At 66.7% G+C, this 55,828-nt stretch carries 54 protein-coding genes (2 of these 54 running past the window's edge); 26 read left to right on the top strand and 28 right to left on the bottom strand.

Going from position 1 to position 55,828, the window contains the following annotated elements; genetic code table 11:
- Window positions 1-2,171: the 5' portion of an aconitate hydratase gene (locus J7643_01635; GenBank protein MBO9539276.1), read on the bottom strand. Its footprint begins 109 nt before the window's first position; only the first 2,171 of its 2,280 coding nucleotides appear in the window; the start codon lies at window positions 2,169-2,171; its stop codon lies beyond the left edge, outside the window.
- A 325-nt stretch (window positions 2,172-2,496) separates the two neighbouring features.
- Here J7643_01635 and J7643_01630 point away from each other — a divergent pair, with 325 nt between their 5' ends.
- Entirely contained in the window at window positions 2,497-3,951 is a 1,455-nt protein-coding gene (locus J7643_01630) for a PLP-dependent aminotransferase family protein (GenBank protein MBO9539275.1), read from the top strand.
- A gap of 7 nt (window positions 3,952-3,958) precedes the next feature.
- Here the strand turns inward: J7643_01630 and J7643_01625 are convergent, their stop codons facing one another.
- From J7643_01625 to J7643_01595, 7 genes are all read right to left on the bottom strand, one after another.
- Complete coding sequence (locus tag J7643_01625) at window positions 3,959-5,539, bottom strand: ion transporter (protein ID MBO9539274.1); 1,581 nt, start codon at window positions 5,537-5,539, stop codon at window positions 3,959-3,961.
- Between the two features lie 60 nt (window positions 5,540-5,599).
- Complete coding sequence (locus J7643_01620; GenBank protein ID MBO9539273.1) at window positions 5,600-6,238, bottom strand: SRPBCC family protein; 639 nt, start codon at window positions 6,236-6,238, stop codon at window positions 5,600-5,602.
- 49 nt (window positions 6,239-6,287) lie between these two features.
- Window positions 6,288-6,734 carry a hypothetical protein gene (locus J7643_01615; GenBank protein ID MBO9539272.1) on the bottom strand — a complete coding sequence of 149 codons (447 nt, stop codon included), beginning with the start codon at window positions 6,732-6,734 and terminating at the stop codon, window positions 6,288-6,290.
- 154 nt (window positions 6,735-6,888) lie between these two features.
- Complete coding sequence (locus J7643_01610) at window positions 6,889-8,511, bottom strand: AMIN domain-containing protein (protein ID MBO9539271.1); 1,623 nt, start codon at window positions 8,509-8,511, stop codon at window positions 6,889-6,891.
- Window positions 8,512-8,520: 9 nt separating this feature from the next.
- Window positions 8,521-9,603, bottom strand: coding sequence for a hypothetical protein (locus tag J7643_01605; GenBank protein ID MBO9539270.1), 1,083 nt, complete (start codon window positions 9,601-9,603; stop codon window positions 8,521-8,523).
- Window positions 9,600-11,108 carry a hypothetical protein gene (locus tag J7643_01600; GenBank protein ID MBO9539269.1) on the bottom strand — a complete coding sequence of 503 codons (1,509 nt, stop codon included), beginning with the start codon at window positions 11,106-11,108 and terminating at the stop codon, window positions 9,600-9,602. The genes J7643_01605 and J7643_01600 overlap by 4 nt, the downstream gene beginning before the upstream one ends.
- Window positions 11,109-11,117: 9 nt before the next feature.
- The gene (locus J7643_01595) at window positions 11,118-11,972 is read right to left on the bottom strand and encodes a hypothetical protein (GenBank protein ID MBO9539268.1); all 855 of its coding nucleotides are present in this window, start codon (window positions 11,970-11,972) and stop codon (window positions 11,118-11,120) included.
- A gap of 205 nt (window positions 11,973-12,177) precedes the next feature.
- On the opposite strand from J7643_01595, the gene J7643_01590 reads away from it, so the two are divergent.
- Both J7643_01590 and J7643_01585 read left to right on the top strand, forming a co-directional pair.
- Window positions 12,178-13,314 (top strand): hypothetical protein, encoded by a 1,137-nt coding sequence (locus J7643_01590; protein MBO9539267.1) that lies wholly within the window; start codon window positions 12,178-12,180, stop codon window positions 13,312-13,314.
- A complete protein-coding gene (locus J7643_01585) occupies window positions 13,311-14,456 on the top strand; it encodes a hypothetical protein (GenBank protein ID MBO9539266.1) in 1,146 nt (381 codons plus the stop codon). Before J7643_01590 ends, J7643_01585 begins: the two co-directional genes overlap by 4 nt.
- Here the strand turns inward: J7643_01585 and J7643_01580 are convergent.
- Together J7643_01580 and J7643_01575 are read right to left on the bottom strand one after the other, a co-directional pair.
- Window positions 14,432-15,094: a response regulator transcription factor gene (locus tag J7643_01580; protein MBO9539265.1), complete on the bottom strand. Its 663-nt coding sequence runs from the start codon at window positions 15,092-15,094 to the stop codon at window positions 14,432-14,434. The two genes, J7643_01585 and J7643_01580, sit on opposite strands and share 25 nt — an antisense overlap.
- Before the next feature lie 139 nt (window positions 15,095-15,233).
- On the bottom strand, window positions 15,234-16,082 hold the full coding sequence (locus tag J7643_01575) for a hypothetical protein (GenBank protein MBO9539264.1): 849 nt from the start codon (window positions 16,080-16,082) through the stop codon (window positions 15,234-15,236).
- 164 nt (window positions 16,083-16,246) lie between these two features.
- Between J7643_01575 and J7643_01570 the strand changes: the two genes are divergently transcribed.
- The 4 genes from J7643_01570 to J7643_01555 all read left to right on the top strand — a co-directional run bounded on the left by J7643_01570 (window position 16,247) and on the right by J7643_01555 (window position 19,965).
- On the top strand, window positions 16,247-17,086 hold the full coding sequence (locus tag J7643_01570; GenBank protein MBO9539263.1) for a 3-keto-5-aminohexanoate cleavage protein: 840 nt from the start codon (window positions 16,247-16,249) through the stop codon (window positions 17,084-17,086).
- Window positions 17,087-18,127, top strand: a complete 1,041-nt coding sequence (locus tag J7643_01565) for an L-erythro-3,5-diaminohexanoate dehydrogenase (GenBank protein MBO9539262.1) — start codon at window positions 17,087-17,089, stop codon at window positions 18,125-18,127.
- A gap of 123 nt (window positions 18,128-18,250) precedes the next feature.
- Complete coding sequence (locus J7643_01560) at window positions 18,251-19,786, top strand: acyl-CoA carboxylase subunit beta (protein ID MBO9539261.1); 1,536 nt, start codon at window positions 18,251-18,253, stop codon at window positions 19,784-19,786.
- A gap of 20 nt (window positions 19,787-19,806) precedes the next feature.
- Window positions 19,807-19,965: a hypothetical protein gene (locus tag J7643_01555; protein ID MBO9539260.1), complete on the top strand. Its 159-nt coding sequence runs from the start codon at window positions 19,807-19,809 to the stop codon at window positions 19,963-19,965.
- Window positions 19,966-20,032: 67 nt separating this feature from the next.
- Here the strand turns inward: J7643_01555 and J7643_01550 are convergent, their stop codons facing one another.
- The 7 genes from J7643_01550 to J7643_01520 all read right to left on the bottom strand — a co-directional run bounded on the left by J7643_01550 (window position 20,033) and on the right by J7643_01520 (window position 27,977).
- Entirely contained in the window at window positions 20,033-21,220 is a 1,188-nt protein-coding gene (locus J7643_01550) for a hypothetical protein (GenBank protein MBO9539259.1), read from the bottom strand.
- A 92-nt stretch (window positions 21,221-21,312) separates the two neighbouring features.
- Window positions 21,313-21,801 (bottom strand): chemotaxis protein CheX, encoded by a 489-nt coding sequence (locus J7643_01545; GenBank protein MBO9539258.1) that lies wholly within the window; start codon window positions 21,799-21,801, stop codon window positions 21,313-21,315.
- Between the two features lie 77 nt (window positions 21,802-21,878).
- Window positions 21,879-22,970 (bottom strand): universal stress protein, encoded by a 1,092-nt coding sequence (locus J7643_01540; GenBank protein MBO9539257.1) that lies wholly within the window; start codon window positions 22,968-22,970, stop codon window positions 21,879-21,881.
- Between the two features lie 447 nt (window positions 22,971-23,417).
- The gene (kdpC, locus tag J7643_01535; protein MBO9539256.1) at window positions 23,418-23,987 is read right to left on the bottom strand and encodes a potassium-transporting ATPase subunit KdpC; all 570 of its coding nucleotides are present in this window, start codon (window positions 23,985-23,987) and stop codon (window positions 23,418-23,420) included.
- Window positions 23,988-23,996: 9 nt separating this feature from the next.
- Window positions 23,997-26,084 (bottom strand): potassium-transporting ATPase subunit KdpB, encoded by a 2,088-nt coding sequence (kdpB, locus tag J7643_01530; protein MBO9539255.1) that lies wholly within the window; start codon window positions 26,082-26,084, stop codon window positions 23,997-23,999.
- A 17-nt stretch (window positions 26,085-26,101) separates the two neighbouring features.
- A complete protein-coding gene (gene kdpA, locus J7643_01525) occupies window positions 26,102-27,805 on the bottom strand; it encodes a potassium-transporting ATPase subunit KdpA (GenBank protein MBO9539254.1) in 1,704 nt (567 codons plus the stop codon).
- 37 nt (window positions 27,806-27,842) lie between these two features.
- Window positions 27,843-27,977, bottom strand: coding sequence for a potassium-transporting ATPase subunit F (locus J7643_01520; GenBank protein MBO9539253.1), 135 nt, complete (start codon window positions 27,975-27,977; stop codon window positions 27,843-27,845).
- Between the two features lie 360 nt (window positions 27,978-28,337).
- Between J7643_01520 and J7643_01515 the strand changes: the two genes are divergently transcribed.
- The 6 genes from J7643_01515 to J7643_01490 all read left to right on the top strand — a co-directional run bounded on the left by J7643_01515 (window position 28,338) and on the right by J7643_01490 (window position 34,917).
- A complete protein-coding gene (locus J7643_01515; protein MBO9539252.1) occupies window positions 28,338-29,309 on the top strand; it encodes an ABC transporter ATP-binding protein in 972 nt (323 codons plus the stop codon).
- Window positions 29,302-30,012 (top strand): ABC transporter permease subunit, encoded by a 711-nt coding sequence (locus J7643_01510; GenBank protein MBO9539251.1) that lies wholly within the window; start codon window positions 29,302-29,304, stop codon window positions 30,010-30,012. Before J7643_01515 ends, J7643_01510 begins: the two co-directional genes overlap by 8 nt.
- A 1-nt stretch (window position 30,013) precedes the next feature.
- Entirely contained in the window at window positions 30,014-31,600 is a 1,587-nt protein-coding gene (locus J7643_01505) for a GldG family protein (protein ID MBO9539250.1), read from the top strand.
- The gene (locus J7643_01500; protein ID MBO9539249.1) at window positions 31,600-32,202 is read left to right on the top strand and encodes a DUF4340 domain-containing protein; all 603 of its coding nucleotides are present in this window, start codon (window positions 31,600-31,602) and stop codon (window positions 32,200-32,202) included. The genes J7643_01505 and J7643_01500 overlap by 1 nt, the downstream gene beginning before the upstream one ends.
- A 120-nt stretch (window positions 32,203-32,322) precedes the next feature.
- On the top strand, window positions 32,323-33,966 hold the full coding sequence (locus J7643_01495) for a LysM peptidoglycan-binding domain-containing protein (protein MBO9539248.1): 1,644 nt from the start codon (window positions 32,323-32,325) through the stop codon (window positions 33,964-33,966).
- A 9-nt stretch (window positions 33,967-33,975) separates the two neighbouring features.
- The gene (locus tag J7643_01490; protein ID MBO9539247.1) at window positions 33,976-34,917 is read left to right on the top strand and encodes a tetratricopeptide repeat protein; all 942 of its coding nucleotides are present in this window, start codon (window positions 33,976-33,978) and stop codon (window positions 34,915-34,917) included.
- Here J7643_01490 and J7643_01485 read toward each other — a convergent pair.
- From J7643_01485 to J7643_01465, 5 genes are all read right to left on the bottom strand, one after another.
- The gene (locus tag J7643_01485) at window positions 34,901-35,227 is read right to left on the bottom strand and encodes a hypothetical protein (protein MBO9539246.1); all 327 of its coding nucleotides are present in this window, start codon (window positions 35,225-35,227) and stop codon (window positions 34,901-34,903) included. The two genes, J7643_01490 and J7643_01485, sit on opposite strands and share 17 nt — an antisense overlap.
- A gap of 147 nt (window positions 35,228-35,374) precedes the next feature.
- Entirely contained in the window at window positions 35,375-35,638 is a 264-nt protein-coding gene (locus tag J7643_01480; GenBank protein MBO9539245.1) for a hypothetical protein, read from the bottom strand.
- 46 nt (window positions 35,639-35,684) lie between these two features.
- Complete coding sequence (locus J7643_01475; protein ID MBO9539244.1) at window positions 35,685-36,917, bottom strand: galactokinase; 1,233 nt, start codon at window positions 36,915-36,917, stop codon at window positions 35,685-35,687.
- Window positions 36,918-36,931: 14 nt separating this feature from the next.
- Window positions 36,932-38,086 (bottom strand): N-acetylglucosamine-6-phosphate deacetylase, encoded by a 1,155-nt coding sequence (nagA, locus tag J7643_01470; protein ID MBO9539243.1) that lies wholly within the window; start codon window positions 38,084-38,086, stop codon window positions 36,932-36,934.
- Entirely contained in the window at window positions 38,083-39,042 is a 960-nt protein-coding gene (locus tag J7643_01465; GenBank protein ID MBO9539242.1) for a hypothetical protein, read from the bottom strand. The genes nagA and J7643_01465 overlap by 4 nt, the downstream gene beginning before the upstream one ends.
- Before the next feature lie 129 nt (window positions 39,043-39,171).
- On the opposite strand from J7643_01465, the gene J7643_01460 reads away from it, so the two are divergent.
- The gene (locus J7643_01460; protein MBO9539241.1) at window positions 39,172-39,477 is read left to right on the top strand and encodes a hypothetical protein; all 306 of its coding nucleotides are present in this window, start codon (window positions 39,172-39,174) and stop codon (window positions 39,475-39,477) included.
- 50 nt (window positions 39,478-39,527) lie between these two features.
- Here the strand turns inward: J7643_01460 and J7643_01455 are convergent, their stop codons facing one another.
- A complete protein-coding gene (locus J7643_01455) occupies window positions 39,528-39,761 on the bottom strand; it encodes a ferredoxin (GenBank protein ID MBO9539240.1) in 234 nt (77 codons plus the stop codon).
- Window positions 39,762-39,908: 147 nt separating this feature from the next.
- On the opposite strand from J7643_01455, the gene J7643_01450 reads away from it, so the two are divergent.
- Together J7643_01450 and J7643_01445 are read left to right on the top strand one after the other, a co-directional pair.
- On the top strand, window positions 39,909-41,081 hold the full coding sequence (locus tag J7643_01450; protein ID MBO9539239.1) for an amidohydrolase: 1,173 nt from the start codon (window positions 39,909-39,911) through the stop codon (window positions 41,079-41,081).
- Window positions 41,082-41,101: 20 nt separating this feature from the next.
- On the top strand, window positions 41,102-41,557 hold the full coding sequence (locus J7643_01445; protein MBO9539238.1) for a DUF1801 domain-containing protein: 456 nt from the start codon (window positions 41,102-41,104) through the stop codon (window positions 41,555-41,557).
- Window positions 41,558-41,569: 12 nt separating this feature from the next.
- Here the strand turns inward: J7643_01445 and J7643_01440 are convergent, their stop codons facing one another.
- Window positions 41,570-42,313 (bottom strand): 3-oxoacyl-ACP reductase FabG, encoded by a 744-nt coding sequence (locus J7643_01440; GenBank protein MBO9539237.1) that lies wholly within the window; start codon window positions 42,311-42,313, stop codon window positions 41,570-41,572.
- Window positions 42,314-42,385: 72 nt separating this feature from the next.
- On the opposite strand from J7643_01440, the gene J7643_01435 reads away from it, so the two are divergent.
- Window positions 42,386-45,085, top strand: a complete 2,700-nt coding sequence (locus J7643_01435; GenBank protein MBO9539236.1) for a tryptophanase — start codon at window positions 42,386-42,388, stop codon at window positions 45,083-45,085.
- Window positions 45,086-45,096: 11 nt separating this feature from the next.
- Complete coding sequence (gene queG, locus J7643_01430; GenBank protein MBO9539235.1) at window positions 45,097-46,206, top strand: tRNA epoxyqueuosine(34) reductase QueG; 1,110 nt, start codon at window positions 45,097-45,099, stop codon at window positions 46,204-46,206.
- On the opposite strand, the gene J7643_01425 is transcribed toward queG, so the two are convergent.
- On the bottom strand, window positions 46,207-46,662 hold the full coding sequence (locus J7643_01425; GenBank protein ID MBO9539234.1) for a DUF2203 family protein: 456 nt from the start codon (window positions 46,660-46,662) through the stop codon (window positions 46,207-46,209).
- A 203-nt stretch (window positions 46,663-46,865) separates the two neighbouring features.
- Here J7643_01425 and J7643_01420 point away from each other — a divergent pair, with 203 nt between their 5' ends.
- From J7643_01420 to J7643_01385, 8 genes are all read left to right on the top strand, one after another.
- Complete coding sequence (locus J7643_01420; protein ID MBO9539233.1) at window positions 46,866-47,690, top strand: radical SAM protein; 825 nt, start codon at window positions 46,866-46,868, stop codon at window positions 47,688-47,690.
- Between the two features lie 18 nt (window positions 47,691-47,708).
- Window positions 47,709-48,575: a HEAT repeat domain-containing protein gene (locus J7643_01415; protein MBO9539232.1), complete on the top strand. Its 867-nt coding sequence runs from the start codon at window positions 47,709-47,711 to the stop codon at window positions 48,573-48,575.
- A gap of 89 nt (window positions 48,576-48,664) precedes the next feature.
- Window positions 48,665-49,567: a CPBP family intramembrane metalloprotease gene (locus J7643_01410; protein MBO9539231.1), complete on the top strand. Its 903-nt coding sequence runs from the start codon at window positions 48,665-48,667 to the stop codon at window positions 49,565-49,567.
- 19 nt (window positions 49,568-49,586) lie between these two features.
- Window positions 49,587-50,534 carry an ABC transporter ATP-binding protein gene (locus J7643_01405; GenBank protein MBO9539230.1) on the top strand — a complete coding sequence of 316 codons (948 nt, stop codon included), beginning with the start codon at window positions 49,587-49,589 and terminating at the stop codon, window positions 50,532-50,534.
- A complete protein-coding gene (locus tag J7643_01400; GenBank protein MBO9539229.1) occupies window positions 50,531-51,352 on the top strand; it encodes an ABC transporter permease subunit in 822 nt (273 codons plus the stop codon). Before J7643_01405 ends, J7643_01400 begins: the two co-directional genes overlap by 4 nt.
- 53 nt (window positions 51,353-51,405) lie before the next feature.
- The gene (locus J7643_01395) at window positions 51,406-51,696 is read left to right on the top strand and encodes a winged helix-turn-helix transcriptional regulator (protein MBO9539228.1); all 291 of its coding nucleotides are present in this window, start codon (window positions 51,406-51,408) and stop codon (window positions 51,694-51,696) included.
- Entirely contained in the window at window positions 51,674-52,327 is a 654-nt protein-coding gene (locus J7643_01390) for an SdpI family protein (GenBank protein MBO9539227.1), read from the top strand. The genes J7643_01395 and J7643_01390 overlap by 23 nt, the downstream gene beginning before the upstream one ends.
- Window positions 52,328-52,455: 128 nt before the next feature.
- Complete coding sequence (locus J7643_01385; GenBank protein ID MBO9539226.1) at window positions 52,456-52,800, top strand: hypothetical protein; 345 nt, start codon at window positions 52,456-52,458, stop codon at window positions 52,798-52,800.
- Window positions 52,801-52,855: 55 nt separating this feature from the next.
- On the opposite strand, the gene J7643_01380 is transcribed toward J7643_01385, so the two are convergent.
- The 3 genes in view from J7643_01380 to J7643_01370 are tightly spaced (at most 4 nt apart) and all read right to left on the bottom strand, a layout consistent with a single transcriptional unit that may run on beyond the window.
- Entirely contained in the window at window positions 52,856-54,784 is a 1,929-nt protein-coding gene (locus J7643_01380; GenBank protein MBO9539225.1) for an APC family permease, read from the bottom strand.
- A 4-nt stretch (window positions 54,785-54,788) separates the two neighbouring features.
- Entirely contained in the window at window positions 54,789-55,445 is a 657-nt protein-coding gene (locus J7643_01375; GenBank protein ID MBO9539224.1) for a TrkA family potassium uptake protein, read from the bottom strand.
- 4 nt (window positions 55,446-55,449) lie between these two features.
- Window positions 55,450-55,828, bottom strand: partial view of a TrkA family potassium uptake protein gene (locus J7643_01370; GenBank protein MBO9539223.1) — the 3' portion only. The gene runs 32 nt beyond the window's last position; the window shows 379 of its 411 coding nt (coding positions 33-411); its start codon lies beyond the right edge, outside the window — the gene reads right to left on this strand; it ends in the stop codon at window positions 55,450-55,452.

Genomic DNA, 55,828 nt, shown 5'->3' with positions numbered 1-55,828 from the left:
GTGCCGTCCGGGTGCTTCACGAGCATGTTGATGGTGCGCACGGGATCCAGCTCATGCAGGTACTCCAGCGAGACCCGATCCCCCTGCTGGATCTTGTCGTAGTCGGCGGGGTTGACGAAGGTCAAGGGCAAGATCCCTTGCTTTTTGAGGTTGGATTCGTGGATGCGCGCGAAGCTGCGCGCGATGACCGCCGCGCAGCCCAGGTACCTTGGGCTCATGGCCGCATGCTCGCGGCTCGACCCCTCACCGTAGTTCTCGTCGCCCACGATCACCCAGCGCTTGCCGCGTGCCTTGTAATCCCGCGCGACCGCCGGTACATCCAGCCCGCCCTCATCGGTGAAGACGTTCACCGTCTTGCCACGTTCGCCGCTCCAGGCGTTGATGGCCCCGGTGAGCATGTTGTCCGAGATCCTGTCCAGATGGCCGCGGTAACGCAGCCACGCCCCGGCCGGTGAGATGTGGTCGGTGGTCGTCTTGCCCTTCGTCTTGATCAAGACGGGCATCTCGTTGAACTCGGTATCAACCATGGGCTCGAACGGCGCCAGCACATGCAGGCGCTCGCTCCCGGGCGGGATGAGGATCTCGACCCCGCTGCCGTCCTCGGGCGGCTCCACGTAGCCCACGCGCCGGCCGATGAAGCCATTTTCGGGGACCTCCGGAGCGGGCTTAGGCGGCGCAAGCTTGTAGGTGCTGCCATCGGGAGTGGAAAGCGAGTCGGTCAGGGGATTGAAGCAGAGGGTTCCCGCCAAGCCGTAGGCCATGGTGATCTCGGGGCTCGCGATGAAGGCGAAGGTCTCCGGGTTGGCGTCGTTGCGCCCCGGGAAGTTGCGGTTGAACGAGGTGATGATGGTGTTCTGCTCACCCTTCTGCACCTCGTCGCGGCGCCACTGGCCGATGCAGGGGCCGCAGGCGTTGGCAAGTACCGTCGCTCCCACCGCCTCAAGACTATCGAGCAACCCGTCGCGCTGGATGGTCTGATGGATCATCTCGGAGCCGGGGCTCACCATGAAGGGCACCGCCATCTTGGCCCCGACCGCCTTGGCCTGCTCGGCGATGTCGGCCGCCCGCGAGATGTCCTCGTAGCTGGAGTTGGTGCAACTGCCCACGAGCGCCACCGAGATCCGCCCCGGGTACTGATGGGTCTCGACGTCCTGGGCGAGCTGCGAGACCGGCCGCGCCAGATCAGGGGTGTGGGGGCCCACCACGTGGGGCTCCAGGGTGCTGAGGTCGATCGTGATGACCTGGTCGAAGAATTGCTCGGGGAACTCCTCGACCTCGGGATCGGCCGCCAAGAGGTTGCAGTGCCGATTGGCCAGATCCGCGAGGGCCTCGCGATCGGTGGCCTTGAGGTAGCGCGCGCTGTGCGGGTCGTAGGGGAAGATCGAGGAGGTAGCGCCGACTTCAGCCCCCATGTTGCAGATGGTGGCCTTGCCGGTGGCGCTGATGGTCCGGGCGCCGGGGCCGAAGTACTCGATGATCCGGTTGGTGCCGCCCTTGACCGTCAGGATCCCCGCTACCTTGAGGATGACGTCCTTGGGCGCGGTCCAGCCCGAGAGCTCGCCCGTGAGCTTGACCCCCACGAGCTTCGGCTGCAAGACCTCCCACGGGAAGCCCGCCATGACGTCGACCGTGTCCGCCCCGCCGACCCCGATGGCCACCATCGCGAGGCCCCCCATGTTGGGGGTGTGGGAGTCGGACCCGATGATGAGGCCGCCGGGGAAGGCGTAGTTCTCGAGCACCACCTGGTGGATGATGCCCGAGCCCGGCCCCCAGAAGCCGATGCCAAACTTGGCGCAGGCGCTCTTCAGGAAGTCGTAGACCTCCTTGTTGCTCATCTCGGCGCGCCGGGTGTCGGCCAGCGCCCCCTCGTACGCCTGGATCAGGTGGTCGCAGTGGACCGTCGTGGGCACCTGCACCCGGGGCAGCTGGGCCTGCATGAACTGGAGGATGGCCATCTGCGCGGTGGCGTCCTGCATGATGACGCGATCGGGTCGCAGGCTGAGGTAGGCGGTGCCCGGCATCAGGACCTGGTCGGCAGGCTTGTCCAGGTGGCCGAAGACGACCTTCTCCGCCAGGGTCAAGGGGCGCGCGAGACGCTGGCGAACGACCGCAAGGCGCTCCTCCATTCGTTCGTAGATGGACCGGACCATTTCAGGGGTGGTGTCGATCATCGGAAGAACCTCCCTCAAGGCCTGCTAAAGCGCATCAGCACCGGTTTTCGCCATCCTAGTGGCTGGCGGCGAGCGCCACAACAGCAAGGCGTCTTCCTGCATCTGTACTGGTCAAAATTGCCCGAATCTGCTCCTGTTGGCGCTTTCTACCGAATGATAGCTTGGAGGCATAGGGCGAGAAGGCATTTTCACCTCGCCGCGCAGGAAGGAGGGCCCCATGGGATTTGGAAAGTTCTTGTTGAGGTATTTCGAAATCATGGCCCGCGGTGGCGGCATGGTGCCCCTGCTCGGCCATGAGGAGACGGCGGGGCTTCAGTAGCCTCTGATAGAGGAGCGAGGGACGAAAGTGGTTCAAGAAAACCTGAACCTCTACCAGGCCATTGCCGGTGACATCGCCCAGCTCATCACCAACGGGACCCTGCGCCCCGGCGACAGGGTCCCCTCCATTCGCACGCTCAGCCGCCAGCAGCGGGTGAGCCCCTCGACCATCAACCAGGCGTACTTCTTGCTCGAGCGCCAGGGCCTCATCGAGGCCCGCGAGCGCTCGGGCTTCTACGTCAGCGCGCCGGCCAGCCCCTCCTACAAGCCGTTCAGTATCCTTAGCGAAACCTACGCGGGCCCGGTCACGGTCCGCGAGCTGATCACGCAGGTGCTGCTGGCCTTGCGCGACCCCGAGTTGCTGCCGCTCGGCGCGGGCACCCCGAGCCTCGACTTGCTGCCGCTCGAAAAGATGGCGCGCATCACCGCCAAGGTCTGCCAGGATCAGCCCGAGCTGGTGCTCGCCTACGACTTCGCGCCGGGCTCGTTGGAGCTGCGCCGGCAGATCGCGCGCTATTCGGCCGGGTTCGGGTGCGCCTTCTCGCCGGACGACCTCATCATCACAAGCGGCGGAATCGAGGCGCTCAACCTCTGCCTGCGCGCGGTGGCGCGGCCGGGCGATGCGATCGCCATCGAGTCTCCCACCTACTTCGGCGTCCTGGAGGCCATCGAGAGCCTCGGCATGCACGCCGTCGAGATCCCGACGCACCCGGAGACGGGGATCAGCCTACCCGACCTCGAACAGGCCCTGAACGAGCACAAGGTCAAGGCCTGCCTCGTCATGCCCACCTTCAACAACCCCCTCGGCAGCGTGATGAGCGACCAGAAGAAGCGCGAGCTGGTGGAGCTGTTGGGCGAGCGCGAGATCCCGCTCATCGAGGACGACATCTACGGGGATCTGTCCTTCGACGGCACCCGTCCCAAGCCTTGCAAGGCCTACGATACCCGGGGCCTCGTGCTCTTGTGCGGTTCCTTCTCGAAGACCATCGGGCCAGGCCTACGGGTCGGCTGGTGCACACCCGGGCGCTTCTTGCACCAGGTGGTGCTCCTGAAAGGGGTCACGACCCTCGCAACCCCCGGCTTGCAACAGGTGGCGCTCGCTCGCTTCCTGGAGCAAGGGGGTTATCAGCGCCTCCTCAAGGGGCTGCGCAGCACCTTCCAGGCGAACCTTTTCCGGACCCACCAGGTCATCGCCGAGGCCTTCCCCGTGGGCACCAAGGTCACGCATCCGACCGGCGGCTTCTTGCTGTGGGTCGAGCTGCCCGAGGGGGTCGATGCGGTCGCCCTGCACCGGGAGGCCCTGGCGGCGGGCATCAGCATCACCCCGGGGCCGATCTTCTCGGCGAGCGGCAACTTCCAGAACTGCATCCGGCTCAACTGCGCCAACTCCTGGTCCGAGCGCATCGAGGCCGGGCTCAGGCAACTGGGGGCGATCGCTCAGCGGCTCGCCGCTTCTCGCTGAGCGAGGCCTAGCGGCGCAGGCGCGGCATGATCCGCTTGAAGAGGCCCTTTTCTACGGCCTTCGCCTCCAGGGCGATCGCCTGATGTAGCACCAGCAGTTCATCCCCCTCCTGCACGACCGTATCGGCCGGCGGGTTCAGCATGAGCGCGCCCTTGCGAACCAGGCCGATCGCCAAGGCCTCCTCGCGACGCTTGAAGGCGGTCGCGATCTCGAAGAAGCGGTTCGCGCCATCGGGGGTGATGGTGAGCGGGATGCGCGTGAGTTGCTGATCCGGATGGGTGAGCAGGTCGTAGAAGACCTGGCCGGTCTCGGGCGCTCCGGCGCTGTGGGCCAAGAGGCTGCAGCTGAGGCGGGCGCTCTGGATGATCTCGTCCACCCCTGCTGTTTGCAGGATGGCCGCGTTCTGCGAGTCGATGACCTCGGCGCTGATGTGAAGGGGGTGCCGGCGCACGATGCCGCGCTCCGGGAGCTTCCGCTCGTAGGATCGGATGGCGAAGGCCGTCAGCACCGTCTTGGCGTCGGAGGCGGACGGGTCGCGCTCGGGGTTATCCGCGATGATGAGCACGCTCGTCGCGACGTCCATCCGCACCTTGTCGCACTCGGACTCCTTGGTCGGATCGCCCTTCACGAAGGTGAAGCGCGCATCGAACCCGTCGGGGGGGTCCTCGTTGGCGAAGACGACGATGCGCGAGAGGCGGCTCGCGTAGCGCAGGGCCAGCTCTTCGAGGAGCAAGGGGCCGTTGCGGTTCCAGCCGCAAATGACGATTTGATCCACCAGACCGCTCATGCGAACGCGCTCCTCCCTGAGAACGAGTAGTTGACTGACCAAGGTCTGCGAGATGACCCCCGCGAAGAGGGCGATCAGGAACATCCCCCCGAACATCAGCATGATGCCGACGATCTTGCCGCCCGCCGTGAGCGGCACCACGTCGCCGAAGCCCACGGTCGTGACCGTGACCACCGCCCACCAGACCGCATTGCCGAAGTGCTTGAAGGCAGGATTCACGCGGTGCTCGGCCACGAAGACCAGGACCGAGGCCACCGAGACGGCGAGCCCCACGAACGCGAAGGTCGAGGCGTAGAGCAGGCTGTTCCGCCGGATGGCGGCTTCCAGGGCCTCGAAGGGGTTGACGGGCAAGACGCGAAACACCTGGAGCAATCGGAGGATCCGCAGGATGCGCAGGGCCCGGAAGTAGGAGATCAGCGGCAGGATCGAGACCAGGTCGATGAGATTGGCCGGCTTGAGGACGAAGCGCAAGCGGGCCATGAAGTGGTAGAAAAGCACGTCGATCCAGCGCAGGCGCACCGCGCTCGGGAACTCCGGCTCCGTGAGCCAGAGCCGCCCGAAGTAGTCGAAGGCAAAGACTGCAAGGATCAAGTAGTCGCCCACATGGAGCGCGAGCAGGACGCGTCCGGTGGGCTCGAAGCCGAAGTCGAGGCCCAGCAAGAGGAGCGAGGCGATGGTCAAGAGAACCATCAAGCGATCGAAGCGCTTCTTGGCCAGGCTCTCGGGATCGACCAGGAGGTTGCGCGTCCAGGCTCGGAAGGCCTGGTAGCGTCTGAGGGGCGAGGATGGGGACTGTCGCATGAGTGCTATTTTACCCGCTGACGACGAAGGCGGCACCATTGCGCGCCCGTCTCAGGCTCGTTAAGGGGCCGTCCCGGGTTCCTGGGTGAAGGCGGGCCGGCTCACCCCGGCTTCCCAGTAGGGCCCCTGGCGCTTGCCGAGGGTGTCTCGGATGGCGTGGACGATGCTCGGCAGCACGTAGCTCTGGGCCCAGTTGAGAAACCAAGTGGGCAGCCAGTCGAAGCCGGGGTCCACCTTGGCGGTGTAGAAGACGGTGCAGGCGCGATCGCCCACGGGCACGGCAATCAGTTCGCCCTGGTAGGCCCGGATATTGCCCCCGACCCGGCGCCACGAGAAAGCGTTGGCCTGGGGTTCGAGGATGGTCGAAACTGAGACGGTCCGGCCGGGCAGAGGCCAGGGGACGCGGGCCTGGTAGTGGGCGATCGCCCCGTCGGCGGGGTCGATGCGGGCCGACTCCAGGGCGTTGTAGATCCGCGGGTAGTTCTTGAAGTCCGTCATCAAGAGGTAGACGTCGCGCGCGGGGTGCTTGACCCGCCCGACGCTGGTGACCGTCTTGATGGCGTCGTCGCTTTCTTGAACCCGCGTGACGATCTCGCCCTGCTCGATGCGCCGCTCCTCGGCGGGCGTCAGGGTTATCGGGCGGGCGAACGCCGGAGCGGCCGTCAGGATGACCAAAAGGGAAACAATCTCTCTAAGCATCCTTGAATCATATCGAGCAAGCCTTGAGCGCGCAATCTCAAGGTTAGCCTTATTCGGCGTCCTGAGCGGCTTCGCTGATGGCGTTCACACCGACCTTGACCACGGGATAAACCTCGGTGACGGCGTAGATCGTCTTGAGCTCGCGAATGACCGCCTTCGAGTCGCCGGTCGCGCCAAAGCCGAGATAAAACCGGCCAAGCGATTCACTAATGTTCACAACCATGTGGCCCCTCAAGAGGCGATTGAGCGCTTCTTGCGTTTCGTCGTCGGCAGAGGTCATGCTGCGGCGATCTTCAGCGACTTTGACGCTGAAGCCGGGCGCGAAGGCGACGGTGACGAGGCCAGGGGCCATCGACGCGTCTGGATATTCCGGGCCGTAGTTCCAGTTGTGACGGGCCGGCCCCAGGGATGAGCGGCCCGTGAGCGGCGTGGCCTCAGGGGCGGTGGCGTGACACCCCGCAAGCATGACCGCCAGGACCAGGACGCATCGGCGCATGAGCGAGCCCTCCTTACCACCACATCCTAGCGTATCAAGCAAGCCTTGGTCCGCCATCGTTCAAACCGACCGAGGGGTCGCGCTACAAAACGGCCCCATGGAGTCCAAGGGCTCCATGGGGCCGTGCCAGGGAAAAGAGTGACTTGCAAGCCCCCTAGAACCGCCAGGCCATGCGCATGCTGGGCCCGGAGAAGGTCTGGAAAGGGCCGCCGTATCGAGACAAGAGGTCGACTTGATAGGATAGCCTGAGGGAGGCCGCGCCAAAGCTTGCCTGCAAGCCCGGCTCGACGCTCAGTCGATAAAGGGGGCCCAGCTCCGGGACGCCCGTATCCAGGGCGTTGAAGACATACGGCTGGAGTTGCAGGTCGAGGAGCCCGTCAAGAGGGCCGGTGAGAGGCACGACGAGTTCATCTCCGACTTCTGGCCCATGGTAGAGCTGGCTGTTCGAGAACATGTAGCTCGGCTGGGGGGCAGCGAACGAGCTATCCACCGACACGACGCGCATCTGGTAGCCGACCGCGAGACGCTGGCGAACCTTCAGAGCCGAGTTTTCCCAGACCGCCAAGGCCTTCAGCTGGGTTTCCGTCCGGTCATGATGGGATCCCAGCAGGGAATCATCCACGATCCGATAGGCCGCCCGGTCGAGCGCGAGGCGAGAGGAAAAGGCATCTTGCCACTGCTGCTCCAGCGTCAGCCCGTAGGCGTCGATGGCAGAAAGCCGAGAGACCGACCCGCCCGTTGCATAGTCTTCTTGCAGGTTCCGGCTCTGGTAGCCCATCGTGATTGTCTGGCTGAGAGGACGGGGGACTTGGAGGCGATGCCCGGGGTGGTCGGCGGGCGGGACGGGCGAGGGGCAAGGCGATAGGCTAGGCGAAGGGGTGAGCGTCGGCTCGGAGTTCGCGCCGATCGTCGCCACGGGAAGGGCCGGCATCGCCGTCGGCATGGGGAGCGGGGTTGGCGTGGGGGCCGGCATGGCCACGGGCACCAGCTTGATGACCAGCTCCCAGTGGTCCCGCACCGGGCGCCGCCGGGTCTGAAGCTCGAAAGGCTGCTTTGCACGGACGGCCAGACGCACGACCCCCTCGCGATTCTGCGCCAGCAAGATCCGATCGATCAGAGGATGCGCCGGATCGAGCGAGCGCGTTCGGCCCACCAGCTCCACACGCCCGCCGTACCCCGCCGGCAGTTCGACGAAGGCGACGTTCGGGCGGTGAGGATCCACGAACACCCCGCTCGACACCGGGCGGCGGTAGAGGGGAAGGCGAATCTCGCCGGTCCGGCCGTCGAAGCGGAACGACCCGATGAGCGCGGGCTCGTCCTCACGGCGACGATGTTCCGGCGCGATCGCTTGCTCGGGTTTCCGGGCGGGTGGCGGGGCCAGCGGCGGCTTCTGAGGGGCGATGTCGAGCTTCAGCTGCCAACCCGAGCCGTGAGGGCTGAAGGCCCGAGCCAGGCGCAGCTCCTCGACGCCGCGCAGGGCGATCCGCACGACGCCTGGCCGGTTCTGCGCGACGAGGATGCGCCGGACGAGGCCGTCGTTCGGGTTGATGGACCAGGTTCGCGCGCCGTAGCGCGCCCCCACCAGCTCCAGGTACAGGATCTGGCCGGGTTCACGGATCATGCGGACTTGGGGCCGATCGCCCGTACCGGTGAGGGTCAGCGTCCGCTGAACGGCATCGTACTGCGGACGGCCCACGTGGGGGGATTCCGCGGCTTGGGCCGTCGGATCGGCTCCAAGCGCGCAACAGGCAGCCAGGGGGATGGCGAAGCGATGCATGTCAAGTTCCTAGAGGTTGCAGTGCATGGTCACGGTGTTGCGGATCTGCATGTAGGTCTTGCTCAGGACCTGCCTCTTGCCGTCCGCGAGCAAGGCCACCGTCGAGAGAGTGTAGGGGCCGTCCGGGTGATGCCAGGTGTCGAGCTCCAGCGTGTCCCGCGGCTGGGAGGCCACGACCTTGTCGCCGTTGAGGTAGTACTGGATCTCGCGCGCATCGGCCGGGGGCTCAGGAACGTTCAGCTTGATCACCCCGAAGACGATGGCCCCGTCCTGGCCGGGAATTCCCGCCGAGTTGCGCCCCACCGCCTGGATCCCAAGTCCCAGGGAGGCATCCGGACGCTGATAGATCTGCTCGAAGGTGTCCACGAGGGTCGGCTTACCGGTGAGTAGGGCATCGAGGACCTCTCCCCCCTTTCCCCGCTTCAGCGCCTCCTTCAAGACGGCGGGCGCCGGCGCGTTCGGGCTCTTGAGCGTCTCGCGCACCGCCTTCTCCATCGCTTCGAGCTTGGGCACATCCACCAGGTTGAACAGATCGGCCCCCTCGAGGCCGGGGTCCTCCTTGGCCAGGGGGTTTGCGCCCACGATCTTCTCGACGACGAGCGTGCTCGCCTCGTCCACCTGGGCGCAGGTCAAGGCCTCCGAGGGGCGAAGGTACTTCTTGAGGGTGAAGGTCTCGCCATTCACGACGAACTGGCTCGTGATGAGCATGGAGACGCCCGTCGGCACCGCCGGGATGCTGAAGACGCCGTGCGCGTCCGAGTCGATCGCAGGCACGTTCGGGATCGGATTGCCGTCGGCATCCACCACCCTGAGGCGGGCGCGGCCGACCGGGGCCGCCGCCGTGTCGGCGATGCGGTAGCTCACCCCGTGGGCCTGGCCGATCCGGAAGAAGTCGGCGTCGACGTTTCCGATCCGGTAGGCTCCGGGGGGCTGGAGGGCAGCCGGCATGGCGAGGGTGCCGAAGACCTTGCTCGTGCCGTTCTGGGCGATGACCTTGGCCACGCGCACGGCCGTGATCTCGCGCTGCACGGGCGCGCTCTGGCAGGCCGCGACAAGCAGCGAGAGGAGCGCGAAGGCAGGGAAGGGCCTCATTGGCGTGCCACCTTGCGGATACGGTAGTTCATGCCGTCGAGCACGAGGAGGTTTCCGAGCGGGTCGAACGTCATGCTGGCGGGATTGTTCAGAAAGGCGAGGGTGGCGGCAGCGCCGTCCCCGCCGAACTTCGCTCTGCCCGCGGTACCGGCCACGGCCGAGATGATCCCATCCCTATCCACGACCCGGATCGTGTGCGATCCATAGGACGAAATGTAGAGGTTCTCGTACTCGTCGAGCAAGAGCCCCAGCGGGTTGTACACCCCGGCGCTGGTGGCGGGTCCCCCATCGCCGCCCGATGTTCCGGCGCTGCCATTCCCGGCCACCGTCGAGAGCCGCCCGGTCGCATGGTCAATCTTGCGCACCTTGTTCGAGGGAGTCTCCGCAAAGATGACGTCGCCCGCTGCATTCACCACGATCCCGGAGGTCGTCCTGGTGCTGTACACGACGCTGACTGAGCTGCTACTGGCAATCGAACCGTTCGAGGCGCTGATCGCTACTCCGTTGCCCGCGATGGTCGTGATGTCGCCGGTGGTAGCGTCGACCTTCCGGATTCTCTTGTTGGCCCCGTCGATGAAATAGAGGCTGCCTGATGCATCACGCGCAAGGCACCCAGGAAAACTCATCTTGGCGCTGGTGGCAGGGCCGCCATCACCCGAGAAGCCGGAAGTCCCTGGTGTCCCCGCATAGGTCTTCAGGCGGTTGGTAGTCAGATCGATCCGCTTGATCGCATGGTTATAGGAGTCCGAGAAGTAGAGGGAATTGCCCGCAATGAGGAGACCCGTGGGATAGTTCAGGGTGGCAGCTGTCGCCAAGACGTCTTCCGCCGCGTTGCCAATGGTCCCCGTGCCGGCGATCGTGCTGACGGTCAGGGTGGTCGCGTCGATCTTGCGGATGCGATGATTCCGGGTATCGGTGACGTAGAGGTTGCCCGAGGCGTCGTGGGCCAGCGCCCCGAAGTTAAAGGTGCTGTCCCCCGTCCAAAAATTGGTCGCAGTGGCCAGAAGCCCATCGCCGTTCCAGTTGGTGGTCCCGGTGCCCGCGAAGGTCGTGATGATGCCGAAGGTAGGCTTCGAGCTGGTGAGGCTCATCGACACGGTCACCGAGTTGGTCCCGGCGGCGAGCGTGATGCCGCTCGCTGAGCCGGTGGCAACCACCGACGCGCCATCCTTGAGGCTCACGTCCAATGCGTAGCCACTGCCCGGTCGCAGACGGGTGAAGCTGCTCGCGATGCCGCTGCCGCCCGCCTGGGGAATCGTCATGGATTGGCTCGAGGCCATGAGGCTCGCGTTGCTCAGGGTGAGGTCGGCGCTGGTCCAGCTTCCGGGAACGGCCTGCGTCTGGTAGCGCAGGGCCTTCACGACGAGGGCGGCCGATTGGCCTGGGGCCCTTTCGACCTCTTGCTCGATGAGCGAAAGGCGCCCGATAGGGGTGGGGGCGCTCGGCAGCAAGGCACAGCCCGCGAGCAGCGCGATAACGCCTCCCAACCTGAGCAGGTGCTTCATGGCTCCTCCTTACTGCAGGGTCAGGCCGAAGGAGGCGCCGTTCACCACGTTGACGTGCTTGAGCTGCGTCTGGCCGAGGACCGTCGTCTTGCTCGCGTTGAGCAGCTGGAAGGTGATGTTCCCGTCCTGGGTACCGGTGGTGGTCAGGTTGCTCGCCGTGTAGGCGAATCCGCCGACGGTCGCATCCACGCCGGTGTTCCAGGAGAAGGTGTCGAAGGAGCCGCTTGCGACCTCCGCGATGACGGCAGGGGCGCCGTAGAGGCTCGCATCCAGCATGACCCGCATGTAATCGGCCGAGGGCTCGTTTGCGGCGAAGCCCGTGTTGAGGTTGATCGTATCGCCCTTGGCGATGGTCCAGGCCGAAGCCGAGCCGAGCGCGTTGCCCGCCGTCGAAGTCGAGACCGTGAGCTGGCCGTCCTGCCCGATGATGATGTTGACGCTGTTGGTGATCCCCGCCGTGAGCGCGAAGGTCGAGACGTGGCCGTTGCCGACCACCGAGCCGCCGTTCTTGAGCTTGACCGTCAAGGCGTAGCCGGCCCCGGGGCGCAGGGCCGTGAAGACCGTGTTGGCGGTATGACCCGAGACGGCGATGGTCTTGGTGACGTCGCCCGCCAGCAGGCTCGCGTTTTGAAGCGTGAGGTCGGCCCCGTCGTAGGTGAGCCCGCCCACGTTCTGCACGCCTCGCGCGGCGCGCAGGTCCCGGTTCACGGTCACGAGCAGGCGGGCTTGATCGGCCGCGATCCCCTTGACCGAGGGCTCACCCCCGGAGATGAACTGGGTCCGGTAGAAGGCGGAGGGAGCCGCGCAACCGATCATCACGACACCCGAGAGGGCGGCCAGCAGGGTGAGGTGCTGCAACTTCAAGGCTGTCTCCTTTTGAAGCTCTCTCGCGCCATCACGGGCGAGGACAGAGAATGACGTGATTCCACGCTAGCATTGCGAGATTCGGCCAAACAAGGGTACTCCCCCCAGGATGTGCGGGGTGCTAGTACCCTAATGCGGGAGCGAGGGTCCGCGTGCTACTATCAAGCGCCCCCCAGCTCGACCCGATGGGAGCCCAATGCCTCGCATGCGCTCGTGGACGGCCATCCGGACGCCTTCCCTGCCGCCGCCCAGGATCTTCGTCTGCCTCCAGGTCATCGCGACGCTGATCGCCGTCCGGACCGCGGCGGTAGGCCTCTCGGGGCAATCCGGCCGCCTGGGCATCCTCCTGACCTGGACGCTCTTGACGGCGCTTGGATTCGCCATCGGCTTCACGGGATATCCCCTTCTGGTCCGGCAGAAGCAACGCAGCGAGGCAGCGCGAAGCAGCCTTTGGAGCTGGCTGCTCTACTACGGCGTCTTCTTCGCCACGGGGCTCGCGGGCGGCGCGGTGCGATCGCTGGCGGCATGGCACCTCGTGCCGAGCGTGCTGACGCCGGGCACCCCCCTCAAGTTCGCGCTCAACATCGCCGCGGTGAACGTCTTTTACGCCGGAATCCTCGAATCGCTCGGGGCCTATCGTCAGCGCTCGTTCGAGCGCCATGAGGCCCGCCGCCAGTTGGCCGCCTCTCTTTCGGCCGCCAGGGCCCAGGTCGTCTTCGCCGAGGATCAGGTGCGCAAGGAGCTGGCCGAGATCCTGCACGGCAAGATCCAGTCCCATCTGATGGGGGCCTGGACGCGACTGGGCCACGTCAAGAGCGTCCTCGACACGGACAGGGAGGCGGCCACCCGCTCGCTCCAGGAGGCCATCGAGCATCTGAGGGCGATCCAGCAAGAGGGCATGGTCCGGGTCCATGACCTGCTCTCCCCGCCGCGCCTTTCCTTTCGCGACGAGCTTCAGGACCTCATCTCCCGCTTCCAGGATTTGAGGGCGGTGGAGCTCATCGTGGAGCCCGGCGCGCTCGCGCTGGCTCCCACCTCGCAACCGCTCGTCCTGATGACCCTGCGCATGCTCGACGAGGCGCTGCTCAACGCGTTTCGCCACGCCCGGGCCGCCCGGATCCGCGTGTGGGTCGGCGCCGAGGGAGACGGAGACTTCGTGCTGCGGGTCGAGGATGATGGCGTCGGCTTCGAGGGGGCAGCGAGCACCTCGGGACTTGGCTTGGCGGGTTTGCGGCGCGGCTTCGAGCGCCTCGGCGGCACCTGCGACGTGCAAACCCGGCAAGGCCGCGGAACGAGCGTCGTCCTCAGGGTGTCGCGTCAGGCGAAGGCGGCGGCGTCATGATCCTCCGCAGAGGCCCCGTGCTCCCTTCGCCTCGCATGTTCCTCACGGTGAACACCCTGGCGGGCGTGAGCCTGGGAACGGCGATGGGCATCGGCCTGGGGGTCACGTGGCAGGGCTGGAAGCACCCCCTCTGGATCCTGCTGACGGCCCTGACGTATCTCCTGAGTGCCACCAGCGTGGTCTTTCTCCACGGACTGAAGCGGGCCGGCTGGGATTTCGAGCGACCGAGCTTCCTCAACTGGGCGGTGTACTTCGGGGCGATCGCCGCTTTTGCGAGCGCCGCGTCATCCCTCCGCTGGGGCATCATGTTGCGGCTCTTCGACCTGCGCGCGATCATGCCGCACGAACTCACGGTCCTGGTGGGACCGGTCCTCGGCCTGGGGCTCCTCGCGGCGATCTTGGAGCAGGAAACGGCCTTCCGACAGGAGGCGAGGCGCCAGGAGGCGATGCTCCAGGCGGAGGTGGATCGCCTCTTCCTCTCACGGGCGGCGCTGATCAAGGCGCGGACGCGCCGAACGTATGAAGTGCTCTCCCTGCTCGAAGAGCGGGTCGAGCCACGCCTCGACGCAAGTCAGAGGGAAATCGAGCGCCTGCTCGCATCCCTGAGCGCCGGGAAGGCGCTCACCCGCGACGAGGTGCAGGCGGCGCAGGACGCGCTCGATGCGCTCAACGAGGACGGCATCCGCAAGCTGAGTCACCACCTGCATCCGTCGATCGTCGACATCGGCCTGGTCCCGGCGATTCGGTCGCTGGCCCAGCGGTACGAGGGCGGTTTCGCGGTGAGGCTGGACGTGAGCGAGGCGATGACGGCGGCGGATGACCCGGTCCACAACGCCTTTCCCCCGTCGCTACGCTTGACGGCCTATCGGATCCTGGAAGGGGCGCTCGACAACGCGGCCCGCCACGCCGGCGCCCGCGAGGTCCGCATCGGCTTGCAGTACGAAGCGGGGTACCTGGGGCTTTCGATCCAGGACGACGGCGTGGGCTTCGTGCGATCGCACCAGGAGGGCGTGGGGCTCGCGGCGATCGAGAGCCGGGTGATCCTCGCGGGGGGCACCTGGACCCTGGAGACGGCGCCGGGGGCAGGGACTCGCGTGGCGATCGCGCTGCCCGTCCCTCAGACCGAGAGCGCGCGCAGGTAGGTGAGCGTCGCCTGGACCCGAGAATGGCTGTTGCTGTCCGAGGTGTCGATGTCCAGCTGCTTGTAGAGGGCGTTGAGCTGGTTCTCCACGGTCTTTTCGGCCAGGCTGAGCTGGGAGGCGATCGCGGCGTTGCTGTAGCCCTGGGCGAGGAGCTTGAGAAGGGCGAGCGAGCGCTCGCTCAGCTGGTTGAGGCCGCCCTTCGATCCTTTGAGGCCGGCTGCGATCACGGGGTCGAGCATGACGTAACCGGCCGCCGATCCTCTGATCGCCCGCAAGAGCGTTGTGGTGTCGCTCATGGATTTCTTGTGAAGGTACGACCAGCCCACCACCTCGTTCGGCGGGACCGCCATCAGGTAGCTGGGATCCCGATGGTTGGAGAGCAAGACGATGCCCAGATGCGGGAGTTTCCGCCGCATGGCAAGGCCGAGTTGCACCCCGTTCCCTCCTTGCCCGAGGTCGATGTCGAGAAGGGCCACGTCCGGCGCGAGCGCCGGAATCTTGGCGGCGGCGGTCGCCGCATCGCCGTAGGTCGCGATGACCTCGAGCCCCTCAATACCGGTCAGGGCCCCGCGGATCAAGTCGCGCAGAAAGCCTTCATCCTCGACGATGACGATGCGAATGGGAGACGACGGTTCCATATCGGATAGTCTAGCGCGCCACACCCGAGCAAGCCAAGTCCTCGCGCAAAGCCCGAGGGGCTGCGGGCCGGCATGAAACGCACGGCCAACCCGCAACGAAAAGCGGGCCGGGGAATTCCCCGGCCCGCTCGTATTGGGTCTACTTGGCGGTGAAGGTCACCGACGCCGAGGCGGCATCGTTGTCCGAGACGATGGTGAAGTCCTGGAGGGTCTTGGCGTTGACGACCACGGGGACGACCTTGGTCTCGGTGACCTTGTACTCGCTGCTCAGGAACTTCTTCTTCTTGAACTCGACCTTGACCTCGGCGACGCGCACCACGGTGTCCACGTTGTAGAGGCTGCCCTTGACCTCGAAGGCGCCCGAGCCGGTGACGCGGGTGGCGAGGTTGTACATGGCGATGGAGTTCACCGAAGGAGCCGGAGTGGGGGTCGCGCTGGGCGAGGGGCTCGGGGTGGCCGAGGGGGTGGCAGGCTCCTCGATGGGCTTCACCTTGAGGTCGCCGTCGACGACTTCGAGGTCGAAGTAGAGGTTGCCGTTGGGGTTGTCGATCTCGGTGTCCGCGAGCTTGAGGCTGAGCTTGAGGACGCTGGACTTGCCCGCGATGACGGTGGTGTTGCCGGTGATCGAGCCGATGACCTTGCCGGCCGCATCCTTGGCCGTCGTCTTGACGGTGTAGGCGCCAGGAGCAAGCTCCTTGAAGCTCACGCGCTTGTCGGTCGGCAGGCTCGTCTTGGTGAAGACCTGGCTACGGGGCGCCGAGAGGACGCCGCTCGAGATCTCGAACTCGTAGGTCGCCACGTCGGCGGCCGTCGCCTGGGTGCTGTAGCCGTTCTCGGAGAGGTTGAAGACGATGTCGCCGGTCAGCGCGACGGGCGAGATCACCGCATCCTGCTGGCTGTTCGCGAGCAGCGAGGGGTTGAGGCCGCAGCCGGCCACGGCGAACAGAGCGGTCATGGTCACGAGGGGAAGGATGCGAAGGGCTTTCATCGGGGATCGGCCTCCTGTATTTAATTAACATTTAAAGAAACGAAATCTATTTTTTAATTATAGCAAATCTCCCCTTAAACCTTGCTTAGAAATTTCGAAAGACGTGCGTTCCCTTGCCGCGCCTGGCCGGATCGGGCAGAATGAAAGGATAGAAGGAGCATCGCATGGCAAATCCTCTCATCATCACTTGCTGCCCGGTCGGCGCCGAGATCACCCGCGCCCAGCACCCTGGCTTCCCCTACACCCCTCATGAGATCGCGCGCGAAGCGATCGGTGCGGTGAAGGCGGGCGCCTCGATCGTTCACCTGCACGTGCGTGACGACGACGGCACCCCGAGCCAGGACCCTGCGCGCTTCGCCGAGACGATCCGCCTCATCAAGGCCGAAGTGGACTGCATCATCCAGATCTCGACCGGAGGGGCCGTCACCGCGACCGTGGACGAGCGCCTCCAGCCGGTGCGCGAGCTGAACCCGACCCCCGAGATGGCCTCGCTCACCATGGGCACGGTCAACTTCGGCGACGAGGTGTTCTGGAACCCGCCCAGCCTGATCGAGACCTTCGCCGGCGAGTTCACCAAGCGCGGCATCAAGCCGGAGCTCGAGATCTTCGAGCCGGGGATGATCCACAGCGCCATGAAGCTGCTCAAGAAGGGGATCCTCCAGGGCCCCCTCCATTTCGATTTCGTGCTCGGCGTGCCCGGCGCTTCGCCCGGTACCCCCAAGGCCCTCATGCACATGATCGAGTCGATCCCCGCGGATGCGACCTGGACGGTGGCCGGCGTCGGCGCCGCCCAGCTCACCCTCGGCATGATCGCGATCGCCATGGGCGGCCACGTGCGCGCCGGCTTCGAGGACAACCTCTACTACCGCAAGGGCGAGCTCGCCGAGTCCAACGCCCAGCTCGTGGCGCGCATGGCGCGCCTTGCGGCCGAAGCCAACCGCCCGGTGGCGACCCCCGACCAGGCCCGTGAAATCCTCAAGATGCCCATCAGGAGCCATGCGTAAATGACGACCGTCGTGAAGACCAACCCCTTCGGCACCCACCGCGTTCTCGCGCCCGCCAGCGCCCTGCCCTACTCGGCCCAGAAGCTGGACGTGAACGGGCCCACCCGCGAGACCGAGATTCGCATCGAGGTCGAGGCCCTGAACGTGGACTCGGCGTCCTTCACCCAGCTCGCCGAGGAGACCGGCCGCGACGACGCCAAGATGCGCGCGCGCCTGATGGAGATCATCTCCGAGCGCGGCAAGATGCACAACCCGGTCACCGGCTCGGGCGGCGTCCTCATCGGCCGTGTGGCCGAGGTGGGTAGTTCGCGCACGGATCTTGCGGTCGGCGATCGCATCGTCACCCTCGTCTCCTTGACCACCACCCCGCTCTTCCTCGAGTCGATCGGCGACATCGACTGGAACGCGCACCAGGTCAAGGTCGTGGGCCGCGCCTTCCTCTTCGAGAAGAGCCTCTTCGCCAAGATCCCGACCGACCTGCCCGAGAAGCTCGCCATGTCGGTGCTCGACGTGTGCGGCGCGCCCGCGCAGACCGCGCGCCTGGTCAAGCCCGGCATGAAGGTCGTGATCCTGGGTGCTGCGGGCAAGAGCGGCATGCTCTGCTCGTGGGTGGCCGCGGACCTCGCGGGTCCCGAGGGCCAGGTCATCGGCATCGTGCCGACCAAGGCCCAGGCCGACTTCCTCAAGAAGATGCCCAAGGCCATCGAGGTGGTCGAGGGCAACGCGCTCGACCCGGTGGGGACCTACGAGCAGGTGGGTGCGCTCACGAACGGCGCCTACGCGGATCTCGTGATCAACTGCGTCAACATCGCGAACACCGAGATGGCGAGCATCCTCGCCTGCCGCAACCACGGCAAGGTGTACTTCTTCAGCATGGCGACCTCGTTCCAGGGTGCTGCTCTGGGCGCCGAGAGCGTCGGTCAGGACGTGGAGCTGCTCATCGGCAACGGCTACGCCGAGGGCCACGCGGACTACGCCATCGACCTGGTGCGGAAGAACCCCGAGCTGCGGGCGATGATCGAGGAAGTTTCCAAGGGATAAGGTTACTGGGGGACTCGGAGCGTTTTGAGCCCCCCACCCCTAGCCCCGCCCCACCGGGGGGCAGGGAAAACAAGTAGAACGAGGCGAACCGTGAAGGAAATGACCAAGCCGAAGGAAACCACGATGGCCGACAAGCTGGCCGACCTCAAGCGCCGCCAGGAGGCGACGCAGCAGGGCGGCGGAGCGGCGGCGATCGCCAAGCAGCACGAGCGCGGCAAGCTGACCGCGCGCGAGCGGCTCGAGCTGTTGCTCGACCCGGGCACCTTCGTCGAGACGGATCGCTTCCGCACCCACCGCTGCAACAACTTCGGCATGGACCAGAAGAAGGTCCCCGGCGACGGCGTCGTCACCGGCTACGGCAAGATCGACGGCCGTTTGGTCTACGTCTTCAGCCAGGACTTCACGGTCTGGGGCGGCAGCCTCGGCGAGGTCTTCGCCGAGAAGATCTGCAAGATCATGGACCTCGCGGTCAAGACCGGCGCGCCGGTCATCGGCCTCAACGACTCGGGCGGCGCCCGCATCCAGGAGGGCGTCGAGAGCCTCGCCGGCTACGCCGAGATCTTCTGGCGCAACGTGCAGGCCTCGGGCGTGGTTCCCCAGATCTCGGCCATCATGGGCCCCTGCGCGGGGGGTGCCGTGTACTCGCCGGCCATGACCGACATCATTGCCATGGTCCAGGACACGAGCTACATGTTCATCACCGGTCCGGACATCGTGAAGACGGTGACCGGCGAAGAGGTGACCCAGGAAGAATTGGGCGGCGCCGGCGTCCACAACCGCACCAGCGGCGTGGCGCACCTGATGTACCCCTCGGAAGAGGAGTGCATCCAGAATCTGCGCTACCTGCTCTCGTTCCTGCCCTCCAACAACCTCGAAGAGCCCCCGGTGGTCCCCACCGCCGACCCGGCCAACCGCACCGAGCAGGCCCTTCGCAACATCATCCCCGACCAGCCCAGCAAGCCCTACGACATGAAGGAGCTCCTGGGCCTGGTGGTGGACGACGGCGAGCTCTTCGAGCTCCAGCCCCACTTCGCGCCGAACATCATCACCACCTTCGCCCGCCTCGGCGGTCAGACGGTGGGCATCGTCGCCAACCAGCCGAGCCACATGGCCGGCACCCTGGACATCAACGCCTCGGTCAAGGGCGCGCGCTTCGTGCGGTTCTGCGACTCGTTCAACATCCCCATCATCACCTTCGAGGACGTGCCCGGCTACTTCCCCGGCAAGACCCAGGAGTACGGCGGCATCATCCGCCACGGCGCGAAGCTGCTCTACGCCTACTGCGAGGCGACGGTCCCCATGATCACCGTCATCACCCGCAAGGCCTACGGCGGCGCCTACGACGTGCTCGGCTCCAAGCACATCCGCACCGACGTGAACCTCGCCTGGCCCTCGGCCGAGATCGCGGTCATGGGCGCGGAGGGCGCGGTCAACCTCCTGTACCGGCGCGAGCTCGCGGCGGACCCCAGCCAGCGCGACGAGCTGATCGCCGAGTACCGCGATCGCTTCGCCAACCCCTACGTGGCGGCCGAGCGCGGCTTCCTCGACGACGTCATCGACCCCGCCGAGACCCGTCCCCGCCTCATCGACGCCCTGCAGATGCTGCGCAACAAGCGCGTCGAGCGCCCGCGCCGCAAGCACGGCAACATCCCCCTGTAGCCATGGCGACGGAGCAGCAGATGGCGGCGATCGCCGCGGCGCTCTCGGTCTACCTGGAGGCCGAGGTCAAGATCGAGATCGCCAAGCCCGTGAACCCCTGGGGCCTCGCAGCCCGCCTCGAACAGGTCGGCGCGGCGATGGGCATCCACGCCCGGGACCAGTTCCCCACCCGGGTGTAGGGACGAAAACACACCAACAAGCGACATCCCCCTTCCATCTCTGGAAGGGGGATGTGTCGTAAGGGGCTCAGCGCTTCGCGGGCAAGGGCTCGTAGGGATGAGCGTTCGTGAGGCGGGCCTTGATCTCGCTCAAGGGCAGGCTCTCCTCGATGCCCCAGGGGTTGTTGAAGTAGAGACGGCCCCCTTGAATGCCGGTCGCAAGCACCATGTGCCCGCCGTGGATCTCGCCGTCGGCGTCGCGCTCGCCCCACTTGAGGCCGATGGGCACGGGGCTGCCCGCCTTCGTCTGGGCGTCGATCCGCGAAATGATGTCGTCGAGCTTGTGGGTGTAGATAGTGAGCTTCTCGACCTTGCGGCCGGTCAGAGCATTCAGGACCTCGCCGATCTGGATGGGGTCGAGTCCGTCGAAGCCCCGAGAGTTCTGGTCCTTGGCGTTGTCGTAGGTCGCATTCGGACCGTTCCCAAGCTCGATCAAGGCTGCCTGCCAGAGGCGGCTCGATGCGCTGCGGCTGCTGCCGTCGGGGCGCTCGGTACCCGGCACCCGGCCGATCTCGGTGCCGCCTGCGAGGCGCACCCGCCCCTCGGGGCTGGCGAGGCCCGAGACCACGCGCACGAGCTCCGCAGGCTCCTTGGTGGCCCAGAGGATCTGCATGGTGGCCGGCGCGCAGGTGTTCTTGTTCTTCTGGTTGATGGCCGAGGGGATCGCAAGCTCCTGCACCAGATCGCTGATCAGCTCGGTGCGCTTGAGACCACTCGCGAGCGGCTGCTGCGCGAGGCGGTCCAGAGCGCCGAGCAGGTCATCACCCGCATGGTTCTTGCGGCTGCTGGTAAGCTTGCCGTCCACGAGCAGGGCCTGAAGCGCGAGGCGCCCCTGCGGGTCCTGAGCGGTCAGGGACTTGAGGCGGTCGTACTGCTGCCGACGAGTGTCGTCCAGCGCGGCGAGGGCCGCCTTCTCCTCGGGGGCGTTGGCCGCGAGGAGCTTGTTGGCCTTGGCCGCGCTCGCCTGCGTGCCGTTGACGTCGTAGGGATCCTGATGGATGCGGCGAAAGCCCTTGTCCTCGCCCTTCTCGCTCACCCAGACGCTGCGGGCCTCGCGCAGAGCGCGATCGGAAGTAGGCCGTGCGCTCCCCTCGAAGCGATCGCCCGTACTCGCAGGCATCGGCTGAGGCTTGGGAGACGGCGGGGTGCTCACCTGCGCCTCGGGACGCGAAGGCTGCGGCGTAGCGATGGATCGGCTGGCGTGATTGACTTTCATGGAATCCCTCGCAAGGTTAGGCCATGGGAGTTATACCCCCGACGGGCGTGGGACTTGCGAAGGGCGGCTTGCAGAGACTTGCAAGCCGGCGTCTAGATCATGGAGCGTTTGGGCCTCAGACCGACCGTCACGTACAGGGTTCCCAGGCTCAGCTTGAGCGGCATGACCATGGCGCGGATGCCGTACCAGGCGGCCATCACCGACCCGCCCATAACGACCGAGGGAGGCGTGATGTCCGAGACCGCGCCCGACTGGCTTAGGAGCACGGTCGCGTTCCCAGAGATCATGTTGGCGAGCTCGCTGAGCGCCGAGATGGCCATCTCGTCCAGGTACTTGACCTCTTCCATCATCATGGCCCCGGCGATGGCATGGGCGCTCGCCTTGTCCATCCCGTAGGCGATCTGGCCCGTGACGCCGCCGGTCAGGCCGATGATCGCGTTCACCTGCTGCAACTGGAGGGTGGCGCCGAGCTGGAAAGTCGGTGTACCACGCACGGGCTTCTCCCCGAGCAGCTGCTCGAGGACCATCTCAGCCGCTTGGCTGAACGCGCGGACGTAATCCAGAGAGGAAACGGAACTCATGCCCTGCCTCATTGCAAGCGATACCGTTCCACTATAGCCCTAACGCCGAAAGTCCTAACCGAAGACATCGTGAGGATCTACTGCTCCTGACTGGCGACGATGACCACGTCGATGTCATGGGTCGCATGCAGGATAGTGTCGAGGATCGGCGGCTTGAAGAGCGCCCCGAAACGCGATCGCCGCGACTCGCCGAGCAGAATGAGGGTGATCTGGTGCTCGGTGGCAAAGCGCGCGATCGCTTCCCCCACATCCGGCGCTTGGATACGGGCCGACTCGGCCTCCAAGGTCTCGGCCAAGCTGAAGTTCTGCGCCAGGATCCGTTCTTCGTCCTCGGTCGGTTTGCGGTCCTCCACGAAGAGCACGCTCAGCTCCGCGTTGAGGCGGTCCGCAAGGCGCGCCCCGCGCCGGATGAGACGCTGTGCCTGCACGGTCGGCGTCAGGCACAGCAAGACCCGCTCTTGGATGCCCGCGACCTCCTTAGCCTTGCCGATGTCGGCGCGAACCGCCTCCAAACGCTCGTCCACCTTGTCGGCCACCTCGCGCAGCACCATCTCGCGCAGGGCCGTCAGGTTGTGCGTGGTGAAGAAATTACCGAGCGACTGCGCCACCTTGTCCTCGGCATAGATCTTGCCGGCGCGCAAGCGCTCTTGCAGTGCCTCGGGCGAGATGTCCACCAGCACAAGCTCGTCCGCATCCTCGAGCACCGAGTCGGGGACCGTCTCGTGGACCTTGATGCCCGTGATCCGCTCGATGATGTCGTTGAGGCTCTCGATGTGCTGGATGTTGAGGGTCGAAATGACGGGGATCCCCGCCAGCCGGATGAGCTGCACGTCCTCGTAGCGCTTGGCGTTCAGCGAGCCCGGCGCGTTGGTGTGCGCGAGCTCGTCCACCAGCACCAGCCCGGGCCGCCGCGCGAGGACCCCGTCCAGGTCCATCTCGGTCAAGGTCGCGCCTTTGTAGGTGAGGTGGAGGCGCGGCACCAGCTCCAGGCCTTCGAGGAGCACGGCGGTTTCGTGACGGCCGTGGGTCTCGACGTAGCCCACCACCACGTCCTCGCCCCGCGCCGCGCGTTCGTGGGCCTCGCGAAGCATGGCATAGGTCTTGCCCACGCCAGGGGCCGCTCCGACGTAGAGCTTGAGATGGCCTCTGCGCTTGGCTGCACGCTGCATGAGCGCCACCCGTGGCACAGTCGAGACCTGCGCCTCTTTCGCCGCCTCCTCGTCCGCAGCGTTCCCTTTGCGGATCAAGCGCCGAAGCACGCGCGTGGCCTTCGCGAGGGTCAATGGCGACTGCTCGGTTAGATCGGCGCCGGCGCTGATGAAGGCCGCCGGATCGTTCCCATTGCCCGGCGGCAGCAAGACCACCAAGAGGACCTCACGGGACTCCGGGTGCTCGCGGATCGCGCGCAGGTCCGCCAAGAGCTGCTCGCGCGCAAGCAGGGTCGCATCGTAGACCGTCAGCAAGGTATCAGCCCGCGCGGCCATGGACGCCGCCCAAGAGAGCTGGGCGGGCCGGTACGCCTCGATGCCGAGGTTCGAGAGGGCTGTGGTCATGGCCTCCGCGTCGGGCCCCTCGGACATGGCAAGGACCGCGCGGGGTTCCTTGAAGGATTTCATCTATCCCTTTCCAGCGAGGGCCAGGTTGAGCATCAGGACGTTCACCCGAGGCTCACCGAACAGGCCGAGGGCGCGATTTTCGGTCGATTTTACGATCAGCGCCTCCACTTCGGAAAGGGACAACTGCCGCGCGGCAGCAACCCGAGGGGCCTGGAAGCGCGCAGCAGCCGGTGTGATGTGCGGATCCAGCCCCGACCCGGACTGGGTCAGAAGATCCACCGGTACCGGCAGCGCTGCGACGTCCGGGTTCTCGCGCCTGACGCTTGAGATGTCGGCCTTAAGGCGCTCGTAGAGGGTCTTGCTGGTGGGGCCGAGGTTGCTTGCGCCCGAGGCCTCGGCCTTGTAGCCGATGCTCGACACGCGGCCCTTGAACCACTGAGGCCCCTCGAAGCGCTGGCCGATGAGTTCCGAGCCGGCAACCGCGCCGTCAACCGTGATGAGGCTGCCGTTGGCCTGCCGAGGGAAGAGCAACTGAGCAAGGCCTGTCGTGATGAGGGGGTAAAGGATGCCGCAAAGCACGAAGGTGACGAGCGTCAGCCTGAGGGCAGGAGCGAATTGCCGGGACACCATGGAGGCCTCCTAGACAAAGAGCGCGACCGCGAGGTCGATGAGCTTGATGGCGATGAAGGGGACCACGAGCCCGCCGAGCCCGTAGATCATCACGTTGCGAAAGAGCATCTGGTCGGCGGTGAGCGCGCGAAATTTCACGCCTTTGAGCGCCAGCGGGATCAGCGCCGGGATGATGAGGGCGTTGAAGATGAGGGCCGAGAGCACCGCGCTCTGGGGGCTGTGCAGCCGCATGACGTTGAGGGCCATGAGCTCGGGGACCCCCAGCACGAAGATCGCCGGGATGATGGCGAAGTACTTGGCCACGTCGTTTGCGATCGAGAAGGTGGTGAGGGCACCGCGGGTGATGAGCAGTTGCTTGCCGATGGCCACCACGTCGATCAGCTTGGTAGGGTCCGAGTCCAGGTCCACCATGTTGGCGGCCTCCTTGGCAGCAGGGGTCCCCGAGTTCATGGCGAGGCCCACGTCGGCCTGGGCGAGCGCCGGTGCGTCGTTGGTCCCATCCCCCGTCATGGCGACCAGCTTGCCCTTGCGCTGCTCGTCGCGGATGAGCCGGATCTTATCCTCTGGCTTGGCCTCGGCGAGGAAGTCGTCCACGCCCGCCTCCCGGGCGATGACGCGTGCGGTGACGGGGTTGTCGCCGGTGCACATGATGGTCTTGATCCCCATCTGGCGCATCCGATCGAAGCGCTCTCGCATGCCCGGCTTGATGGTGTCCTTGAGGTAGACCACCCCGTAGACCTCGTGGCCCACGACGACCGAAAGCGGCGTGCCGCCGAGTTCGGCGACCTTACGGACCGCGAGGTCGAGCTCGGCCGGCGCCTTGCCGTCGCGCTCGGCTACGTAGCGCTTGATAGCATCGGTTGCGCCTTTGCGAATGGATAATCCCGGCAGGTCGATGCCGCTCATACGGGTCTCGGCCGAGAAATCGAGCCCCTCGCCCTGATCCCACTCGGGACGCTCCTTGACGCCGAGCCGTACCGCAAGGGCTACGATCGAGCGGCCCTCGGGGGTCGTATCGAGCCACGAGCTCGCCATGGCCGCCTCGGCCAGGTCTTCGAGGGGGCGGTTCCCCACCGGCAGGAACTCGGCCGCCATTCGGTTGCCGTAGGTGATGGTGCCGGTCTTGTCGAGGATGAGGGTGTCGATGTCGCCCGCTGCCTCGACGGCCTTGCCCGACATGGCGATCACGTTGAACTGGGCCACCCGGTCCATGCCGGCGATGCCGATGGCCGAGAGCAGGCCGCCGATGGTGGTCGGAATGAGGCAGACCAAGAGAGCGATCAGGGTCGCCACGTCCACCGGGCTCTTGGAGTAGAGGCCGAAGGGGGCGAGGGTGACGGTGACCATCAAGAAGATGAGGGTGAGGACCGCGAGCAGCACCGTGAGGGCGATCTCGTTGGGGGTCTTCTGGCGGGCGGCCCCTTCGACCAGGGCGATCATCTTGTCGAGGAAGCTCTCGCCGGGGTCCGCCGAGATGCGAATCACGAGCCAGTCCGAGACGACCTTGGTGCCGCCGATGACCGAGCTTGCGATGTCGGTGCCGGGCTCCTTGAGCACGGGGGCCGACTCGCCGGTGATGGCCGATTCATCGACGGTGGCGACCCCCTCGATGACCTCGCCGTCGCCGGGCATCATCTCACCGCGCTCGACCCGGACCACGTCGCCCTTCTTGAGCTGGGTGGAGCTGACGTCTTGGTAGCTGCCGTCGGGCTGGCGGCGGTGGGCGACGGTGTCGCCCTTGGTCTTCTTGAGGCTATCGGCCTGGGCCTTGCCCCGACCCTCGGCCACCGCCTCTGCGAAGTTCGCAAAGAGCACCGTGAGAAAGAGAATCAAAGCGATGGCGCCGTTGTAGGCGGCACTCACCTTGCTCGGACCGAACAGGTCCGGCTTGAGCGTGAGCAGGAAGGTCAAGACGGTGCCGAGCTCCACCACGAACATGACCGGGTTGCGCATCATGACGCGAGGGTCGAGCTTCTTGAAGGCGTCGCGGATCGCGCGCTGGTAGAGGCCGCTTGTCTCGGCCTTGGGGGTGTGACGCCGCTCGCCTCGCGGGGTGTGGGCTTGCGTCTTGCGCTCGGAAGTCAGCGGAGTCGTCATGGATGGCTCTCCTTAGCCTAGAAGGTCCTGCCCGCGCGCATGGCGAGCTGCTCGGCCACGGGCCCCAGCGCCACGACGGGGAAGAAGGTGAGCGCGCCGACGATGAGGATGATCGCAAGCCAGATCGCCCCGAAGAGCGGCGTGTCGGTCCGGAGGGTGCCCGGGCCTTCGGGCACGTGAGGCTTGCTCGCCAAGGAGCCTGCGATCGCAAGCAGGGCGATGATGCTGACGTAGCGCCCGAAGAGCATCACCAGGGCGATCGAGAGGTTGTACCAGGGGGTGTTGGCGTTGAGGCCGGCGAAGGCCGAGCCGTTGTTGGCGGCCCCCGAGGTGTAGGCGTAGAGAATCTCGCTCAGGCCGTGGTAGCCGGCGTTACCCAGCGACGAGAGGCCGAAGGGCGCAATCACCGCGATCGCCGCCGGCACGAGGATGATGAACGGGTGGACGAGCAGCGCGATCGCAGCCAGGACGATCTCCTTCTGCTCGATTTTCTTGCCCAGGAACTCGGGGGTGCGGCCGACCATCAGCCCCGTGAGGAAGACGGCGAGGATGCCGTAGAGCACGAAGTTCATGAAGCCGACGCCCTTGCCACCGAAGACGTTGTTGAGCATCATCTGGGCGAGCGGGACGAAGCCGCCCATGGGGGTCAGGCTGTCGTGCATGGTGTTGACCGAGCCGGTCGTGAAGGCGGTGGTAACCGCAACGAACAGGGCGCTCAAGGCTTGACCGAAGCGAACCTCCTTGCCTTCCATGTTGCCGCCCGCCTGCAGCAGGCTAGGAGCCTGATCGAGGCCCAGCCTCGTGAGCATAGGGTTGCCCGCCGTCTCGGCCCACGAGACCACGGACAGGAAGACGAGGAACATGGCGCCCATGGCGCCGAAGACGACCCTGGCCTGCTTATGGTTGCCGAGCATCTGGCCGAAGGCGACAACCAGGGCCATGGGCAGCGCCATCATGAACAGGAGCTGCAGGACATTGCTCGCAGGCGTCGGGTTCTCAAGCGGGTGGGCCGAGTTCTGGTTGTAGTAGCCGCCCCCGTTGGTACCCAGGTGCTTGATGGCATCAAGCGAGGCCACGGGCCCGCGCGGAATCGTCTGAGCGATACCTTGGGGACCTACGGCTTGGGCCGAGGGCGCGAGAGTCTGCGGCACCCCTTGGAAGACCAGGAAGAGAGCCCCAACAAGTGAGAGGGGCAAGAGGATGCGGCTGATGACCAGGACCATGTCCTCGTAGAAGTTGCCCATGGTGGTGCGGCCGATGATGCCGCGGATGAAGGCGATCGCCACGGCGAAGCCCGTGGCGGCACTGGTGAACATGGGGAAGGTGATGGCGCCCATCTGGCTGAAGTAGCTGAGAGTTGCCTCGCCGCCGTAGCTCTGCCAGTTGGTATTGGTAATGAAGCTCACGGCCGTGTTGAAGGCCTGCAAGGGTGCCATCCCGGAGAGCCTGAGGGGGTTGAGGGGCAACGCCCCTTGCGCGAGCAGGATGAGGAGGATGAGAAGCGCCATGAGGAAGTTGGTCACGAGCATGGCCGCGGCGTATTGCCGCCAATCCATGCCGGGCGCCTCGCCCCGGATGCCGACCAGGCGCAGCAAGGCCCGCTCGAAGGGAGCGAACAGCCAATCGAACCTGGTCGGCTTGTGGTCGAAAACGTCGGCCAGATAGAGACCGAGCGGGTACGCGACGGCCAGGGCCGCGATCAAGACCAGAGCCACCTGCATGAGGAAGGCGGACGTCACGCTGAAGCCCCTCTTGCGGCTAGAAGCATTCGGGATGGAGCATGACGTAGGTCAGATAGATCCCGACGGCCACGGCGAGCACCAGGATCACGAGCGAGCCCGGCATCAGTGATGGCCCTCCATTTCCTTGCGCTTGGTCGCAACCAGATCGCACCAGGTGACGAACCCATCACACAGCGCATAGAAGGCGAAGACCAGAGCAAAGCTTCCAAGGATCAACAGGCGTTTTCTCCTTTTCCCGCACCGTCGGCTCTCATCAGGGCTAAGGGCGGAAGCCCCCTAGGCCAGACTCGCCCCAGCGGCTGCTCTTGCCGTGTGATGGCGGGTCCTGGGCGACTATGGTAGGATGGCGCTGCCTCATCCCCGTTGCTTTTATAGGCTGCCGAGCCTCGCAGAGGGGCGATCGGGGCACGGGAACTTTTGCCCGTTTTCCTTGTCCAAGCATTCTTGCCGTCTCTTGGAGGCGGCCAGCATGCCCCACCGATCCACGCACCGATGGAGGAACACCTTCGACATGATTGTCGTCGAGAACTTAACCAAGCGGTATGCCGATCGCCCGGTGGTCCAGGACGTCTCGTTCCACGTCAAGAAGGGCGAGATTCTGGGCTTCTTGGGGCCGAACGGCGCCGGCAAGTCGACCACCATGAAGATGCTCACCGGGTACTTGACGCCGACCAGCGGCAAGATCACCATCGGGGGCTTCGACATGGCGACCGATCCCCTCAAGGCCAAGGCCCTCATGGGCTACATGCCTGAGAACCCGCCGGTCTACCCCGAGATGAGCGTCAGGGACTACCTGGCCTTCGTTGCCCGCCTGCGCGGCGTCGAGGGCTCCAAGGTCAAGGCCGCCGTCGATACGGCCATCGCCAAGTGCTGGCTGACCGAGGTCCCCAACAAGCAGATCGGCCACCTGTCCAAGGGCTTCCAGCAGCGCGTGGGCCTCGCCCAGGCGCTGATCCACGACCCGGCGATCATCGTCCTCGACGAGCCGACCAACGGCCTCGACCCCAAGCAGATCATCCAGATCCGCGAGCTGATCAAGGGCTTCGCCCACGACCACACGGTCATCCTCAGCACCCACATCCTGCCCGAGGTCCAGAACACCTGCCACCGGGTGCTCATTATCAACGGCGGCAAGGTCGTGGCCGAGGGCGCTCCCGAAGCGCTCGAATCCCAGCTCAAGGGCGGCAGCCGGATCCACGCCGAGGTCCGCGGTCCCAAGGCCGAAGTGCTCGATCGCCTGAGCAGCCTGCACGGGGTCACCAGCGCGGACGCCAAGCTCCACAGCGAGCAGCTGCTCTCGATCACCCTCGACACCGCCGGTGATGCGGACCTGCGCGAGCGGGTCGCCGCCGAGATCGTGGGTGCCGGCTGGGGCCTGCTGGAGCTGCGCGCCGTCGGCCTCTCGCTCGAAGAGATCTTCCTCAAGCTGACGACCACCGACGCCGCCGCCGACCACAAGGAGGAAGTAACCACCCATGGGTAAGATCTGGGCGATCGCCGGGCGCGAACTGCGCTCGTACTTCGTGTCTCCCCTGGCCTACGTGGTCGGGGCCCTCTTCCTGCTCGTTTCGGGCTACCTGTTCTCCTTGATCCTCTTCGGATCCCGCGAGGCCAGCATGCGCGGCCTGTTCGAGAACCTGGCCGTCGTGTTCCTGCTCATCACCCCCGCGCTCACCATGCGGCTCCTGGCCGAAGAGCGCGCCCGGGGCACGGTCGAGCTGCTTCTGACGGCGCCGGTGCGCGATCGCGACATCGTGATCGGTAAGTACCTGGCCGTGTGCCTGTACCTCCTCTTCCTGCTCGGCTTGACCCTCATCTACCCGGCGATCCTCGCCTGGGTGGGCAAGCCCGACTGGATGCCCATCCTCTCGGGGTACCTGGGCATCTTCCTCCTGGGGGCCTCGTTCATGGCGGTCGGCCTTTTGGCCTCGTCGTGGACCAGCAACCAGGTCATCGCCGCCATCTCGACCTTCGCCATCAGCCTGATCATCTGGCTCTTGCCCGCTTCTTCGAGCGTGGTCGGCCAGCAGTTCGGCTCGGTGCTCGAGTACGTTTCGGTGCTCAGCCACCAGCAGAACCTCGGCCGCGGCATCATCGACACCACCGACCTGGTCTTTTACGGGTCCTTCATCGTGGTCTGCCTCTTCCTGAGCATCCGCTCGGTAGAGGTCTATCGCTGGAGGTAGCATGTCCACTCAAACTCCCAACCAAGACGCCAAGAACAAGGCGCTCGACCGCGCCATCACCGTCATCGGCGTGCTGGCCATCCTGCTCTTGGCAGGGGCCCTGGCCGCCTCCTACGTGCCGACGGTGCCCTTCGCCGTGATCCAGGGCGTGCGCTACGCGGGCTTCGCCTGTATCGCCCTCTTCGTGATCGGCTCGATCGTCCAGAACAAGGACTTCCTGGCGGATGTCGCCAAGAACCGCACGACCCAGAACGGCACCAAGTCGCTCGTCACCACCGTCGCGATCCTCGTGATCATCGGCGTGCTCAACTGGTTCGGCACCCGGATCCACCACCGGATCGACCTGACGAGCAACCAGCAGTTCTCCCTGTCCGAGCAGTCCAAGAAGATCGCCAAGGGCCTCAAGCAGGAGCTCAAGCTCACGGCCTTCATCCGCGCGGGCGACCCCCAGGGCCGCCAGCTCAAGGACCTGATGGCCGAGTACGGCTACCAGACCGACAAGCTCAAGCTCGAGATGATCGACCCGGACCGCGAGCCTGGCAAGGCGAAGCTATTCTTCCAGTCGCACCCGACGGCCTCCCAGCGCTTCAACGTGCTGATCATCGACAATGGCACCAAGCTCACCGAGGCCCAGAACGTCAGCGAGCAGGACGTGACGGCGGCCATCCTCAAGGCCACCCAGACCGAGACGATGAGCGTCTACTTCCTCCAGGGCCACGGCGAGGCCGACATCGACGGCTTCCAGCAAGACGGCCTGAGCCAGGCCAAGCAGGCGCTGGAGAAGCAGAACTACAAGGTCCAGAAGCTCAGCCTCTTCGAGACCAAGAACGTCGTGCCCGACGACGCCAGCGTGCTGGTGGTCGCCGGTCCCCAGAAGCCCCTGATGCCCCAGGAGCTCGCCGCCCTCGACGCCTTCGTCAAGCGCGGCGGCAAGCTGTACGCCATGCTCACCGCGGGCGCCGACTCGGGCCTCGAAGGGCTGCTTGCCAAGTACGGCATCACCCCCCAGAAGGACCTGGTGGTCGATCCGCGCGCCAACCTCTTCGGCGACGCGGCCGCTCCGGTCGTCCAGACCTACCCCTCTCACGTCGTCACCCAGGGCCTGCGCCCGACCATCTATCCGGCGGCTCGCTCGCTCGACATGGCCGAGAAGGCGCCCACCGGCGTCACGCTCACCAGCCTGGTCGAATCCAGCGACATGAGCTTCGGCAAGCGCAACCTCCAGGACCGCAGCGCCGAGTTCAACCCCTCGGTGGACAAGAAGGGCCCGCTCAAGCTCGCGGTGGCGGCCGTCCTCGACGCCTCGGCGTCGACCAAGCCCACCCGCATCTTGGCGGTCGGCAACGCCCAGTTCGCCGGCAACGGCTACTACACGGGCGCGGGTAACGGTGACTTCTTCCTGAACGGCGTCAACTGGCTCGCCGAGCAGGACAACCTGGTCTCGATCCCCCCCAAGACCAACGAGCCCAAGACCCTGTTCCTCACCGGCCAGCAGCAGAGCACCATCTTCCTCGCGACGGTGGCGGGCGCTCCCGCGGCGATGCTCTTCGCGGGTGGCCTGGTCTGGTGGCGCCGGAGGCGGTCGTAATGAACTGGAAGGGAACGCTCGCACTCGCGGCGGTCGCCGGCGGCCTCTTGGCCTACGCCTACTTCGTCGAGGCCAAGAAGGACGCCCCTCCCGCCCAGGACACCACCGAGGTCAAGCTGTGGGACGCCAAGAAGGACGCGGCGCTCAGCCGACTTCTGATCGAGGACGCCTCGGGCCATAAGGCCGAGTACGTCCGCAAGTCGGAAGCCGACGGATGGCGCTACGCCCCTCAGGCGACCCACTCGCTCGAGACCTTCAGCTGGGACAACCCCTACGAGAACCTGGCGGCCTTCACGGCGGAGCGCAAGGTCGAGGACAAGGCCACGGATCTTGCGGCCTACGGCCTCGACAAGCCGACGCTCACGATGGCCCTGGGGGATGCGAAGAAGCCCGAGCGCTACAAGGTGCTCGTCGGGGGCAAGAGCCCCATGGACGGCGCCTCGTACTACGTGCGGGTCAACCAGGACCCGGCCATCTACCAGGTCAGCTCCTGGAAGGTCGACGGCTGGCTCAAGCTGGTCTCGGCCCCCCCGGTGGCGACCCCGTCGCCCGCCCCGGATCCGGCGGCAAGTCCCGCAACGGACTCGTCCCACGCCCACTAGGCCTTCGAGGCCTCACGAATCGCCCCCTTCGGGGGGCGATTTTTTGTTCACGCCGCATCATCCGGCAAGCATTGGTCTATAAGAGAGGTAGCACGCCATGCGTCGGCAGGAGGGGAAGCCATGGACTACACGATCAAGCGGGGGGATACCCTCTCGGGCCTTGCGCAGCGCTACAAGACGAGCGTCGACAAGCTCGCCCAAGACAACCAGATCAAAAATCCCGACCTGATCCGCGAGGGCGCGACCCTGCGCATCGAGACGCAGGAAGAGGCCAAGTCCGCCACCCCGGCAGCCTCTGCGCAAGAAACGGCCAAGCCTGCGGAAACGTCCAAGACGGCAGAAACCGCCAAGCCCGCCGAAGCGGCCAAGACCGTCGAGGCCCCAAAGCCCGAAGCCGATAAGCAAGCCATCAGCCCCCTTGCGAGCGAGAGCGTGCGCGCAAGACCCGCCGAGGATCTCGCCGAGACCCGGCAGCGCGTCGATGCCAAGCTGGCCGAAGCCGAGACAGCGCCCGACGACGCCCCCGCGCAAGTGGCATCCACTCAGGAAGCCGGCGAGGCAGCCTCGCCCGCTCCGGCCGAGAAGGCCGAGGCACCCCGCAAGAGCTGGTGGGACAAGCTGGTCGACGGCGGCGAGAAGGTCGTGGCCGATACCTTCGGCAAGCTGCCGCTGATTGGCGGCCTCTTCAAGTTTCAGAGCCAGGTGGTAGGCGGTGCCCTCAAGGCCGCCGGCGACATGGTCGGGGGGATCTTCAACGCCATCGCCCATCCCATCCAGACCCTCAAGGGCCTCTGGAGCCTGGCGGCTCACATCCCCTTCAGCCCGCCGAACTTGCTCCACGTGGCGAACCAGGCCCTGCAAGGCAAGAACGCGAGCGAGATCCTGGCCGAGGAAGGCGAATACCTCAAGGGGGCGTGGAACGCCCTGACCTCGGGTTATCAGCAGAGCATCCAGGAGGGCAAGTACGGCGAAGTTCCAGGCCGTCTGCTCGTCGATGTGGGCTCCTTCCTGATCGGCGCGGGCGAAGCCAACGCCGCGGCCAAGGGCGTCTCCGCCGCCGCCAAGGTCAGCGAGGCCGCAGGCGCAGCCGGCAAGGCCAACGTGGTCGCCAAGGCGGGCGAAGCAGCGAGCGTGGCGGGCAAAGCGGCAGAAGCGGCGAGCACGGCTAGCAAGGCAGCGGAAGCAGCCAGTGCGGCCGGCAAGGCCGCAGAGGCTGCGAGCGCGGCAGGCAAGGCCGCAGAAGCGGCCAAGGCCTCGCGGCTGGCTCGGATGGGCGAGGCCATCAAGGGCTCGTCGGTGGGCAAGGCGACCTCCAACGCGGGCAAGCAGCTCGGGAACATGGGCGACGCCTTCAAGCTCAAGGGCGCCAACCTCACGCTGGGCGAGATCGGCGCGCTCACGAGCGAGAGCGCCAAGGCCATCGGCCAGGTGGGGGCCGAACTCGCCCGCACGGCCGCGCGCATGCCCAAGGCGATGCTCGAGCAGGTGAGCGTCCTCGGCGAGCGCGTGGCGCTCCTGTCCGAGCGGGCCGTCTCTGCGGCCAAGCTGAGCGGCGAGGCGGCGGTGAAGGCCTACCGCACCATGGCCACCGAAGCCCGCGCAATGGCCCACGAGCTCGGCGAGCTGGCCGCCAAGACCGGCGACGTGACGCTCGGCGAGCTCGCCACCAAGTTGACGGAGCAGGCAACTCATTTCGACCGCGTGGCCCTCTCGTCGGACGTGCTGCGCGGGATCGAGGGCGGCCGCACCGCGCTCGAAAACTAGGAGGGGGTCATGTCGCAACTGGAGTTCGCGCGCCTGGTCCAGCAAGGAAACGCCGCAAGCCAAGCCGGTGACCTCGACGGGGCGATCGCCTGCTACCGCGAGGCACGGCGCCTGAGCCCCGACAACCCCAACGGCCCCCTGCTGCTCGGCGCGGCCCTCGCCCTCAAGGGCGATGCGCGGGCGGCCGTCGAAGCGTACCGGGAAGCTAGCAGGCTGCAGCCTGCCAGCGCGAAGGTGCGGCATGCGCTCGGCGAACAGCTCGCAAAGCTCGGCGACCTCCAGGGCGCCGCCGCCCAGTACCAGGAGCTCACCAAGCGCGCCCCCGATAGCCCGCTCGGATGGTTCCTGCTCGGCGAGGTGCGCCTGCGCCTGGAGCAGGCCGACGCGGCCCAGGCAGCGCTCGAAAAAGCCATCGCGCTCGCGCCCGACTTCGCCCCGGCCCTGAACCTGCTCGGGCTTTCGCTCGGCCTGCTGGGGCGCGGCGACGAGGCGATCGCCGCCTTCGAGCAATCACTCGGCGCGCACCCTGCCGATGCGGCGACCCGCCTGAACCTCGCCAATGCGCTGCTTGCGGCGGATCGCCCCGAAGACGCCCTCGCGCACTACGAGCGCCTCGAAGGAGCGCATGACGGGCTCGTGCCCTTCGGGCGCGGGAGCGCCCTTGCCGCGCTCGGCCGTGATGCGGAAGCCGTTGCCGCCTTCGAGGAAGCCCTCACCCTCAGACTCGGCTGGAGCGAGGCTCACCAGAACCTGGCCTGGCTCCACGGGCGCAACGGGCGCCTCCAGGAAGCCGAACACGAACTCGACGCCGTGCTGCGCGAGAATCCTAACGACTTCATGGCGCACCTGGGACGCGGCATCGCCGCTGCCGAGCGCAATGACGCGGCAGCGGCCAAGCAAGAGGCCCAGACCCTCCTGATGATCCTCGAGGAAGCTACGACGGGGGCATGAAGCTCTGGTCGCCCAGGGCGAGCACGTCACGGAAGTTGAGCACCAGCTCGTCCGTGAGCCCGCCGTCGGTGGACGGGTCGAGCACCGCCTCGTGCACGTCGATCGAGTCGTAGGAGGCGGCGATCCCCACGAACTCTTCCGGGGTCACCAGCTCCACGATGTCCGCGGGCGCGAGGTCGTAGGCGTTCACGAAGTCCCGGGCGCGATCGACGCTGGTGAAGAGAACCCCCAGGGCCTCGCCGTCGGACAAGGCCAGCATGGTCAGGGAATCGTCCTCACCCAAGACCGTGTAGAGCTGGTCAATGTTCATCACCGTGCTCATCGCTCACCTCCCCCTGTTCGATGCCCGGGGTCGAGTCTGTGCGATCGCTCGGCGGAAGTCACCAGTCGAATGAGAGAAGCCCCCAGCGAAAGAGCCCCCCGACACCGGGGAGCTCTCGATGGGCAGGCGAGCGCGCTACCAGAAACTCGACTTGCCGCGTCGGGTCGTCGAATCGTGGGCGCGACCGCGATCGGCGTACTGGTCGCAGCGCAGCTCGTGGATGGGGCGCGAGAGGCCCATCCGGCTGCCGGTGATCGGCTCCTCCTCGACGGTCTCGACGGGCGCGGGCTTCTGCTTCTTGAAGACCTTCTGCCCAAAGCAAGTGGGGCAAAGGCCGCGAGACATCTGATCGCTGAAAGTCTTGCCGCATTCGAGGCAATTGGTCAGCCCACCCAGCATCTGCGCTCCTCCTCAGTCAAGCCGCCCCTTTGGCGGTTCATCCCTATTATCGACGCTTGAGGCCCTCGGCTTGAGTGGGAGCCTCAATAAGGCCTACTCCCTCTGCCGCGGGCGTCACGAGCAGCGTGGCCACGCGCCCCGTCTCCGCCTGATACCGCTCGCACACCTCGCGCTCGAAAGCCTCGAGCGCAGGCCGCGCCACCAGGCTCACGATGCAGCCGCCGAAGCCCGCACCGGTGAGCCGGGCGCCCAGCACCCCGGGCACGGCCTGCGCCAGTTCGACCAGGCGATCGAGCTCCGGGGTCGAGACCTCGTAGTCGTCCTTCAAGCTCTGGTGCGAGCGATTCATCTGGGCGCCGAAGGCGGCGAAGTCACCGGCTTCGAGGGCCTCCACGCTCGCTTGCACCCGCGCGTTCTCGGTGATGACGTGGCGCGCCCGTCGGCGGATGAGGTCGGAAAGGCGCTCAGCGACCGATAAAAAGGCAGCCTCGTCCACGTCGCGCAGGCTCGAAAGCTCAGGCCGTTCGAGCAGCTCGGCCAAATGCACAACCGCCGTGCGGCACTCCGCACGGCGCGCGTTGAACTGGGAGTCCACCAGCCCGCGCTTGACGCCCGAATCGACGATCGCGATGGCGAGGTCCGCGGCATCCAGGTGCAGCGGGACGTTACGGTAGTCGAGCGAACGGCAATCGAGGAAGAGGGCGTGATCCTGCTTGCCGAGCGCCGAGATGAACTGGTCCATGATGCCGCACTGGACCCCGACGAACTCGTTCTCCGCCTTCTGCCCGAAGAGCGCGATCGCACGCCCTCCAAGGCCCAAGTCGAAGCAGCGATCGAGCAGGGTGCCCGTCGCGACTTCCAAGGCCGCGCTGGAGCTGAGGCCCGCGCCGAGCGGAACATTGCCCTCGAAGACCAGCTCCAGCCCGCCCAGAGGGTGGCCCGCTTCGAGCAGTACGCTGAAGACCCCGCGCAGGTAGTTGCTCCAGGTCGGCGCCCCGGGTGCTTTCGGGACCTCGGCGATCGCCTCCAGGGAGAAGGTGTCGGCCTGCTGCAAGTTGTTGGCGTAGAGGCGCACCGTCCGGTCGTCTCGGCGCCGCGCGGCGATCACGACCTCGCGGTCGATGGCCACCGGGAAGACGAAGCCCTCGTTGTAGTCGGTGTGCTCGCCGATCAGGTTGACCCGACCGGGGGCGCGCACCATCCACTCGGGCGCATCGCCGAACCGGTCGACGAACGCGGCGTGGACCCGGGCGATCTGGTAGTCGAGCAGCTCGCTCATGGGGCGCCTCCTCTTCAGGCCTGATGGACGAGCCGGCCCCCCACGAAGGTGGCCCGGACGTCCAGGTCGTGCGACAACAGGACGAGATCCGCGAGATAGCCCGGGGCAACCCGGCCCAGGTGGGAGAGGCCCAGCGAGCGCGCGGGCACGTCGCTTGCCATGGCGATGGCCTCGTGCAGGGGCACCTTCACCATTTGGACCATGTTGCGCACGGCGCGATCCAGGGTGATGACCGAGCCTGCGATGGTACCATCCGCAAAGCGTGAGGTGTGGCCGTCGAGGAAGGTCGTCTGCCCCCCCAGTTCGTACTCCCCGGGCGGCAGGCCCGTCCCCCGGACCGCGTCCGACACGAGCATCAGCCGCTCGGAGCCCTTGCAGCGGTAGGCGATGGTCAGGCCCGCCGGGTGGACGTGTTCGAGGTCCGCGATGACCTCGGTAAACAGAGCATCGCAGACGAGGCCCGCCCCCAATACCCCCGGCTCCCGATGGTGGAAGCCGCGCTGAGCGTTGCAAAGATGGGTCACCCGCGTGCTACCAGCGTCCACCGCCGAGAGCACCTGCGCGTAGGTCGCATCCGAGTGGCCCACCGAGACGACGACGCCCTGCGCGACCAGCTCCCGGATCAGGCCGTCGGCCCCATCGAGCTCGGGGGCGAGGGTCAACAGGCGGATGGTCGAGGCATGCCGCGCCAGGACCGCGCGCAGCTCTTGGTCCCCGACGGGGCGCAGACACTCGGCGGGCTGGGCCCCCTTGTACTTGGGCGAGAGGAAATTGCTCTCCAGGTGCGCGCCCAGGATCCGCGCCCCCTGCGGCGCGCCGTCACGGGCCTCGGCGACGGCCGAAAGGATGCGATCGAGCAGCGAGGCCTCGCAGGCCACGGTGGTCGGCAACCAGCTCGTCACCCCATGGTGGGCGAGGTGCCCCGAGATTTCCGAAAGGGCCTCGAGCGAGGCGTCCATGGTGTCGAATTCGAGGCCACCGTGGATGTGGGCATCGATGAAGCCGGGGGCGATCAAGGCCCCTCGCACGTCCAGGACCTCGACGCCCTCGGGGCGGGCGAGATCGTGGCCCACCTCCCGGATGCGATCGCCCTCAATCAGGACCTCGGCCCCCTCATGCAGGCCCGCGGGGGTCACGACGCTCCCGCCCATCAACACTTTCCAGGTCATGCCAGGATCTCCTCGACCAAGCGTAGGGTCATGCTCCAGGCGCGTTCCCCCATCGGCGGGATCACCCCATGCTCGCGGTACTGCCGCACCGCGAGTTCCAGGTCGTCACCAGCGCCGATGCAGGGCTCGAGGCCCAAGTTGAAGTAGGGGGCTTGGTCCTCGAAAGGCGACCAGCCACCCATGTTGAGCCAGAGGCCCAGGTGCGTAATGCTCTGCGGATCGTACTCGAAGCGCAGGGTGGTGCGGGTCTTCGGGTCGTGCAGCCCGACCCAGCCGCGCGCAGGGGCTTGTCCGAACAGCTTGACGGCGTAGCCCGCCTCGGGCCCCGGCATGGTGCTCAGGTCCAGGTGCTGCAGGAACGGCCAGCGCATGGGGGTCCCGCGCTCGCCAAGGCCTGATTCCGAGGCGCCGAACACCCGCAAGGAGGTCTCATCCGGCACGAGCAGGCGCATCCCGGGTGAGATCGCAAGGAGCGGGTGTGAGCTCCAGATGAAGGGAAAGGGAAACGGCGCGCGGTTGATGACCCGATAGTCCAGCCGCAGCACGGCCTCTTTCGGATCGAGGATCAGGCGGCGCTCGAAGCGGTAGGGAAAGCGTACCCCGTCCACGCCCATCCGAAGGCTCAGCGGGCCTTCCTGCTCACACTCCCAGCCAAGGCCCCACAGCTCGCCATGGTCCGGGATCGCAACGCCCTGCCAGGGCGCGTCCGGGAAAGGTCCCTCAGCGATCGCAGGAAAGCACTCGTCGAAGCCGCCCGAGTCGTGGTCGCGCACGTACGACGCGCCATAGGTCGGCACGCGCACGGGGAGCAAGGGGTTGTGCCAGAGCCAGTCGCGGCCCGTCCGGCGGTCTTCGAGGCGCGCGATCTTGCCGCCCGCCTCGGGGATGACCGTGAGGCTCAGGGCGGCACTGTCGAGGCGGATCGACGAAAGCGGGGCTGCGGCGATGTGAGTCATGGGGGCCTCGCGGGGGGACGGCACACTCCATTATAGCGACCGCGCGCCCCAGGCTCGCTAAGACTTCCTCGACTCTTGTCCGCCTCAGCGGCTGGGCCTATCCTCGGCTGGAGGAAGAGGAGGAAGGTGATGGCGCGAATCCAGGTCAAATGGGTCGCCGAGCGCGACATCAAGAGCTTTCCCGAGATTGCGTGCGAGCCGGGCTACTACCTCGACGTCCTGACGGGCGACATCTTCCGCAACGCGGGGCACCTCCCGGCGGCGAACCTGCGCATCCTCGACACGCACCCGGATCACGCGGCGCTCTCGCGTAAGGCCTTCTTGCTGGTGAGCCCCGTGCTCGACCTGACCATCGGGGAAATCAAGCACATGATCCAGGAGAAGTTCGGGGTCTCCCCCGCCGAGCTCGGCAAGCTCGTCTACAGTATCGATTGAAAAGCAAGACGGCGCCCCCCGAAGGGGGCGCCGTCTTGCTGCAAAAGTGACTACTCGCCGTCGTCGCCGATGGAGCCGACAGGGCAGCCTTCGAGCGCTTCTTGGCACGCCTGATTCTCGTCATCGCTTACAGGCTGCTTGTAGACCACGTCGTGGCTGCCATCGTCCGAGAGCTTGAAGTTGTCGGGGGCGGCTGCTTCGCAGGCGCCACAGACGATGCAGGTATCATCGACGTAGTACTTGCCCGGGACGTTGTCCGGGAATGCTTGCGTCTTGTCAGCCATCTGGTCGGTCCCTTCTATGATTAGGTTGAAATAATCGGTGTTGAAAGCAGATCTCAATTATACAACCTAGGCCCTGAAATGCTATCCTTCGGTTAAAAATGCGTTACTTTCAAACGCCCGTCCTCTCGCTGTTTCAAGGAGGTCCTCATGTCGGCCACCCTCGCCCAAGCCGTCGACGCCCTGAACCCCGAGCTGATCGCACACCGGCGCGAGTTCCACCGCCACCCCGAGCTGGGCTTCCATGAGGTGCGCACCGCCGATCGCCTCGTCGAAATCCTCGAAGGATACGGCCTGACGGTCGAGAGGATGGTCAAGACCGGGGTCGTGGCCTGCATCAAGGGCGATCGCCCCGGCAAGACCCTGCTGTTGCGGGCCGACATCGACGCCCTGCCGCTCCAGGAGCTCTCCACCCACGACTACAAGTCCGAGCACGACGGGGTGATGCACGCCTGCGGCCATGACGCCCACATGGCCATTCTCCTGGGCGTCGCCAAGATCCTCAGCGAGCGCAAGCACGAGTTCTCGGGCACGGTCAAGCTGGTCTTCCAGCCGGCCGAAGAAGGCCCCGGCGGCGCCAAGCCCATGATCGAGGCCGGGGTGATGGAGAATCCCAAGGTGGATGCGGCCATCGGCCTCCACGTCTGGAACAACCAACCCGTGGGCACCGTCGGGACGCGCCCGGGCCCCGTCATGGCCAACACCGACGAGTTCTCGCTCGAGATCGTGGGCAAGGGCGGCCACGGAGCCATGCCGCACCTCTCGGTAGATGCGATCACCGTCGCCGGGCAGGTGATCGGCGCGCTGCAGACCATCGTCTCGCGCAATGTCTCCCCCCTCGACTCGGCAGTGGTGACCCTCGGCTCCATCCGGGGCGGCGAGCGCCACAACATCATCGCCCAGACCGTCCACCTCTCGGGCACGGTGCGCTCCTTCTCGCCGGCGGTGGGCAGCCTCCTGCCCCGGCGCATCGAAGAAGTGGTCGCGGGCGTCACCCGCGCCATGGGGGCGACCTATCATCTCCACTACCACCGGGTCTACCCTGCCACGGTCAACGACCCGGGCATGACCGAGCTGGTGCGCCAGGCTGCCATCAAGGTGGTGGGCGAGAGTCATGTGATCGAAGCCGAACCCAGCATGGGCGGCGAGGACATGGCCTACTTCCTGCAAGAAGTGCCCGGCTGCTACTTCTTCGTCGGGACGGCGAACCCCGAGAAGGGCCTGGACTATCCGCACCACCACCCGCGCTTCGACATCGACGAGGCGGGCCTCACCGTGGGCGTCAAGGTGATGCTGCAAGCGGTCTACGACTACCTGGCATAACTCTCGAAGGAGCAAGTCTCATGCAATCGAAAGCACTTACCCCCGAAGCCTACATCGAGAGCCTGCCCGAGGACCGCAGGGCGGCCCTGGAGCAGCTCCGGACAGTGCTGAAGGAAAACCTGCCGGCAGGGTTCGAAGAGGTCATGGGCTACGGGATGCTCGGCTACGTCGTGCCCCACTCGCTCTATCCCGCCGGCTATCACTGCGATCCCAAGCAGCCGCTCCCCTTCATCAACGTGGCCTCCCAGAAGAACCACATCGCGATCTACCACATGGGCCTCTACATGACGGGCGAGCTGCTCGATTGGTTCGTCGCGCAGTGGGAGACCGTGTCGCGCAAGAAGCTCGACATGGGCAAGAGCTGCATCCGCTTCAAGAAGCCTGAAGACATTCCCTACGGGCTGATCGGCGAGCTCGCCACCAAGCTGACGCCCGAGCAATGGATCGCAAGCTACGAGAAGGTTCTCAATCGCTAAAGGCTTCGGGCCTCAGCAGATGACTCGGCCGCCGTCGACCAGGAGCGTCTGGCCCGTCACGTAGGCCGAGTCGTCCGAGGCGAAGTATACCGCCGTTCGGGCGATGTCCTCGAGCTGGCCAAAGCGCTTGAGCGGGGTGCCCTGCTCGATGGCGTGGCGCTTCTCCGGGGAGAGATCAGCCTGGATGCGGGTGTCCACGTAGCCGGGGGCGATCGCGTTGACCCGCACCTTGGGAGCGAGCTCGCGGGCGAAGCACTTGGTCAGCGAGATGACGGCCGCCTTGGAGGCGGCGTAGTGCATGGAGCTCTCGGCCCCCTCCACCCCGCGCATGGACGAGATGTTGACGATGACCCCGCCCTGGCGAGCCATCATGCCGCGGGCGACCGCCTGAGAGACGAGGAAGACACCCTTGGCGTTGACGTCCATGACCCGGTCCCACATCTCGGGGGTGATGTCGAAGAGGCTCGCGCGCATGACGATGCCCGCGTTGTTGACGAGCCGGTCGATAGGGCCCAGGGCGGCCTCGGCCCGCTCGACCATGCGGCGGACCTCGTCGGGGTCGGACACGTCGGCCTGAAGCGCGATCGCCCGGCGCCCAAGAGAAGCGATCTCACTGACGACGGCTTCGGCGGCCTCGTGGTCGTGGGCGTAGTTGACCGCGACGTCGGCACCCTCTTCGGCGAAGGCCAAGGCAATTGCCCTGCCGATGCCGTGGCTTGCGCCGGTGACGAGGGCCGTGTGTCCCAGCAGTTTCATCGTGACTCCTCTTGGTGGCGGGCTGCTGCGCGCTGACGGATGCTTCTATTCGAGCGTATCATAGTCGAGATGATGCTCATTTCGCCTTACCGCAACAAGATCGTCCATCCCCTCGCCCTGCCCGCGCCCGCCGAGCGCCTGGCTCACCTGGCCGAGGCGGGCTACAACGTCGCGCGCCTGCCGAGTGCGGCCGTCTACCTCGACCTCCTGACCGACTCGGGGCAGGCCGCCATGAGCGATCGCCAGTTCAGCGCCATGGGCCGCGGTGACGAGGCCTACGCAGGCTCGCGCAGCTTCGCAGCACTCGCCGAGCGCGTAGAGGCGCTCTTCGGCCTGCAATTCACCGTGCCGGCCCACCAGGGCCGTGCTGCCGAGAACCTGCTCGCCCAGCACCTCCTGAGACCCGGCACCCGGGTGTTCGGCAACGCCCTACACTCGACCACCCGCCGGATCCTCGCCCACGCCGAGGCCCGCTTCCACGAAGTCGGCGTCGCCCACGCCTGGGATACCGCCTCGACCGACGCCTTCAAGGGCGACCTGGACCTGTCGCGCCTTTCGAGCACCCACGCCGAAGGCAACGAGCCGAGCGTCGTCTGGCTCGCCATGACGAGCGAACCCATCGGCGGTCAGGCCGTGAGCCTGGCCAACGTTCGGGCGGTCAGCGAATGGGCCCGCTCGCACGGCATCCCGGTCGTGGTCGATGCGAGCCGCCTGCATGAGAACGCCTGGCGCATCCGCTGCCACGAGGCGCCGGACCAGGACGCCGAGGCCATCGCCCGGCAGGTCGCCGCTTGCTGCGACTACCTCTACCTGAGCGGCAAGAAGGTGGGCCTCTCGACCGTGGGTGGCCTGGTCGCCACCGCCGATCGCGGGGCCATGGAGCGGCTACGGCGGCACTGCATCGTCTTCGAAGGGATGCCCTTCTACGGCGGAATGGCCGGGCGCGACATGGAAGCACTCGCCGTCGGCCTGGACGAGGCCTTCGACGACACGGCCCTCGCCCACCGCGCGGGCCTCATCGCGAGGATGGCCGAGCAGCTCACTGCCGCCGGCGTGCCCATCATCCAGCCGCCCGGGGGCCATGCGGTCTACCTCGACATGGATCGCTTCGCGCCTCACCTGGGCGCCACCGCCTCGGCCACGCTCACCGCCTGGCTCTACGCCATCGCCGGAGTGCGCGCAGCAGCCGTCGACACCCGTGACGCCCTGGGCGCGCCGCGCCGCCTGGTGCGCCTGGCCTTGCCCGCGCGTCGCTACGACGAAGCGCAGCTCGACTGGGTCGCAAAGGGGGTGGCGGCGCTCTACGCCCAGCAAGAGCAGTTGCCCGTCCTCTTGCAGACCGGGAAATTCGAGGGCCTGCCCCCGGGCGAGCCACGCTTTGAACCAAGCAGCGAAGCCTTCGAGGCCCCCTCGCCCCTTTCGGGCCCCATCACCCCGTACTACGCCAGGGTCGTCGAGCCAGCCGTGGCCCCGCCGCGCGCCCAGCGAGAAGCCGTCCTCGCCCAGGCCGGCTACAACCTGTACCTCTTGCCCGCCGATGCGGTTGGGATCGACGCCTTCACCGACAGCGGCACCAACGCCATGAGCGATCGCGCCTGGGGCGAGATGGTCGCCGCCGACGAGGCGTACCGGGGGACTGGGGCCTATTCGCGCTTCGCCGAGGCGGTGCGCGAGACCTACGGCTTCCCGTACGTCCTGCCCGCCCACCAGGGGCGCGGAGCCGAGGCCCTGCTCTCGGAAACCCTCATCCGGCCCGGTCGCGCCGTCGTCATCGGGAACCAACCCTTCACCACGACCCAGACCCACATCCTGCGCTGCGGTGGCCGGTTCGTGGACGTGACCGTCGAGGCGGCCTACCGGCCCGATGAGCGGCATCCCTTCAAGGGGGACGTGGACCTCGACAGGCTCGAAGCCGCCATCCATGCGCACGGCCCCGAGCGCATCGCCTACCTGAACCTCGGCGTGACGGTCAACGCCTCGGGCGGCCAGCCCGTACGGCTCGAGACCCTGCGCGCGATCAAGGCGATCGCCGAACGCCACGGTCTGCCCATCTACCTGGACGCCACGCGGGCCGTGGAGAACGCCTGGTTCATCCGCGAGCGCGAGGCCGGAATGAACGCGTATTCCGTCTCGGACCTCGTGCGCGAAATCGCAGCGTGCGCCGACGGCATCACCGTGAGCGCCAAGAAGGACCTGATGACGAACATCGGGGGCTTTCTCGCCCTGCGGGACCCTGCGGTGGCCGAGCGCGCCTGGAAGGTCTCCGAGCGCCTCGCGGGCCATCCGGCCTCGGGCGGGCTCGCCAACCGCGACCTGCTGGCCATGGCTTGCGGGCTCACGGAAATGCGAGATGATGCCACCGTCACGCACCGCATCCTCCAGGTGCGGGAGCTGGGCGAGCGCCTCTTGGCGGCGGGCCTCCCGGTGATCGCACCCATCGGGGGGCACGCGGTCTTCATCGACGCGGAGGCCTTCCTGCCGCACCTCGGCAAGGACGCGCATCCGGGCCATGCCCTCGCCGCGGCTCTCTACCTGGAGGCCGGCGTGCGTGGGATGATGGTCAAGGGCTCCTTCGAGGGACGCAAGGGAGTCGAGTTGCTGCGCATCGCTCTGGCGCGCAGGGTCTACGGCCCTTCTCACCTCGACGCCATCGCGCAAGCGCTCATCGCCCTGCACCGGCGCGCCGCGACCATCCCGGGCATGGTGGTCGAAAGCGAGCCCGCCGCCCTTAGGGCCACCCTCAGCCGCTTTCGCCCACTTCCCATTTCGTAGGAAAGTCGCCCATGGACTGGCAAACCCTCGTCACCCACGCCCACTCCCTCGGCTTCAGCGCCGTCGGCGTCTCGCCGGCCGAACCTTACCGCGGGGCCGAGGCCTACCGGCGCTGGATCGAGGCCGGCCACCACGCGGAGATGGCCTGGATGAGTCGCAACATGGAGCGCCGCAGCGACCCGCGCGAGGTCGTCCCCACCGCCGCTTCGGTCCTCTCGCTCTGGATGGCCTACGACCCCGGCCCCCTCGGCCCCATGCCCCAGGACGTCCCTCGGGGACGCGTCGCCCGCTACGCCCTCGGCCTGGACTACCACGACCTGATCCCCGAACGCCTGCGCGCGCTCTCCAGGCTGCTTGACGACCCGGTGGCGCGCGCCTACGTGGACACGGGGCCCGTCCTCGAGCGCTCGGCCGCCGAGCGCGCGGGCCTCGGCTGGATCGGCAAGAACGGCTGCGTCATCAGCCCCAAGCGCGGCTCCTACGGCTTCCTCGCCGAGATCATCACCGCCGTGCCCCTGCCGGTCGCCGAAGCCCCCCACCCGGTGCGCTGCGGCACCTGCACCCGGTGCATCCCCGCCTGTCCGACCGGCGCCATCGTCTCGCCCGGCGTCATCGACTCGAGGCGCTGCATCTCGTACCTGACCATCGAGCACCGCGGGCCGATCCCCCGCGAGCTTCGCCCCTTGATGGGCGAGTGGGTCTTCGGGTGCGACATCTGCCAGGAGGTCTGCCCCTGGAACCGTCACTCGGTCCAGGCCACCGAGCCCGCCTATTCCCCGAAGGCGGGGCGCGCTTATCCCGATCTGGTCGAGTTGCTCCTGCAGACCCAAGAGGAGTTCAGCGCCCGCTTCAAGGGCAGCCCCATCAAACGCACCAAGCGTCACGGCATGGCCCGCAACGCGGCGATCGCCCTCGGCAACCTCGGCCTGAGCTCGACCGTACCGGCCCTCGCTCAAGCGCTGCGCGAGGATCCCGATGCGACCGTGCGTGGCTCCAGCGCCTGGGCCCTCGGCCGCATCGGCGGCGACAGCGCCCGCGAGGCGCTCGAAGCGGCCCTCGAAACGGAAACGGACCCCTCGGTCATCGAGGAGGTCCGCTGGGCGCTGGAAACAATCGGGTGATCAGGCCTGCTCGGTGAGCGGGCGCGGGTCGGCCTCGTCGTGGGCGCCGACCGGGTGCCAGTACTGGATCAGGCTCTCGCCGCGGGTCCAGCAGAAGCAAACCGCCTGCCCGTTGTGCTCGGCCGGGATGTCGAGGGTCCCCTTGCGCAAGTCGCGCATCAGCACGCCGCTCCGAGCAAAGAGGCGCGTCCAGGCCTTCTCGCGCTCGGCCAGGTGCTCGCGGGTGGCGAACAGGTCGGCGGCGGCCTCGTCCCAGTCAGCCGAAAGCTCCGCCATGGAGAGCGGGGGCGCGCCATCCTGCCGGGCCTGGCGCATCCGCCACTCCCGCGACAGGAGGGTGTCGTTAGCTTCCTTGACGCTCAGGCGCAGCGGCTCGAGCTCCGCCTCAGCGGCGTCGAGACGCCGGCAGAGAGCGGGGATCATCGCATTGGCCTCTGCGAGACTGAAGCGCTTCAACCGTTTGGACCTCCATCTGCTCATCGAGGGCACCCGCCCGGCCGAAGGGCGGCCGGGATCTCGGCCGTTATCTTACACCAAGACCCCAAAGTGGTGCCAACCCTCGTACCCGGCGCGCTCTTGCCCCGCCCGGGCCGCCCGCCCTGTAACAAACCGCCTCTCCAGTGGTAAAATGGTCACGCGCCCTTAACAGTGAGGATCCTGTGACCGCATCGCCCGCCCCCATCGACACTCCCGCCCCGAACGTCTCGACCGTCTACGGTCCGGTGCGCTCGTGGCGCGTCGGCATGAGCCTCGGGATCGACCTGCTCTACACCACCAGCATCTGCTCCTTCCGCTGCATCTACTGCCAGCTCGGCAAGATCCAGGTGCCGACCATGGAACGCAAGGTCTACGTCTCGACCGAGCGGGTGCTCGAGGATCTGCGCGCGAGCAACTGGCAGGAGGCGGACATCGTCACCCTGTCGGGCAGCGGCGAGCCCACCCTCGCCGCCAACCTGGCCGAGGTGATCGACGGCATCCACGCCGCCACGGGCAAGCCCGTCATGGTCCTCACCAACTCCACCACCCTCAAGGACCCGCAGGTCCGCCGCGACCTGGCCAAGGCCGAGAAGGTCTTCTGCAAGCTCGACGCTGCCGACGATCGGACCCTCCAGATCATCGATCGCCCGGTCGAGGGGGTGACGGTCGCCTCCATCGTGGAAGGGATCCAGGCCCTGCGCGCCGAGTACAAGGGCTATCTGGCCATCCAGATGATGTTCATGCCGCAGAACCGCAAGGAGCTCGAAGCCTTCGCCGAGATCCTCAACCGGATCCGCCCGGACGAGGTCCAGCTCAACACCCCCACCCGCCCGGTGCCGCAGGGCTGGTTCATCGAGGCGCGCGGCAACTACGACGTCGCCCCCTATCCCGCCATTCCCCTCAAGCACCTCTCGCGCGACGAGGCCAAGGCCATCGAGGACGAGCTCGCACGCTTGACGGGGCTCAAGATCGTCTCGGTCTTCCGACCGGCCGACGACCAGCACTGATCGCCGCAGGAGGGCCCCTTGAACGAAGACATTTCGCTGGACTCGGTCATCTTCGACCTGCGCGACCCCGATCCGGCCGTTCGCTCCCAGGCGGCCATCGTGCTCGGCCTCTCCAACAACCCCATGGTCGTCGAGTACCTCATGCAGGTCCTCGCCTTCGACGACGAGCTACAAGTCAAGCGCAGCGCCGCCATCGGCCTCGGTAACCTGGGCCTGCCGAGCGGGATCCAGCCCCTCTTGCTCGCCATCCAGTCCAAGGACGCCGAGCTTCGGACCTTCGCCGCCGAGGCCCTCGCCAAGATCAAGGCCCCCGAGACGGTCGAGATCCTCATGATGGCGCTGCAGGGCGGCCCCACCATGCAGCTCGGCGCCATGGAGGCCCTCGCCATGATCGGCGATCCGCGCGCCCTCGGTGCGCTGGAGGCCATGGTGCCCGCCAGCGACCCCAAGCTCGAGGCCATGCGCCAGGCGGCCATGGCCACCCTCGGCACGGCGGATCAGCAGGCCCACCAGGCGCTCGTCACCCAGCTCTCCGCCCCCGACGCCGGCCTGCGCGCCCGCGCGGTGGACTCGCTGGCCGCCCGCGGCCCCGCCGAGTTCTCGCACGTCGTCCGGGCCCTGGAGGATGCCGATCCCTACGTGCGCGCCCGCGCCGCCCACGCCCTGGGGGGCTTCGCGGACTCCGGCGCCCTCGAGCCGCTCGCCCAGCGCCTGCGCGATCCCGACGCCCTGGTGCGCTCCGCCGCCGCGGAGGCCCTGGGCACCATCGGCGATCCCCGCGCCATCACCTGGCTCACCGAGACCATCGACGCCCTCGAGGACGACTCCTCACGGCGCGAGATGCTCGACGCCCTCGGAAAATTGACCAAGCAGGCCGTGAGGTAACTCACGGCCCTTTTTTTCGCATAGGGACTTGACGAGCGCCTTATTTCGACTATTGTCTAATTAGACAGTCAACGAAAAAGGAGCCCCCCATGACCCACGCCCCAGCGTCCCACGCCATGAACTGGAAACCCGTCGTCTGGTATCTCGGCATCGTCTTCGCCCTCACCTACGGCATGAACGCCTGGGTCTTCACCCAGGGCGGCCTTTCCAACCCGCAGGTCTTCACGATCAGCGCGGCCATCCAGATGCTCTTCCCCGCCATGGTCGCCATCATTTTCCGGCAGTTCGTGACCAAGGAAGGCTTCAAGCACAGCGGGCTGAAGCTCGGCAAGAAGCGCTACTACGCGATCGCCTTCGGCCTCATGCTCGGCTGGGTCGTCCTCGCCATCGGCCTCTCGGCCCTCACCCCCTGGCTCACGCTCGATTGGGGCCTGACCAAGGTCCAGGGCGTGATGAGCAAGATCGCCGAAAATGCGGGCAAGCCGATCGGCTTGCCGCCCGTCGCCTTCCTGGGCGCCGCGGCGCTGCAGGCGATCGTGCTTGGCCCCATCATCGGCCTTCCCGCGCTGTTCGGCGAGGAATACGGCTGGCGCGGCTACCTCCTGCCCAAGCTGCTGCCCCTCGGCACCACCAAGGCCCTGGTGCTGCACGGCGTCATCTGGGGGCTGTGGCACGCGCCGCTGATCGCCATGGGCTACAACTACCCCGGCCAGCCGGTGTTCGGCATCCTCTTGATGACCGCCTTCTGCATCCTCACCGGCGCGATCTTCGCCTGGCTCTACTACGCCTCGGGCAGCATCTGGGTGGCGAGCTACGCCCACGGAGTCCTCAACCAGAGCGTCTCGTACGCCCTGGCCCTCCTGGTGGTGTCTTACAACTCGCTGCTCGGTGGCACCCTCGGTTTGATCGGTATGGCCCTGCTCGCCCTCATCGTCTGGGGGCTGGCCCGGACCGGTCGCCTCGCCGTCATCGGCAACGCGCCCCTCAGCTAATCGACGAAAGGCGGCAACCATGACCATCGCCATCGAAACCGAAGACCTCGCCCTCTCGTTCGGGGACCTCAAGGCCGTGGACGGCCTGAGCTTCCAGGTCGAACAGGGAACGGTCTTCGGCGTCCTCGGCCCGAACGGCGCGGGCAAGACCACCACCGTTCGCCTCCTCAACGGCCTGCTTTCGCCCACCCGCGGCAAGAGCCGCGTGCTCGGGCTCGACCCGACCGTCGACGGCAGCCGCCTGCGCGCCCAGACGGGGGTGCTCACCGAGACGCCCTCGCTCTACGAGCGGCTGACGGCCCGCGAGAACCTCGAACTCGTGGGCGAGATGTACGGCGTGCCCCGGCGCGAGCTCGACGGCAGGGTCCGGCGCGCCCTCTCGCTGCTCGGCCTCGAAGACCGCGCCGACACCAAGGCGGGGGGCTTCAGCAAGGGCATGAAGCAGCGGCTTGCGATCGCCCGCACCCTCTTGCACGAGCCGGCCCTGCTCTTTCTCGACGAGCCGACCTCGGGCCTCGACCCCGAATCGGCCCAGCAGGTGATCGAGCTGATCGAGCAGTTGAGCCGCGAAGAAGGACGCACCGTCTTCCTGTGCACTCACCAGCTCCAGGAGGCAGAGCGCCTCTGCGACCGGGTGGCCCTCTTCAATCAGGGGCGCCTGCTCGCCGCGGGCACCGTCTCCGAGCTCGCCGAGCGCCTGGGCGAGGGGCACCGGCTCGAGATCGCCTTCTTCGCCCGGCCCCGCGAGGGGCTCCTCGAAGGTCTCAAGACGCTGCCGGGCGTCCTCGAAACGCGTCTGGCGGATCTGGTCCTGTCGGTACGCCTGGCGGACGCCCACTACGGCTCGGCGCTGGTCAGCGCCCTGGCGAGCCAAGGGGCCGAGATCCGCAGCGTCCAGGCTCACGAGGCCAGCCTCTCGGACATCTACTTCACCCTCCAGCGCCAAGAAAGGGAGGTGCGCGCATGAACTGGCAACGGATCCGGGCGATCGCCAAGAAGGACCTGCTCGAAGTCTCGCGAAACCGCGCGGCCATCGTGCCGTCGCTGGTGGTGCCCCTCGTCTTCGTGGTCGTGCTGCCCCTCATCATCATCTTCGCCACCGGCCACTCGGGCATGCAGACGGCCAAGACCGCCGAAACCGTCGCGATGCTGCGGCAGAACCTGCCCGCAACCGTGACGAGCGGCCTGGCGGGCATGAGCGACCACCAGGCCATGGTCCTGCTGATGCTCGGCTACATGATGGCGCCCATGTTCCTCGTCCTGCCGATGATGCTCGCCACCATCGTGGGGGCCGACTCCTTTGCCGGCGAGAAGGAGCGCAAGACCCTCGAGGCCCTGCTCTACACCCCTGCGACCGACGCGGAGCTCTTCATCGGGAAGACCCTTGCCGCCGTGGTCCCCGCCGTCTTGCTCGCCTGGGGCAGCTTCGCCGTCTACGCGCTGGTCGTCAACCTCGCCGGCTACGACCTCATGGGGCGCATCTGGTTCCCGACCGCCCAGTGGTGGCCCATGATGCTGTGGGTCACCCCCGCGATCGCCGTCATGGGCATGGCCGTCACCGTCCTGGTCTCGGCCAAGGTCAGCACCTTCATGGAGGCCAACCAGGCGGCAGGCATGCTGGTCTTCCTGGTGCTCGCGCTGGTGGCGGGCCAGGCGACCGGCGTGCTCTACCTCGGCACCTGGGTGGCGATCGCCCTCGGGACCGTCTTCTGGCTCGTGAACGTCGGCCTCGTGACGCTCGCCGTGCGCAAGTTCTCCCGCAGTGCGTTGCTGTCTCGGCGCTAAGTGCGGCCAAAACCGCGCGCCGCAATGCTATCCTGTTAGTAAGGGGGTCCTTCATGGCACTCAATGAGGTCTTCAAGGCGATCGCCGACCCGACACGGCGGCAGATCCTCGCGCTCTTGCGCGAGCGCCCCCTGAACGCCGGCGAGATCGCGGATCACTTCGCGCTCTCCAAGCCGTCCATCTCGCACCACCTCGCCCAGCTCAAGCAGGCGGATTTGATTTTCGGCGAGCGGGACGGCACGACCATCACCTATCACCTCAACCTGACCGTCTTCGAGGAGCTGGTCACGAGCGTGATGGACCTCTGGAAAGGAGAGCGCCATGCGCTGGACGCTCAAGACTGAATGGCTTTCCCTGTTGCTCGTCGGCGCAAGCGTGGCGCTTGCGGCCTACTACTGGCCGCAGTTGCCCGACCAGATCCCGACCCATTGGGGCCCCACGGGGGCCCCTGACCAGTGGGCCTCGAAGACCACCGGGGCCTTCATCGGCCCGCTGATGGGCGTCTTCTTCTACGTCTTGGTCTCGGCGCTGCCCTGGCTCGATCCGCGCGGGCGCCACGTGGCCCAGTCCCACGGCATTCTCGAAGTCATCAAGAACACCCTCTGCGCCTTCGCCCTGTTCATGACCTACCTGACCCTGTCGGCCTCCGTGTCGCCAGGCCAGCACCTGCCCATCGCCGGCCTGATGATCGGGCTGGGGCTCCTCTTCGTGGTGATCGGCAACTACCTGCCCAAGGTGCGCTCCAACTTCTTCATCGGGATCCGCACCCCCTGGACCCTCTCGAACGAAGAGGTCTGGTATCAGACCCACCGGCTGGGCGGCAAGCTGATGGTCGTCGCCGGGATCCTCGTCATCCTCTCGGCCTGGCTGCCGCAGCCGCAGCAGTTGGCCGTCCTGCTCGGTGCCATCGGCTTCAGCTCGCTTTACCCGATCCTCTTCTCGTACCGGCTCTACAAGCGACTCGCGACGAAATAAGCAAGGGGCGCTCGCGCCGAGAGTGAGCGCCCTCACACGGAGGCGCCGCCCGCCATCACTTGCGACGAAACCCTCGATCCCTCATCATAGCGGTGCACACCTTGCCCCACGAGAGGAGTATCGTCTAGATGTCGCAAGAGAAAACGCTGGAAGAGCTGCAGACCGAGCTTTTGGCTGCCCTGCAGCAGGACGAAGCCCTGAAGGCAGAATTCATCGCAAACCCGAACGACGTCGCCTCGCGCGTGCTGGGGGTCTCGATCCCCTCGTTCATCAAGCTGATGCCCATCGAGATTCCTGCCAATGCCATCCTCGTCCCCCTGCCCGCCAAAATGAGCGAGGACGAACTCTCGGACCTGGATCTCGAGCTGGTCGCCGGAGGCAAGGGTTCCGTGAAGTCGGTGATCAAGTCGATCGGCATGGGACTCAAGGTGGTCGGAAAGACGATTAGCAACGAGGCCAAGTCGATCTTCTAAAAAGCCCCGATGCGAAAGACGCCAGGCAAAATGCCTGGCGTCTTTCGCATCAGGATCAATCCTTCTGCTTTCGGAAGCTCTGGACCCACTGGTTGAACCAGGCGCCCGGCCCCTTGGGCAGGCTCGCTTCGTCGAGCCGGATCACGTCGAGGCCGAGCTCGTTGGCCAAGAGCTGGCGCATGTCCTCGCTGCGGGCGGGGATCCGGCCGCTGGTGATGTAGACCAGGTCGATCCGCTTGACCTTCTTGTACTCGGGCAGGACCTCGGCCAGGTTACCGGGCAGGACCTTGACCGACAGGATGAAGTCCCGCTCGGAGAAGAAGTCCTCGAGCTGCTGGGAGACCACGCGCTGCAGCGCCTCCGAGACCACCCCGTGGGTCATGCCCTTCTCCTCGGCGTGGAAGAGCACGATCTCGACCGGGTCGGGGCCGTGGATCTTGAGCAGGTAGCTGATGGTCGTCACCAGCCGCGCCGGGGTCGCCCCCGAAGTGCACAGGACGTAGACCGGCAGGTTCTCGGGCAGCTCTTCCATGTCGCGGAACTTGCCGAGGCCGATGCGCAGGTCGGGCAAGCGCACCATACGCCCCTCCACCTGGCCCAGGCGGTAGAAGACCATCACCAGCAAGACGATCAGGAAGAGCTGCACCCCCAGGTCCCGGGCGCTCTTGGCCGTCAAGAGCAGCACCAGCTCGGAGAAGAGCAGCAGGCTCCCGCCCGCCACCGCGGCCATGGGGACCGTCTTGCCCCTGAAGCAGGCCACCCACTTGGAGAGGTAGGGCGATCGCGCGATCTTGTGCGGCTGGTAGAGGCGTAGCAGCACCACGCCCAGGCAGTAGCTCACCATGACGGCGAGGAAGGCCATGCCGTAGACCTCGCCCAGCTCGTTCACGCTGCCGGGCAGGGCCATGAGCATCAGAAGGCAGATGGCCATGAAGGGCAGGGCCACGTAGGGGTAGCCCTGGAAGGCCCGAACCCGCTTGGTCCACTGGTGCAGGACGATGGGGGGCAGGTTGCCCTGCTTGCCCATGGTGGTCATCAGACCCGTGGCGCCCGCGTAAGCGGTGTTGACCGCCGCGAAGAGCGTCAGGCAGGCATCCACGACCAGCACGTAGAGCAGGGGCTTGCCGCCCAAGGAGAAGGCGAGGCCCGAGAGCATGTTGGCACTGTAGGTCTTGAGCTGCGCGTCATCCAGCAGCAGCATGCACAGCATGGAGCTGATCGGCGCCGTGAAGCTCACGAGCAGCACGATCGCAAGGTAGATCTTCTGGATGGCCTTCCAGGAGGGGGCCTCGAGCTCCTCGACGATCTGCGCGGCCGTCTCGAAGCCCGTGATCCCGAGGAACGCCGCCGCAAGGCCCAGCATGGCCTCGTGGGGGCCCAGGTGCATGACCCCCTGGCTGAGGCGCGACCAGTCGGCCCCCTGGGTGAAGACGACGAACAACCCCCAGAAGTCGATCACAATCAGCAAGAGGAAGTGGAAGGCCGCGATGCCGAAGACCAGCTTGGTCGATTCCTTGAGGCCGAACAGGTTGAGGAAGGCGAAGAAGACCACCGGGATCGCGGCGACCGCCGCCACCTGCCACGTGGGCCACGGGGCGTGCTGCCAGAGCGACGAGAGGTAGTAAGCACCCGACAGGGCGCTCACCACCGCGGTCGCCAGGTACGAGAGAATGGTCAGGCTGCCCACCACCAGGCCGGACCGGCGTCCGACCGTCTGCAGCAGCATGGTGTAGGCGCCGCCGTTGATGGGGGCGACCGCCGTCCCCTCCTGGTAGGTCGCCTTGAAGAGCCACATGGCCCCCACGACCAGCAGGATGAAGAAGGGAGCGGCGAAACCCACGTGCGGGAAGAGGATGCCCGTGCTGTAGAAGACCGAGGTCCCGATGTCCGCGCCCACCAGGCCGGCAGCGAGCCACCAGGTGATCTGGGCATGGGTCTTGGGCAGCGGCGCCGTGCCGCCGCGAGCCGGTTGAATCGTGGCCATGGCGCTATCCGATCAGCGTGGCGCGCAATTGGTCTTCGCGGCCCTGAAGGGTCATGGCGAAGATCTCGTCGCCCGGCTTGAGGGTCGTGTCCCCCTGCGGGATCATGGCCTCGCCGTCGCGCCAGATGGCCGTGAGGATGGCCCCTTCGGGGAAATCGAGCTTGCGGATGGGCACCCCCACCACCGGGCTGGTGGGCGGGATGACCACCTCGACCATGGCCATTCGGCCGTGCCAGGTGAAGAGGGTCGCGATGTCGTGCGGGACGATCTCGTACTCGATGGCCTTGGTCACCATGGCCGTGACGCTGATGATGAAGTCGACGCCGGCACGCTTGAAGAGCTCGGCGTTGCGCGGGTCGTTGACGCGCGCCAGGGTGCGCTTGACCCCGTACAGGTCCTTGGCCATCTTGCAGAGAACGTAGTTGTCCTGGTCGCGACCCGCGACCGCCACCACCACGTCGGCGCGCGCGATCTCGGCGCGCTGCAACAACTCGGGGTTGGTGGCATCACCCGCCAGGACGACGACCTCTTCGAACTCCTCGACGACCATGGCGCAGACCCGCTGGTCGCGCTCGATCAGAGCCACCTCGTGCCCCTGGCAGAGGAGGGTGCGGATCAGGTGCAGGCCGATCTTGCCGCCGCCTGCGATGAGAATGAACATGGCGTTACGCTTCCTTGCCCTTCAAGAGGCTCGTCTCGAGGGCGTTGGTCGCCTCGCTGATGGGGCTGATGACCTCGAACCCGTTGTTGCGGTAGGCCTCCACCAAGTGGGGCTGGTCGATGCGGACGATGACGTTATCGACGTTGAACATCAAGCGGGCCACATCGGCGGCCATCATGTTGGTGTTCTCGTCGCGGGCCACGCAGATGACCGCCTGGGCACGCTCGATGCCGGCTCGACGCAGGATGGCTTCGTCGATCTCCATGCCGGCGATCGTCTTGCCCTTGAAGTCACGGGGGAGGTTGAGGTGGAAGTTCTCGCGAAGATGGTCAAGGATCACGACGTCGTGGCCCTTGTTGGCCAGGCGAATGGCAAGGCTTGCG

The organism is bacterium (assembly GCA_017744355.1).
Taxonomy (GTDB): domain Bacteria; phylum Cyanobacteriota; class Sericytochromatia; order S15B-MN24; family UBA4093; genus JAGIBK01.
This window is presented reverse-complemented; position numbering and strand designations above follow the sequence as displayed.

Bases quoted from the DNA above. Each gene is read 5' to 3' on its own strand.
- queG (MBO9539235.1), top strand. From the start codon at position 45,097: ATGGACTGGCAAACCCTCGTCACCCACGCCCACTCCCTCGGCTTCAGC.
- J7643_01380 (MBO9539225.1), bottom strand. From the start codon at position 54,784: ATGGCCACGATTCAACCGGCTCGCGGCGGCACGGCGCCGCTGCCCAAG.
- J7643_01375 (MBO9539224.1), bottom strand. From the start codon at position 55,445: ATGTTCATTCTCATCGCAGGCGGCGGCAAGATCGGCCTGCACCTGATC.
- J7643_01495 (MBO9539248.1), top strand. From the start codon at position 32,323: ATGGACTACACGATCAAGCGGGGGGATACCCTCTCGGGCCTTGCGCAG.
- J7643_01485 (MBO9539246.1), bottom strand. From the start codon at position 35,227: ATGAACATTGACCAGCTCTACACGGTCTTGGGTGAGGACGATTCCCTG.
- J7643_01475 (MBO9539244.1), bottom strand. From the start codon at position 36,917: ATGAGCGAGCTGCTCGACTACCAGATCGCCCGGGTCCACGCCGCGTTC.
- kdpA (MBO9539254.1), bottom strand. From the start codon at position 27,805: ATGCAGGTGGCTCTGGTCTTGATCGCGGCCCTGGCCGTCGCGTACCCG.
- J7643_01385 (MBO9539226.1), top strand. From the start codon at position 52,456: ATGTCGCAAGAGAAAACGCTGGAAGAGCTGCAGACCGAGCTTTTGGCT.
- J7643_01460 (MBO9539241.1), top strand. From the start codon at position 39,172: ATGGCGCGAATCCAGGTCAAATGGGTCGCCGAGCGCGACATCAAGAGC.
- kdpC (MBO9539256.1), bottom strand. From the start codon at position 23,987: ATGGTGTCCCGGCAATTCGCTCCTGCCCTCAGGCTGACGCTCGTCACC.
- J7643_01540 (MBO9539257.1), bottom strand. From the start codon at position 22,970: ATGCAGCGTGCAGCCAAGCGCAGAGGCCATCTCAAGCTCTACGTCGGA.
- J7643_01625 (MBO9539274.1), bottom strand. From the start codon at position 5,539: ATGCGACAGTCCCCATCCTCGCCCCTCAGACGCTACCAGGCCTTCCGA.
- J7643_01565 (MBO9539262.1), top strand. From the start codon at position 17,087: ATGACGACCGTCGTGAAGACCAACCCCTTCGGCACCCACCGCGTTCTC.
- J7643_01555 (MBO9539260.1), top strand. From the start codon at position 19,807: ATGGCGGCGATCGCCGCGGCGCTCTCGGTCTACCTGGAGGCCGAGGTC.
- J7643_01560 (MBO9539261.1), top strand. From the start codon at position 18,251: ATGGCCGACAAGCTGGCCGACCTCAAGCGCCGCCAGGAGGCGACGCAG.
- J7643_01390 (MBO9539227.1), top strand. From the start codon at position 51,674: ATGCGCTGGACGCTCAAGACTGAATGGCTTTCCCTGTTGCTCGTCGGC.
- J7643_01455 (MBO9539240.1), bottom strand. From the start codon at position 39,761: ATGGCTGACAAGACGCAAGCATTCCCGGACAACGTCCCGGGCAAGTAC.
- J7643_01405 (MBO9539230.1), top strand. From the start codon at position 49,587: ATGACCATCGCCATCGAAACCGAAGACCTCGCCCTCTCGTTCGGGGAC.
- nagA (MBO9539243.1), bottom strand. From the start codon at position 38,086: ATGACCTGGAAAGTGTTGATGGGCGGGAGCGTCGTGACCCCCGCGGGC.
- J7643_01575 (MBO9539264.1), bottom strand. From the start codon at position 16,082: ATGAAAGCCCTTCGCATCCTTCCCCTCGTGACCATGACCGCTCTGTTC.
- J7643_01605 (MBO9539270.1), bottom strand. From the start codon at position 9,603: ATGAGGCCCTTCCCTGCCTTCGCGCTCCTCTCGCTGCTTGTCGCGGCC.
- J7643_01600 (MBO9539269.1), bottom strand. From the start codon at position 11,108: ATGAAGCACCTGCTCAGGTTGGGAGGCGTTATCGCGCTGCTCGCGGGC.
- J7643_01510 (MBO9539251.1), top strand. From the start codon at position 29,302: ATGGGTAAGATCTGGGCGATCGCCGGGCGCGAACTGCGCTCGTACTTC.
- J7643_01500 (MBO9539249.1), top strand. From the start codon at position 31,600: ATGAACTGGAAGGGAACGCTCGCACTCGCGGCGGTCGCCGGCGGCCTC.
- kdpB (MBO9539255.1), bottom strand. From the start codon at position 26,084: ATGACGACTCCGCTGACTTCCGAGCGCAAGACGCAAGCCCACACCCCG.
- J7643_01450 (MBO9539239.1), top strand. From the start codon at position 39,909: ATGTCGGCCACCCTCGCCCAAGCCGTCGACGCCCTGAACCCCGAGCTG.
- J7643_01435 (MBO9539236.1), top strand. From the start codon at position 42,386: ATGCTCATTTCGCCTTACCGCAACAAGATCGTCCATCCCCTCGCCCTG.
- J7643_01395 (MBO9539228.1), top strand. From the start codon at position 51,406: ATGGCACTCAATGAGGTCTTCAAGGCGATCGCCGACCCGACACGGCGG.
- J7643_01400 (MBO9539229.1), top strand. From the start codon at position 50,531: ATGAACTGGCAACGGATCCGGGCGATCGCCAAGAAGGACCTGCTCGAA.
- J7643_01615 (MBO9539272.1), bottom strand. From the start codon at position 6,734: ATGCGCCGATGCGTCCTGGTCCTGGCGGTCATGCTTGCGGGGTGTCAC.
- J7643_01445 (MBO9539238.1), top strand. From the start codon at position 41,102: ATGCAATCGAAAGCACTTACCCCCGAAGCCTACATCGAGAGCCTGCCC.
- J7643_01610 (MBO9539271.1), bottom strand. From the start codon at position 8,511: ATGCATCGCTTCGCCATCCCCCTGGCTGCCTGTTGCGCGCTTGGAGCC.
- J7643_01410 (MBO9539231.1), top strand. From the start codon at position 48,665: ATGACCCACGCCCCAGCGTCCCACGCCATGAACTGGAAACCCGTCGTC.
- J7643_01585 (MBO9539266.1), top strand. From the start codon at position 13,311: ATGATCCTCCGCAGAGGCCCCGTGCTCCCTTCGCCTCGCATGTTCCTC.
- J7643_01490 (MBO9539247.1), top strand. From the start codon at position 33,976: ATGTCGCAACTGGAGTTCGCGCGCCTGGTCCAGCAAGGAAACGCCGCA.
- J7643_01590 (MBO9539267.1), top strand. From the start codon at position 12,178: ATGCGCTCGTGGACGGCCATCCGGACGCCTTCCCTGCCGCCGCCCAGG.
- J7643_01550 (MBO9539259.1), bottom strand. From the start codon at position 21,220: ATGAAAGTCAATCACGCCAGCCGATCCATCGCTACGCCGCAGCCTTCG.
- J7643_01545 (MBO9539258.1), bottom strand. From the start codon at position 21,801: ATGAGTTCCGTTTCCTCTCTGGATTACGTCCGCGCGTTCAGCCAAGCG.
- J7643_01620 (MBO9539273.1), bottom strand. From the start codon at position 6,238: ATGCTTAGAGAGATTGTTTCCCTTTTGGTCATCCTGACGGCCGCTCCG.
- J7643_01580 (MBO9539265.1), bottom strand. From the start codon at position 15,094: ATGGAACCGTCGTCTCCCATTCGCATCGTCATCGTCGAGGATGAAGGC.
- J7643_01465 (MBO9539242.1), bottom strand. From the start codon at position 39,042: ATGACTCACATCGCCGCAGCCCCGCTTTCGTCGATCCGCCTCGACAGT.
- J7643_01440 (MBO9539237.1), bottom strand. From the start codon at position 42,313: ATGAAACTGCTGGGACACACGGCCCTCGTCACCGGCGCAAGCCACGGC.
- J7643_01515 (MBO9539252.1), top strand. From the start codon at position 28,338: ATGATTGTCGTCGAGAACTTAACCAAGCGGTATGCCGATCGCCCGGTG.
- J7643_01570 (MBO9539263.1), top strand. From the start codon at position 16,247: ATGGCAAATCCTCTCATCATCACTTGCTGCCCGGTCGGCGCCGAGATC.
- J7643_01505 (MBO9539250.1), top strand. From the start codon at position 30,014: ATGTCCACTCAAACTCCCAACCAAGACGCCAAGAACAAGGCGCTCGAC.
- J7643_01480 (MBO9539245.1), bottom strand. From the start codon at position 35,638: ATGCTGGGTGGGCTGACCAATTGCCTCGAATGCGGCAAGACTTTCAGC.